56 protein-coding genes and 1 pseudogene (1 of these 57 running past the window's edge) are annotated in these 57,671 nt (G+C 41.9%); 25 read left to right on the top strand and 32 right to left on the bottom strand.

Annotated features, from left to right (window positions below; genetic code table 11):
- Both CDG77_RS03565 and rpiA read right to left on the bottom strand, forming a co-directional pair.
- Positions 1–1,697, bottom strand: partial view of a hypothetical protein gene (locus CDG77_RS03565; protein ID WP_094328041.1) — the 5' portion only. 538 nt of this gene lie to the left of the window's left edge; 1,697 of the gene's 2,235 nt are visible here — the first part of the coding sequence; its start codon is at positions 1,695–1,697; the stop codon falls past the left edge of the window.
- 465 nt (positions 1,698–2,162) lie between these two features.
- Positions 2,163–2,870 (bottom strand): ribose-5-phosphate isomerase RpiA, encoded by a 708-nt coding sequence (rpiA, locus tag CDG77_RS03560; RefSeq protein WP_094328040.1) that lies wholly within the window; start codon positions 2,868–2,870, stop codon positions 2,163–2,165.
- A 298-nt stretch (positions 2,871–3,168) separates the two neighbouring features.
- On the opposite strand from rpiA, the gene CDG77_RS03555 reads away from it, so the two are divergent.
- Positions 3,169–3,843, top strand: a complete 675-nt coding sequence (locus tag CDG77_RS03555) for an S-layer homology domain-containing protein (RefSeq protein ID WP_094328082.1) — start codon at positions 3,169–3,171, stop codon at positions 3,841–3,843.
- Positions 3,844–3,877: 34 nt separating this feature from the next.
- Here the strand turns inward: CDG77_RS03555 and CDG77_RS03550 are convergent, their stop codons facing one another.
- On the bottom strand, positions 3,878–5,119 hold the full coding sequence (locus tag CDG77_RS03550) for a hypothetical protein (RefSeq protein WP_094328039.1): 1,242 nt from the start codon (positions 5,117–5,119) through the stop codon (positions 3,878–3,880).
- 429 nt (positions 5,120–5,548) lie between these two features.
- Here CDG77_RS03550 and CDG77_RS03545 point away from each other — a divergent pair, with 429 nt between their 5' ends.
- A complete protein-coding gene (locus CDG77_RS03545) occupies positions 5,549–6,169 on the top strand; it encodes a CP12 domain-containing protein (RefSeq protein ID WP_189524919.1) in 621 nt (206 codons plus the stop codon).
- 68 nt (positions 6,170–6,237) lie between these two features.
- On the opposite strand, the gene CDG77_RS03540 is transcribed toward CDG77_RS03545, so the two are convergent.
- The 9 genes from CDG77_RS03540 to CDG77_RS03500 all read right to left on the bottom strand — a co-directional run bounded on the left by CDG77_RS03540 (position 6,238) and on the right by CDG77_RS03500 (position 12,734).
- The gene (locus CDG77_RS03540) at positions 6,238–7,353 is read right to left on the bottom strand and encodes an LptF/LptG family permease (RefSeq protein WP_094328038.1); all 1,116 of its coding nucleotides are present in this window, start codon (positions 7,351–7,353) and stop codon (positions 6,238–6,240) included.
- Positions 7,354–7,713: 360 nt separating this feature from the next.
- Positions 7,714–8,442 carry an LPS export ABC transporter ATP-binding protein gene (gene lptB / locus CDG77_RS03535; RefSeq protein WP_094328037.1) on the bottom strand — a complete coding sequence of 243 codons (729 nt, stop codon included), beginning with the start codon at positions 8,440–8,442 and terminating at the stop codon, positions 7,714–7,716.
- 30 nt (positions 8,443–8,472) lie between these two features.
- Positions 8,473–8,970: an LptA/OstA family protein gene (locus CDG77_RS03530; protein ID WP_094328036.1), complete on the bottom strand. Its 498-nt coding sequence runs from the start codon at positions 8,968–8,970 to the stop codon at positions 8,473–8,475.
- A gap of 233 nt (positions 8,971–9,203) precedes the next feature.
- The gene (locus CDG77_RS03525; protein ID WP_094328035.1) at positions 9,204–9,596 is read right to left on the bottom strand and encodes a DUF309 domain-containing protein; all 393 of its coding nucleotides are present in this window, start codon (positions 9,594–9,596) and stop codon (positions 9,204–9,206) included.
- Positions 9,593–9,958, bottom strand: coding sequence for a ferredoxin thioredoxin reductase catalytic beta subunit (locus CDG77_RS03520; RefSeq protein WP_094328080.1), 366 nt, complete (start codon positions 9,956–9,958; stop codon positions 9,593–9,595). Before CDG77_RS03520 ends, CDG77_RS03525 begins: the two co-directional genes overlap by 4 nt.
- Before the next feature lie 304 nt (positions 9,959–10,262).
- On the bottom strand, positions 10,263–11,426 hold the full coding sequence (locus CDG77_RS03515; protein WP_094328034.1) for a DUF58 domain-containing protein: 1,164 nt from the start codon (positions 11,424–11,426) through the stop codon (positions 10,263–10,265).
- A 64-nt stretch (positions 11,427–11,490) separates the two neighbouring features.
- On the bottom strand, positions 11,491–11,790 hold the full coding sequence (locus CDG77_RS03510) for a type II toxin-antitoxin system RelE/ParE family toxin (RefSeq protein ID WP_094328033.1): 300 nt from the start codon (positions 11,788–11,790) through the stop codon (positions 11,491–11,493).
- Positions 11,787–12,053 carry a ribbon-helix-helix domain-containing protein gene (locus CDG77_RS03505; RefSeq protein WP_094328032.1) on the bottom strand — a complete coding sequence of 89 codons (267 nt, stop codon included), beginning with the start codon at positions 12,051–12,053 and terminating at the stop codon, positions 11,787–11,789. Before CDG77_RS03505 ends, CDG77_RS03510 begins: the two co-directional genes overlap by 4 nt.
- A 93-nt stretch (positions 12,054–12,146) precedes the next feature.
- Positions 12,147–12,734 carry a Uma2 family endonuclease gene (locus CDG77_RS03500; protein WP_094328031.1) on the bottom strand — a complete coding sequence of 196 codons (588 nt, stop codon included), beginning with the start codon at positions 12,732–12,734 and terminating at the stop codon, positions 12,147–12,149.
- Positions 12,735–12,856: 122 nt separating this feature from the next.
- Between CDG77_RS03500 and CDG77_RS03495 the strand changes: the two are divergent.
- Positions 12,857–13,051: pseudogene (locus CDG77_RS03495) on the top strand (DUF29 family protein); the annotation flags it as partial.
- 83 nt (positions 13,052–13,134) lie between these two features.
- Here CDG77_RS03495 and CDG77_RS03485 read toward each other — a convergent pair.
- The gene (locus CDG77_RS03485; protein ID WP_094328030.1) at positions 13,135–13,395 is read right to left on the bottom strand and encodes a DUF2281 domain-containing protein; all 261 of its coding nucleotides are present in this window, start codon (positions 13,393–13,395) and stop codon (positions 13,135–13,137) included.
- Between the two features lie 176 nt (positions 13,396–13,571).
- Between CDG77_RS03485 and CDG77_RS03480 the strand changes: the two genes are divergently transcribed.
- The 3 genes from CDG77_RS03480 (at position 13,572) to CDG77_RS03470 (ending at position 16,185) form a co-directional block, all read left to right on the top strand.
- On the top strand, positions 13,572–13,934 hold the full coding sequence (locus CDG77_RS03480; protein ID WP_223269703.1) for a DUF433 domain-containing protein: 363 nt from the start codon (positions 13,572–13,574) through the stop codon (positions 13,932–13,934).
- A 78-nt stretch (positions 13,935–14,012) separates the two neighbouring features.
- Positions 14,013–14,288, top strand: coding sequence for a DUF5615 family PIN-like protein (locus CDG77_RS03475; protein ID WP_223269702.1), 276 nt, complete (start codon positions 14,013–14,015; stop codon positions 14,286–14,288).
- Between the two features lie 181 nt (positions 14,289–14,469).
- Positions 14,470–16,185 carry an AIPR family protein gene (locus tag CDG77_RS03470; RefSeq protein WP_223269701.1) on the top strand — a complete coding sequence of 572 codons (1,716 nt, stop codon included), beginning with the start codon at positions 14,470–14,472 and terminating at the stop codon, positions 16,183–16,185.
- A gap of 282 nt (positions 16,186–16,467) precedes the next feature.
- Here CDG77_RS03470 and typA read toward each other — a convergent pair whose 3' ends face one another.
- The 3 genes from typA to CDG77_RS03455 form a co-directional block, all read right to left on the bottom strand.
- Positions 16,468–18,258 carry a translational GTPase TypA gene (typA, locus tag CDG77_RS03465; RefSeq protein ID WP_094328028.1) on the bottom strand — a complete coding sequence of 597 codons (1,791 nt, stop codon included), beginning with the start codon at positions 18,256–18,258 and terminating at the stop codon, positions 16,468–16,470.
- Positions 18,259–18,844: 586 nt separating this feature from the next.
- Positions 18,845–20,515, bottom strand: coding sequence for a dipeptide ABC transporter ATP-binding protein (locus CDG77_RS03460; RefSeq protein WP_094328027.1), 1,671 nt, complete (start codon positions 20,513–20,515; stop codon positions 18,845–18,847).
- 196 nt (positions 20,516–20,711) lie between these two features.
- On the bottom strand, positions 20,712–21,008 hold the full coding sequence (locus CDG77_RS03455; protein ID WP_094328026.1) for a hypothetical protein: 297 nt from the start codon (positions 21,006–21,008) through the stop codon (positions 20,712–20,714).
- 525 nt (positions 21,009–21,533) lie between these two features.
- Between CDG77_RS03455 and CDG77_RS03450 the strand changes: the two genes are divergently transcribed.
- Positions 21,534–21,800 (top strand): hypothetical protein, encoded by a 267-nt coding sequence (locus CDG77_RS03450; RefSeq protein ID WP_223269700.1) that lies wholly within the window; start codon positions 21,534–21,536, stop codon positions 21,798–21,800.
- Positions 21,801–22,376: 576 nt separating this feature from the next.
- On the opposite strand, the gene CDG77_RS03445 is transcribed toward CDG77_RS03450, so the two are convergent.
- A complete protein-coding gene (locus CDG77_RS03445) occupies positions 22,377–22,586 on the bottom strand; it encodes a hypothetical protein (protein WP_094328023.1) in 210 nt (69 codons plus the stop codon).
- 384 nt (positions 22,587–22,970) lie between these two features.
- Here CDG77_RS03445 and CDG77_RS03440 point away from each other — a divergent pair, with 384 nt between their 5' ends.
- Together CDG77_RS03440 and trxA (CDG77_RS03435) are read left to right on the top strand one after the other, a co-directional pair.
- Positions 22,971–23,288 carry a hypothetical protein gene (locus CDG77_RS03440; RefSeq protein WP_094328021.1) on the top strand — a complete coding sequence of 106 codons (318 nt, stop codon included), beginning with the start codon at positions 22,971–22,973 and terminating at the stop codon, positions 23,286–23,288.
- Between the two features lie 201 nt (positions 23,289–23,489).
- Positions 23,490–23,837 (top strand): thioredoxin, encoded by a 348-nt coding sequence (gene trxA / locus CDG77_RS03435; protein ID WP_094328019.1) that lies wholly within the window; start codon positions 23,490–23,492, stop codon positions 23,835–23,837.
- A gap of 130 nt (positions 23,838–23,967) precedes the next feature.
- On the opposite strand, the gene CDG77_RS03430 is transcribed toward trxA (CDG77_RS03435), so the two are convergent.
- The 4 genes from CDG77_RS03430 to CDG77_RS03415 all read right to left on the bottom strand — a co-directional run bounded on the left by CDG77_RS03430 (position 23,968) and on the right by CDG77_RS03415 (position 28,476).
- The gene (locus CDG77_RS03430; RefSeq protein ID WP_094328018.1) at positions 23,968–24,501 is read right to left on the bottom strand and encodes a dihydrofolate reductase family protein; all 534 of its coding nucleotides are present in this window, start codon (positions 24,499–24,501) and stop codon (positions 23,968–23,970) included.
- A 15-nt stretch (positions 24,502–24,516) separates the two neighbouring features.
- Positions 24,517–24,771, bottom strand: coding sequence for a TIGR03643 family protein (locus tag CDG77_RS03425; protein WP_094328016.1), 255 nt, complete (start codon positions 24,769–24,771; stop codon positions 24,517–24,519).
- A 39-nt stretch (positions 24,772–24,810) separates the two neighbouring features.
- Positions 24,811–26,613, bottom strand: a complete 1,803-nt coding sequence (locus tag CDG77_RS03420; RefSeq protein WP_094328013.1) for an ABC transporter ATP-binding protein — start codon at positions 26,611–26,613, stop codon at positions 24,811–24,813.
- 69 nt (positions 26,614–26,682) lie between these two features.
- Complete coding sequence (locus tag CDG77_RS03415; RefSeq protein ID WP_094328011.1) at positions 26,683–28,476, bottom strand: ABC transporter ATP-binding protein; 1,794 nt, start codon at positions 28,474–28,476, stop codon at positions 26,683–26,685.
- A gap of 193 nt (positions 28,477–28,669) precedes the next feature.
- On the opposite strand from CDG77_RS03415, the gene CDG77_RS03410 reads away from it, so the two are divergent.
- Positions 28,670–29,731, top strand: a complete 1,062-nt coding sequence (locus CDG77_RS03410) for an L-histidine N(alpha)-methyltransferase (RefSeq protein WP_190233898.1) — start codon at positions 28,670–28,672, stop codon at positions 29,729–29,731.
- Between the two features lie 340 nt (positions 29,732–30,071).
- On the opposite strand, the gene CDG77_RS03405 is transcribed toward CDG77_RS03410, so the two are convergent.
- The 3 genes from CDG77_RS03405 to CDG77_RS36215 form a co-directional block, all read right to left on the bottom strand.
- Complete coding sequence (locus tag CDG77_RS03405; protein ID WP_442938345.1) at positions 30,072–30,281, bottom strand: type II toxin-antitoxin system HicB family antitoxin; 210 nt, start codon at positions 30,279–30,281, stop codon at positions 30,072–30,074.
- On the bottom strand, positions 30,268–30,534 hold the full coding sequence (locus tag CDG77_RS03400) for a toxin HicA (protein ID WP_094328008.1): 267 nt from the start codon (positions 30,532–30,534) through the stop codon (positions 30,268–30,270). The genes CDG77_RS03405 and CDG77_RS03400 overlap by 14 nt, the downstream gene beginning before the upstream one ends.
- A 237-nt stretch (positions 30,535–30,771) precedes the next feature.
- Positions 30,772–30,927 carry a hypothetical protein gene (locus CDG77_RS36215; protein WP_181154203.1) on the bottom strand — a complete coding sequence of 52 codons (156 nt, stop codon included), beginning with the start codon at positions 30,925–30,927 and terminating at the stop codon, positions 30,772–30,774.
- Between the two features lie 68 nt (positions 30,928–30,995).
- Between CDG77_RS36215 and CDG77_RS03395 the strand changes: the two genes are divergently transcribed.
- From CDG77_RS03395 to patX, 4 genes are all read left to right on the top strand, one after another.
- Complete coding sequence (locus CDG77_RS03395) at positions 30,996–31,766, top strand: pentapeptide repeat-containing protein (protein WP_094328006.1); 771 nt, start codon at positions 30,996–30,998, stop codon at positions 31,764–31,766.
- A 49-nt stretch (positions 31,767–31,815) separates the two neighbouring features.
- On the top strand, positions 31,816–32,433 hold the full coding sequence (locus CDG77_RS03390) for a TenA family protein (protein ID WP_094328004.1): 618 nt from the start codon (positions 31,816–31,818) through the stop codon (positions 32,431–32,433).
- 417 nt (positions 32,434–32,850) lie between these two features.
- Positions 32,851–34,665, top strand: coding sequence for an FAD-dependent oxidoreductase (locus CDG77_RS03385; RefSeq protein ID WP_094328002.1), 1,815 nt, complete (start codon positions 32,851–32,853; stop codon positions 34,663–34,665).
- 107 nt (positions 34,666–34,772) lie between these two features.
- Positions 34,773–35,000 carry a heterocyst-inhibiting protein PatX gene (patX, locus tag CDG77_RS03380; protein WP_094327999.1) on the top strand — a complete coding sequence of 76 codons (228 nt, stop codon included), beginning with the start codon at positions 34,773–34,775 and terminating at the stop codon, positions 34,998–35,000.
- An 825-nt stretch (positions 35,001–35,825) separates the two neighbouring features.
- Here patX and CDG77_RS03375 read toward each other — a convergent pair.
- On the bottom strand, positions 35,826–36,725 hold the full coding sequence (locus CDG77_RS03375; protein WP_094327998.1) for a ferritin-like domain-containing protein: 900 nt from the start codon (positions 36,723–36,725) through the stop codon (positions 35,826–35,828).
- Between the two features lie 200 nt (positions 36,726–36,925).
- On the opposite strand from CDG77_RS03375, the gene CDG77_RS03370 reads away from it, so the two are divergent.
- Positions 36,926–37,126, top strand: coding sequence for a hypothetical protein (locus tag CDG77_RS03370; protein WP_094327996.1), 201 nt, complete (start codon positions 36,926–36,928; stop codon positions 37,124–37,126).
- A gap of 111 nt (positions 37,127–37,237) precedes the next feature.
- On the opposite strand, the gene glnA is transcribed toward CDG77_RS03370, so the two are convergent.
- Positions 37,238–38,662, bottom strand: coding sequence for a type I glutamate--ammonia ligase (gene glnA / locus CDG77_RS03365; RefSeq protein ID WP_094327994.1), 1,425 nt, complete (start codon positions 38,660–38,662; stop codon positions 37,238–37,240).
- Positions 38,663–39,018: 356 nt separating this feature from the next.
- Between glnA and apcB the strand changes: the two genes are divergently transcribed.
- Both apcB and CDG77_RS03355 read left to right on the top strand, forming a co-directional pair.
- Positions 39,019–39,528, top strand: coding sequence for an allophycocyanin subunit beta (apcB, locus tag CDG77_RS03360; protein ID WP_069071277.1), 510 nt, complete (start codon positions 39,019–39,021; stop codon positions 39,526–39,528).
- 147 nt (positions 39,529–39,675) lie between these two features.
- Positions 39,676–40,494 (top strand): TlyA family RNA methyltransferase, encoded by an 819-nt coding sequence (locus CDG77_RS03355; RefSeq protein ID WP_094327992.1) that lies wholly within the window; start codon positions 39,676–39,678, stop codon positions 40,492–40,494.
- Here CDG77_RS03355 and CDG77_RS03350 read toward each other — a convergent pair.
- The 5 genes from CDG77_RS03350 to CDG77_RS03330 form a co-directional block, all read right to left on the bottom strand.
- Positions 40,491–40,751 (bottom strand): Calvin cycle protein CP12, encoded by a 261-nt coding sequence (locus CDG77_RS03350; protein ID WP_094327990.1) that lies wholly within the window; start codon positions 40,749–40,751, stop codon positions 40,491–40,493. The genes CDG77_RS03355 and CDG77_RS03350 overlap by 4 nt on opposite strands.
- A gap of 198 nt (positions 40,752–40,949) precedes the next feature.
- Complete coding sequence (locus CDG77_RS03345) at positions 40,950–42,296, bottom strand: GTP-binding protein (RefSeq protein ID WP_094327988.1); 1,347 nt, start codon at positions 42,294–42,296, stop codon at positions 40,950–40,952.
- Between the two features lie 110 nt (positions 42,297–42,406).
- On the bottom strand, positions 42,407–42,712 hold the full coding sequence (locus tag CDG77_RS03340) for a hypothetical protein (RefSeq protein ID WP_094327986.1): 306 nt from the start codon (positions 42,710–42,712) through the stop codon (positions 42,407–42,409).
- Between the two features lie 376 nt (positions 42,713–43,088).
- Positions 43,089–44,774 (bottom strand): dihydroxy-acid dehydratase, encoded by a 1,686-nt coding sequence (gene ilvD / locus CDG77_RS03335; RefSeq protein WP_094327984.1) that lies wholly within the window; start codon positions 44,772–44,774, stop codon positions 43,089–43,091.
- 165 nt (positions 44,775–44,939) lie between these two features.
- Entirely contained in the window at positions 44,940–47,207 is a 2,268-nt protein-coding gene (locus CDG77_RS03330; protein WP_094328077.1) for a RelA/SpoT family protein, read from the bottom strand.
- 297 nt (positions 47,208–47,504) lie between these two features.
- Between CDG77_RS03330 and patD the strand changes: the two genes are divergently transcribed.
- Positions 47,505–47,858 carry a heterocyst frequency control protein PatD gene (patD, locus tag CDG77_RS03325; RefSeq protein WP_094327982.1) on the top strand — a complete coding sequence of 118 codons (354 nt, stop codon included), beginning with the start codon at positions 47,505–47,507 and terminating at the stop codon, positions 47,856–47,858.
- A gap of 180 nt (positions 47,859–48,038) precedes the next feature.
- On the opposite strand, the gene CDG77_RS03320 is transcribed toward patD, so the two are convergent.
- Positions 48,039–48,629 (bottom strand): TetR/AcrR family transcriptional regulator, encoded by a 591-nt coding sequence (locus tag CDG77_RS03320; protein WP_094327980.1) that lies wholly within the window; start codon positions 48,627–48,629, stop codon positions 48,039–48,041.
- A 350-nt stretch (positions 48,630–48,979) separates the two neighbouring features.
- Here CDG77_RS03320 and CDG77_RS03315 point away from each other — a divergent pair, with 350 nt between their 5' ends.
- From CDG77_RS03315 to CDG77_RS03285, 7 genes are all read left to right on the top strand, one after another.
- Positions 48,980–50,569, top strand: coding sequence for a DHA2 family efflux MFS transporter permease subunit (locus tag CDG77_RS03315; RefSeq protein WP_094328076.1), 1,590 nt, complete (start codon positions 48,980–48,982; stop codon positions 50,567–50,569).
- 718 nt (positions 50,570–51,287) lie between these two features.
- Entirely contained in the window at positions 51,288–52,013 is a 726-nt protein-coding gene (gene cysH, locus CDG77_RS03310; protein ID WP_094327978.1) for a phosphoadenosine phosphosulfate reductase, read from the top strand.
- A gap of 67 nt (positions 52,014–52,080) precedes the next feature.
- Positions 52,081–53,334 (top strand): exonuclease subunit SbcD, encoded by a 1,254-nt coding sequence (gene sbcD / locus CDG77_RS03305; protein ID WP_094327977.1) that lies wholly within the window; start codon positions 52,081–52,083, stop codon positions 53,332–53,334.
- 438 nt (positions 53,335–53,772) lie between these two features.
- Complete coding sequence (locus CDG77_RS03300) at positions 53,773–54,303, top strand: YdcF family protein (RefSeq protein ID WP_181154523.1); 531 nt, start codon at positions 53,773–53,775, stop codon at positions 54,301–54,303.
- A gap of 337 nt (positions 54,304–54,640) precedes the next feature.
- Positions 54,641–55,804 carry a GuaB3 family IMP dehydrogenase-related protein gene (locus CDG77_RS03295; RefSeq protein WP_094327973.1) on the top strand — a complete coding sequence of 388 codons (1,164 nt, stop codon included), beginning with the start codon at positions 54,641–54,643 and terminating at the stop codon, positions 55,802–55,804.
- Between the two features lie 322 nt (positions 55,805–56,126).
- Positions 56,127–56,450, top strand: a complete 324-nt coding sequence (trxA, locus tag CDG77_RS03290; protein WP_094327971.1) for a thioredoxin — start codon at positions 56,127–56,129, stop codon at positions 56,448–56,450.
- A 575-nt stretch (positions 56,451–57,025) separates the two neighbouring features.
- The coding region (locus CDG77_RS03285; RefSeq protein ID WP_094327969.1) for a carbon-nitrogen hydrolase family protein at positions 57,026–57,671 on the top strand (646 nt) is incomplete at its 3' end.

Raw genomic sequence — 57,671 nt, 5'->3', positions numbered from 1 at the left:
TTTCCAGCAATTACTAGAGTTTTTGCATCTGGGCTGAGATTTAATGCCCGGACTTGGAAACCTGATAGTTTCAATGTACTTTGTACATCGATAACTTGCGGTTCTGGCAGAAAATCGCTGTTAGGTGCCGATCTTGACCATACTCTAACTTTACCACTGCCATAGCCACTGAATAAGTTAAGTGAGTTTGAGGTGAAAGCTAAGTCAAAAACGCGATCGCCTTTTGCTTTAGGATCTTTAAGGTCTTGAAGTTGACCGATCTTTGCACCTGATGGTACATCTCTGAGTTCAATTACACCATTATCTAAACCAACAGCAACACGATCGTTTTGTAAAGGCATGAAGCGTAAGACTTCTACAGCGTCATCGGTAATTGCCATCAAACCCTTGGGCTGTTGGTGTCGATCGCAAGCAATGGGTTGCCCAGAGTATGTTACTGTATCGTCGGGGTCTAAACTATCAGTACCAATTCTCCAAAGTCTTAATGTACAATCATCTGAGCCACTGATCGCAGATAAACCAATGCCGCTAAAACGCACTGAGTTTACGGAACGTGTATGCATTACATCTCTTGGTTGCAGTAATAATGCTAGGAGTGCGGCTAATAGTGCGATCGCAGCTAGTTGCAGCCATAGAGGTATAATCGGCTGAGTCTCTACTTCTAATGTCTGCGTAGCTGGATCTGTACTCCCTAAACGTTGGTCGGATAATTCAGATTTGGCTTCTAATAAGAGAGTTTTGCCAATTCCTACCCAAGGGCGTTTTGTTTTCACATCGAGAATAACTTTACTTGTTTCTCCTAAATGGAGGTTGGCAACTTCGGGAAGCTTTTTGAAACTGCATTTTCGCCCGTCTCTACCCTGTACCTGCACATTAATTTGCTGGTTGAGGTTGCTAGCATTTTTAAATAGTAATTCAAAAGAAGCTGTATGAGATTTCCAGTTAGGCAACCATGCCGATTTACTAGGAATTTTCAGGTGTTTTTGGGTGGTGGTAAAATCTATAAAACCCACAGGTAAAACTTCAATTTTGCCTTCAGCATTGGTTGGATAACCATTATTGCTAACAGCTTCAATAGTAAAAGGGTAATTTTGGCTGGGTGCTTGGACTACAGAAGGAGGTTGACATTGAAATGTGGCTTCTGCCGAGCCACCTGGTTCTAGAGATAATCGGCGTTCTGCACTACCTGTCAGCCAAGATGGATCGACACCTGTAAAACGTAGCACCACATTAGTTGGTTGTTGCCCCAAATTCCGCACCCGTACTGGTATATCTACAGAATTGCGGGGATAAACTTGGAACTCTCGCACAGGTAATTCTACACTTAAATGTGTTGGTCTGTTGTCTCGCTCGATTTTCAGGCGCAGCACAAGTCTGCACTGTTGTGCTAATTGCGGTGAAAAAATATTCACCATCAGGTTAACAGTACCGACAAATCCCGGAATCGGTGTATTGAATATGAAGACTTGGAATATGGTACTACTCCCTGGTGGTTTAGCTGCTGCCACCTCTGGTTCGAGTCGATACCAGCGATATCCTGTATTCCGGGTTTCTCCGGCGGCGGTAATTTCTATCTGAAAATTGACAAAGCGATCGCTATCATTATTGACAGTTACCTCAAATGATACAGGAGTATCACCTGGACGAAAGGTTAAGTTCTGAGTAGAAAGACTGGCATTAATAACGCTTTTTTCCATACTATTACTTATAATATTTTTTTATACTTTGGATGATTAGCACTATTAAAAAATTAATGTCTGCGAAAACGTGACTATTTGCTAATGGTAATAATATCAGTATTTTTACTAGTATTACTGCTATAGGAATCCGGTTTGATTTCTGAAAAGATACGTAGGGTGTGTTACGAACTCCGTTCTAACCACCCTACAATAGCTAATTTTGTTCAAAAATCAAATAGTAATCCTATATGTCAGCCTAAATAACAGGCTTATTTAAAAATGGGAAGAAACTTCACAATTCATTAATGCAGAGTTAGATGAAAAGGGCAATTTAATAAATATTGGGTAAGACGTGGGTAAAGTAGCGATCGCCCCAATGTGCGATGAAGAATATAAATTTTGGTTAAATTAGTATTTTGATTAACTAGATATGTTGCTTAATTTTGGATTTTAGATATCTCTAAAATCCAAAATCTATAACTCTTAAAGTTGCCGCACTAATGGCTGACCATCTTTAACTTCACCGACTAAAACTAAATCGACACAGTTAACAAAGATACCATTTTCCAGAACACCGGGAATGTTATTCAATATCTTTTCTAAGCTGACTGGATCTTCAATAGAGTCAAATCTGACATCTAAGACAAAGTTTCCTTGGTCAGTGATAACTGGGCCAGCTTTTTTGATACCCATGCGGAGTTCTGGTTTACCGCCGAGTTTTTTGATGGCATTGGTAACAGGAGTAATTGCCATTGGAATCACTTCCACGGGCACTGCGAAACTAGAACCTAAGCGGTCTACCAACTTACCACTATCGACGACGACGATAAACTGCTCTGCTAGGTAGTCTACGACTTTTTCGCGGGTATGTGCTGCACCACCGCCTTTAATCAAATTCTTCTGCGGATCGACTTCATCTGCCCCATCAATGGCAATATCGATGTGGTCAATGGCATCCAAAGTGGCGAGAGGGATACCGTACTGTTTCGCCAGCACTTCTGACTGAAACGAGGTAGGAATGCCAATGATATCTTTGAGTTCGCCAGACTTGAGGCGATCGCCTAAATACTGAATCGTATATGCTGTAGTTGACCCCGTACCCAACCCCACAATGGAACCCGACTTGACTAGGGCGGCGGCGGCTTTGCCAACTTCTTGCTTCATCAACTTTACGGGATCTGCTGCTGTCATTCCCAAAACTCCTGAAAAACTGACTATAGTCCATATTAGTGGGCAGATAACGTCAAAAGATGAAAGCTAAAAAACAAGTTTTTGCTGATTTCTACTTCCTTTATTAGGAACTTACAAAAAATAAAACATCCTAGTGTTCGGAACAAAGGAAAAGCTACACCATACATAGCTACGCAACATTGTCCAGCCTAAATTCGTCACTAGCTGAGTTACAGGTTATTAGGAACAGCAAATTTTGCGTTAATCTCAGTAACGTAGTTTTTGAAATTCACGTTAGCGGCTAAAAGTGGTTATGGTAATGCGTCAGCTTTCAATTACTCTATCTTTAGTGGCACTACTACAAAATTTACCAGCAATTGCTCAAGTGCCAGAAACTACTTCTGCAATCCCATCTGATTCCATTCAACAGGTAACTGCTGCTAAATGGATGACAAACTTTTCTGATGGCAAGTTTTATCCAGAAAGGTTACTGAGTCGGGCCGAATTAGCATCAATTATGGTAAAGGCATTTCGGCTAGATAAAAGAGAAGCTGTTAGCAAAGAAAATTTAGTTATTCCAGATGTTCCTCGTTCTTATTGGGCATTTAATGATATACAGACAGTCTTAAAAACTGACATCATGAAAGGCTATCGAGGCAATGAATTCTTTCCTAACCAAAAGGTGACAAGGGCAGAAGCTCTGGCTATTTTCGCCCAGGCTTATGGTGTATTTCAATTTCCTGATGCTGCTGTGAATGAGATTCTGGCTTCCCATCCAGATGAAAAATCTATCCCAACTTGGGCTAGAAAAGCGATCGCTACAGTAGCTAGTGAGGGATTTCTCAACACAGATGCCCAAGGCAATATTTTCCCATTGAAACCCGTTACCCGTGGAGATATGGCTTATGTATTGAGTAAATATTTACAACGACAACAGCAACAACCTGAAACACCAGAAGTTCCGATGATTCCAAATAGCCCACAATCACCCTAGCTAAATTTTATTTAGTCAAGTAACCTACTTAGAATCAGTTTTGACCTGGACTTCTATACTTGTCTCGAAGTTGGCGAAGATATAAGGAATTAGACTGTGTTGGTTGCTGCTGCACATAATTCCCATAATTAGGCTGTGTTGGTTGCTGCAAGCCAGAATTCCCATAATTAGACTGTGGTAATTGTGTCGGCTGCTGCAAACCATAATTACCATTTATGGGGGTGACAATGCCTTGACTTGGCATCTGGTTCGAGTAAGGTGAAATATTACTTGGTGCGCCAGAGGTAACTGGGGGCGTTATTGGTGATACATTAGGCACTACCTGACCGTTATTGAAATTATTGTAGGGATTTTGCGGTAAGTTCGTACCCGTTGATGTATAACCTGTACCAGTAGTTAACCCAGTATTAGGTAATACCTGACCGTTATTTAAATTATTGTAGGGATTTTGCTGCAAGTTCGTACCAGTTGACGTGTAGCCCGCCCCCGGAGTTAATCCATTACTTGGTAGAGAATTCTGACTGGGTAAGGTGTTAATAGGTGGCATTAACGTTGTTCCTGCGTCAGAGACTTGACCCACAGTATTTGGCACTGTTGCAGTACCATTGAAGCTAGACAGCTTCTGATTTGTTGATTGGTTGAGTGCTGCTTGCAGAGGGTTGATGGAGACAGAATTTTGAGTCTTGTTGGTTTGATTTGTGAATCCAATTCCCAGACTAGAGGATGTTTGTTCGTTTCCTGTTGGTTCAGATGGTGAAGTTAAGGTATTAAGACCTAGAAACTGGTTATTACTATCAACTGTCCCCATCCGCAACGAATTTTCTGCTTGGACAACAAAGGGATTTTTCAAAATTGGGGGAGTATCACCGTTAACGCCTGAAGCCGGATTTAGCTTGGTATCGCGATCGGACTTTTGTTTGTTAATTACATCTTCTAATAAGCCCTTGCTATTTTTTTCCTGAGTCTTTTCCTTGGGCGTATTTGGCGTTACTGAGAGACTTGCTTGCTCAAAGTCATTAAACAAAACCGGTAGGTTATCAATATCGGCTGCGATCGCTCTATTTTCTGCTGACAGGGAAGAGTCAGCAGGCGTTTGTGAAGAGACTTGGCTTTTTTGCTTATAAACAAAAATATCTGGGTTTGACCAGTATTCCCAGGTTACTAGCCCTACGACAGATAAAAAAATTGCAGTTCCCCAAAAACCAGGTCGCCCTAGATTCCATAACCTGGCTTTGAGATAGCGTAAGTATGCGGGAGGATAAGAAGGATGTGGCATGGGATTAGTAATTGAAATTTACTCGAGATCAGGAAAACTTGATGGGATCTGAAGGTGTTGCTGTTTAATGCTTTTGATTTCCTCAATAGGAAATATCTCAACTAAAGTTGGATAGTGATTTCATCCTAACTTCTCCATCAGTTATTAGTCATTACCAATAGACATGTAGTAGTCAAAAATTTACTTTCTAGTGGCTGGAGCCTTTGAGAAGATTTTTGAGAAAGTTATGGCAATTTATGGTTAGTTTTTCGGTATCGGTCACATTGGATATCATCAGGAGTTGATAGTTGCTCTAAGTTTATTGTTGTAGCTGGACAAAAGTTCAACTTTTTTACTTTCTAGTTAGCAAACTGTGCGCTGCAATGCTTCGATACATACGCCTCTGAGGGCGCTGTGCCGCACTGTACTATTTACCAGGAGACTACAGCAATGATGAGAGCTGAAGATATCATGACCAAAAACGTAGTTACCATTCGCGGTTCGGCGACTGTTGCTGAAGCAGTGGCGCTGATGAAGGAAAAAAAATTGCGGGCGCTGGTTGTGAATCGTCGCCATGACAATGATGCTTATGGGATCGTCACAGAAACGGATATTGTCTATAAGGTAACTGCCTACGGTAAAGATCCAAAGCAAGTTTGGGTTTACGAGATTATGAGCAAGCCCTGCATTGTGGTCAATCCTGATTTGGGTGTGGAATATGTAGCTCGGTTATTTGCTAACACTGGTATTCATCGCGCACCTGTGATTCAAGGCAAGCTCTTGGGTATCATCTCGATTACCGACATTTTGACCAAAAGCGACTTTGTAGAAGCCCCAAAAGCGCTACTGCTGGAGGAGAGAATTCAAAAAGCAATTGAACAGTCTCGCGCTATTTGCACTGAACAAGGTGCTTATTCTAAAGCCTGTGCAGCCGCTTGGGATGAGGTAGAAGAACTTCAAGCAGAAGCCGCTCATCAGAAAGCTGAGGGTATGGTATCAGCCAAAGTCTCTTTTGAAGAATACTGCAAGGAAAATCCAGATGCACCGGAATGTCGAAATTATCATCCGTAATTGAAGTGTGAGGATGAGGGGAAGATGGGGGAGCAAGGGAACAATTATTATTCTTCATCCCCCTCAATTTACCGTTTGGCAACTCGCATCAACAAAAATAGACCGATTCCGAAGAAAAGAAAGTTAGGCAACCAAGCGCCCATAAAGGGAGAGAGGGCACCTGCTTGCGCGATCGCACCACTAATAAAGAAAATTAAATAGTATGAAAAAATAACTACAACGCTAATCCCAAAGCTGGTACCTCTTCCAGTTCGCTGGGGTATGCTTCCCATTGCTGCACCTACTAAGCCAAAAACTACGCATACAAAGGGTAAGGAAATTTTTTGTTGAATCCGCACTTCGAGTTTACGAATTTTTTGGCGATCGCCACCGAGAAGTTCTACTTGTAGTTGATCTAGTGCTTCAGCAATATTCATCTCACCATAGTCACGGCTTTTTTCTGCTAGACTTAATGGCGTGCGCGGTAGTTGCAGTTGTTGGTGTTCAAATCTGACGATGTTGCGATAAGAGCGATCGGCTGCAACAAAATAAATAGTACCGTTGTAAAAATCCCAGACATTTTGAGAAGGATTCCACTGGGCAGATTCTGATACTACAATTTGATTCAGATTTTTTGTTGAGCGGTCTATAATTGTCAAACCTTTCATCCGCTTACCATCAAATTGGTCGGCGTAAAACAAGCGTGTCAATATTCTATTTCTAGAGCCATCAGGCTGTGTAACATCTTGGTATTCAGGATAGAAAATATTTTGCTGGTTAAAAGTGGGCTTGTCTGATTTAAGGGCTTTATCCAGAGTCATCGCTGCTTGGTAGTTTGCTGCCGGTGCAATTTGTTCGTTGAATACAAATGTCATTCCTGTGACTACAAGACTCAACATCACAGCAGTTAGCACTATGCGATAGACGCTAACCCCACAACCACGCAGGGCAATTAGTTCGCTCTCACTAGAAAGACGACTGTAGGTCATCAAAGTAGCCAGCAGCGTAGACATGGGGAAGGCTAAAACGATAAAGTTGGGAAACTTTAACAAAAAAACCTGAATGGCAATGTCTATGGGTAGCCCAGATTCTACAATTTTTCTGATCAGATCGAATACAGCATCAATTGTGACACCAAGTGATGAAAAAGCTCCGACACCAAAGAAAAACGGCGCTAACAATTCGCTAGCAAGGTAACGATCCATGATCGTAAAAGGTAGCAGCGAACGGAGCTTGTAGAAAGACGGGAAGTTCTTTGATATCATAAGCAATTTGAACAGTTAAATATTGGCAACCCTGGTGAAGGTAGGAAGCAAGAGGCAGGGGCAGGGGGCAGGGGGCAGAAATAAAAAAATAGTCTTCAGATTTGGTGTTGAAGTCTAAGTTCTTTACCTCACTTAGTTGCAAAACTTAGTTGCAAACGGCTGTATTTAGGATCAAAATTTAGTTTTCAATGGGTAAGAAAGTAGAATCAAATAAATTAGATTAAAATTTTAATTTATTTAATTTAATTTCAATTAAATATAAAAATAGCCTTTGAAATTATTAACTAAATAATTGTAAATTTAAACTTGAAAATTATCCCCTAAATAATATTGCCGCACGAGGGAATTGCTGTAGAGTTCGTCAGCAGCACCAAAAGCGAGAATTTGTCCCTCACGCATGATGTAGGCGCGATCTGTGATGGCGAGGGTTTCGCGGACATTATGATCTGTAATTAAGATTCCCATACCGCGATCGCGCAGTTGTGCGACAATTTGCTGAATTTCTGAAACTGCGATCGGATCGACTCCCGCAAATGGTTCATCCAAAAGTAAAAATTTTGGCCCTTCTCGGCCAGCAGCTAAAGACCTTGCTAATTCAGTCCGCCGTCGTTCACCACCAGAAAGTTGAATTCCTTTGCTATTGGCTAATTTTTCCAAGCGAAACTCCCGCAGTAAAGTTGTGAGTCGTCTTGACCACTCCCATCGTGGCACATTCGTTTGCTCTAGCACCAACAGAATATTATCCTGTACCGAGAGTTGGCGGAAAACACTTGGTTCTTGTGCTAGATAACCAATACCCAGTCGCGCCCTTTGGTGCATTGGCATTCCCGTAACATCCAGATTACCCAGCCAAACTTTTCCTTGATTGGGCTTTTCTAAACCTGTGGCAATGTAAAAGGTCGTCGTTTTACCAGCCCCATTGGGGCCTAGTAAACCAACGACTTCGCCCTGAGCAACAGAAAGATTAACACGATTGACAATTACTCGCTTGCCGTAAGATTTGTGAATATTCTCTAAAACAATTTTCACGCTGGAAGCACCCTTTCTTGGTGATAAATGCTAATTAGAAGGCTTCAAAGGGGGTGTTTTTGGGGCAGGTGTCGCCGTTTGTCCACCATTATCTGATTCCTCGATCATGTAGATAGACTCTACCTGACGGTTAGATTGGGGTAAGGCAACAAATCGCCCTTCATCAATTAAATACGTTACCTTCTCTGCCCGAATACTGTTACCGCCCTGTTGCAAAATATAGACGTTGCCACTGAAATCAATTCGGCGTTCTTTACTAAAGTACTGTGCTTGGGCAGATGTTGCCTGAAGTTGACGAGCAGGATACAACATCTGCACGTTGCCGCGAGCGGTGATTACTTGATTTTTCGCGTCATATTCTTGCACATCAGCGCGGATGGTGAGGGGGCGATTGTCTTTAGATGTTTGTGCAGTAGCGGTTTGCACTTGGGTAGGGAAGGCAAAAGCGCCCCAGAGTGCAGCTGGGAGTATTAAAGCTAATCCCAAGCGACGGATCTGGGATATGGGCAATTGATAGCAGGGCATCATAGCAATTGGGGATTTAGGATTTCAGCTTGCATTCTAATTATCTCAAGTACTTTATCCAGATATGAAATATCCAATCTGGAGTGATTTCCGATAACTACTGGCTGAAATAGTGACGCTACCCCCAACCTCAAGGTTTCAGGTAACTGGTATCTGAGTAAAAATGATGTAGGCAGAATTCATGAATTCTGCCTAGCAAGGATTTCGGGCGACGCATAACTAATTTCACCAGAAGTCTAATCAGTAGTCAGCACAATTTTAGGTAAAGATAAGATTTGATCTTTTCCCAAATCGCCTGATGCAATCTTATCTGGCCCTATTTGTTGTAATGTCGTCAACAATGCTGCGCTCTGACTCAATAGTTCATCTACATCAACGCCACCGTAACTAGATGGGTAACGCCGTAGGCGATTGCCGCCTTCTCCAAGTAGAATTACTGCACCTCGCCAGTTGCGATTCTCTAAATGATACAGCGCTACAGAAATTTGGAGAATGCCTTGATAAAAGGTTTTTTCTGGTTCGCTGGCTTCAATCCATAAAGCCTCTAAAGTGTCATGACAGGCGTAGAACTGACCAGAATTGAACTGTTCTACGCCTTGCCAAAACTCTTGGGGGATGGTTTCGCTCATCCCATGCTGTCTCGGACTTCTTTAATTGTTTCGAGAGAGATATCTTGTTTTTCGCCAGCAAACTCGTTGTCAGGGGTGAGGAACAACATGCAATGGCACTCTTTGCGTTCTCTCATTGGCACACAGGGACAGTTCCAATATGTGGCATGGACTTCAGCCTCTTTATCTTCATAATGGCGACAGGGACATAAAGGCGCACCTAGTTCGTCTTTATGTTTGGCTAGCCCTTCAATCACAACTGCGGTAACAGAAGGTTCAGAACAGAAGTATGTTCCAGTCCGCTTGGCGTATTGTTCGGAAAAATGCCGCATTGCCTCTAGGCTTCTATCGCTGGATTTTGTGTTATGTTCTGATGTGATCATGTCGCTCATAATTTAAATATTTCTTTGCATTGTACCTCAGCCTCATGTGGGGATTACTGGGTGGATTTCCCCAACCTTGCCCGCCCAAATTGTTTTAGTTTCGCTCTAAGGCTGATATGTCCGGCGTACTGGGATCAAACAAAATTTCAGAAATCACAGAAGTTTTATTTGAATGGGGACTGGGGAATGGGGAAGAAGCAAGGGAGTAGAGAAGGGAGAGTAGTTTTCCCTTCAGCAAGAGCAGCACCCCGCCCCTCTGCCTCTTTTCAATTCCCAATTCCCAATTCCCAATAATTACTGCAATTTATAATAAATGTAATGTTTTTTGTAGCTGGGGTTGTAGAGCGCGATCGCTTTGTAAAACTATACCAGGACGATCCCGATTGATTATCTCTTGTTCTGGTAATGAAGAAATATTTGGCCACAAAACCCAGCGACTACCTTGAGGAAGAGTAGCAACACTCAGGGGGTTTTGAGTCAGCCAAATCAAGGGATAGCTTTTAGGAACTACTGAACTGGCATCTTCTAGGGCTGTTGTTGCTGCTAAGGTTTCTAAAACAAAGCGATCGCCTTTGATTAAATCTGTGGATGCTGTCCATAGTTGCACCTCTAATTGCTGTTGCTGTGCGTAAAAGTACAGCGAAGCTGCGGCAATTACTGCTTGTTCAAAGTTTTCTTCTTCCCAATTGCTAGCGTTGTCCAGGGCAATAACTATTTCTTGTCCACCTGTAACCATTTCTAACTCCCGCACCCTTAATTCACCATAGCGGGCGCTAGTTCGCCAGTGAATCAGACGGGTGGGATCTCCGACGCGGTAAGGACGGAGCGATCGCACCAGTCCCGTTGTCGCTGTCTGCAATGGTCTACCACGAGGATCGCCCCTTTTGCTCTCTTCTTGCCCCATTTCGTCTACTAAGGGGCAGGTAGCTAAGGGTAAGATTGTAGGATACACGATCGCTGTGGCTGCACAATCACGCTGACGGCGACACCAAAATAATCCCAAAGGCGCACCAGAACCTAGTTCGACTGTGTGCCAACGATAAATGCCCCGGCGTTGGGTAGGGTGGTAATATACCCAACGGTAACTACCTTGACTAGGAATTGTTTCGATTGCTTTTTGTACTGGTTTCCCTAAGACGAAGGGCAAAATATCCTCGACTTGCAACAAACTTACAGGCTGCTGTGTATGATTGCGGATTTCTAATTCCACAGTTAGCTCGTCACCTGCTGACACTGGTTGTATGGGACGGCGAGTGATGGATAGACCTGTGAGCGATCGCGGCGGTAAGATGGCTGCTACACCCAAAAGGGCAAAACTGATGCCGCTAATGGCGTACAGCCAACCAGCCATCGTATTGATACCTGCTCCAAAAAAACAAATAGCCGTTACTGCTAGCACCCAACCGCCATAAGTAGGGGCACAAGCGCGGGTTTCTAACCAATTGGTGATGGGTTTGATGATTTTCATGTTTCTTTTTTAACCCAACCCCACCCTAAATTCACAGTCTCTCAGGGGTTCGCCAAAAAAGATTTTAGTTGGATTCCTCAAAAAGAGATGGAAAGTTACGACGACCACTTACAATCCGTAGAATTTCGATACCATCATCTAATACTCTGTAGAAAATGATATAGCCTTGCAAGGATATACCTCGGAGGTCTGGACGAATTTTTCCGTAACTTTTACCACTGTTTGGAAAGGCAACAAGTTGTTGGCACTTGCGGTTGAATTCACTGAAAAATCGCTCTCCTGCTTCAACGTTAGTTTCAGCAAAGTAGTCGGCAATTTCATTGATATCTCGGCTGGCAAGAATGTTGATGACGTAGCGACTCATGCTTGCGCCTGATGTCCTTGTCGAAACCGCTCTAGAATTTGGTTTACGAATGTCTCTCCATCAATAGGTGGCGTTTGGTCTGAAGCTAAAATCGCCGCATCAATTTTTTCTCGTACATCCTCGACCCATTCAGCATCGGCGCGATCGTATTCATCAAGCAAGCGTAAGGCGATTTCAAGGGCTTCTTCTGCGGAGCGATATTTCCCAGCCTGAAGCTTGGTTTGAATAAAGCGTTCTTGATCGGGTGTGAGACTGATGCTCATAGAAAACCTCTATTCAGATTATTCACCATTTTATGTTAAAAAACTCACTCTGCTTTTTCGTTCAGTTAGAGTTTATTTAAGAAACACAGTAAGTCAATTTTTACGCTGTAACCAAGCAAAGACTTCATTAACAGAGAGCGTCAAATTTAAATCTTCTAACACTGGTAATATATCTTGTCCCGCTAACAAATCTGGTAAAGAATTAGGCTGATAAACTAAAATACAGCGTTCACTTGGATCAATCAACCATCCTAGCTGACTGCCATTTCTCAAACAGTATAGAATATTGCCAGTTACTTTCGTTTGACTTTGAGCAGGGGAAAGAATTTCGATGATCCAAGGGGGTGCAAAATCAATCCCTCTGCTAATAATATCACCGCTCTCATCCAGTGGTATTTGATTTGTAGAGATCGCAACCACATCAGGAACTACTGAACGATTACCGCAGGTACAGCGCAATTCAGGAAAGGCTTCATAGTTACTGCCCAACGCATCAATCACTGCAACTAAACGTTTTTGCAATAAACTGTGTTTAGCCCCTCCCATAGGTTTCTGAATTGCCTCTCCGTTAATATATTCCCAAGCTGGTGACTCTTCAATGTATGGAAGTTTTAAGAACTCTTCTAGAGTCGTGCTTTCTGTAACTGTAATTTTTTCTTGCGTCAACCCAATATTTTTCATAATCTGGAGTCACTTAGGAATTGTATGCACAACTTAACAATTTATCTGTATTTTAGTGGTTTGCATCTATAAATTTATAATTGTATATGATTAGATTATGGAATGTAGGTAGAAGGTAAAATATGACAATTACTACCAACTTAAAACAACTCTATGAAACTGATGAAAATTTATGGTTGGAAGAAACTATTGAATTATTAAAACAAAAACAGTTTAACCAACTTGATTTAGAAAACTTGATTGAGGAATTAATCAATTTGGGTAAAAGAGATTTAGCTAAAGCCAAAGGTCTTTTAAGGCAAATTATTATTCATATAACCCATAACCGCAGTTCGGTAAGCCTTGTGCTGGGGTTGGGTCTGATCAACTAAACACAATAAGACTCCTGCATCGCACAGGATCATAGCTCTAACCCTTGTTGCCGATACTTGTTGAGTAGGAGTTGCTGATAGTTGCTGACTGGTTCAGGTGGAGATACGTCTAGGGAATCCACAGCTTCAAACCATTGTGACCATTTTTCCACAAGCGTTTCATCAGGCTGACTGTCAGCAATTTTAACTTGATGTTTGTGGATAACAAAATCAATGAAATCGGTCACTTCTTGTAGGAGTGGTTCGGAAAGTTGCTGCAATTTTGCGATCGCAGTTTCACGAATAGTCATGAGAATAATCCTTTTTCAGTCCTCTTCATTGTTACTCAAAGATTAGCCACGATAGCTGTATAAGTAGGTAGACATAATTAAATATAAAATAAATTCCTAGTTTGTAGTGAGCGATTTATCGCTCAGAGCAAGGATTATCAGGACTAAAGTCCTTACTACAAACTTTAAATTTATTTATGCCTAGATACTTATTATTAAATAATGGAACACACCTCGAAGATTTACCAATGCAGTTAGTTAGTCGGGAGCATATAGCGATCGCTTCTGATGTGCGGAGTGGCAAGCCCTGTATTGTCGGTACTCGCATGGCTGTAGAAGATGTGGCAGTGATGAATTTAAAGCTAGGATATTCTTTGGTAGAGATTTCTGGTAAGTATGACCTTTCACTAGCATCTGTTTACGCGGCAATGGCTTATTATTTTGATCGCCGAGACGAGATTGATCATCGCATAGCAGAAGAAGATGAGTTAGTTGAGGTACTGAAGCAAAATCATCCCTCACGTCTTCAAGAAAAACTGAGACAGTTGAGGAATGAGTGAACGCATTCGCTTTCATCTGGATGAAAATGTCGATCCTGCGTAGACGCAAAGCGGCTTGTCGTAGACATCGCCCTTGGCTTGCGTCGTTATGGAATTGATGTTACAACAACCGATGATGTGGAATTACGTACTCAAAGTGATGAAGTTCAGTTAGTGTTTATTCAGGAAACACAGCGAGTACTGTTCACTCAGGATACAGATTTTTTGATTATTGCCAGTTCTAGGCTTGATCATCCTGGGATTACGTACTGCAAAAAAGGGACTCGTTCAATTGGTGAAATCATTGAAACGTTGGTTTTAATTTATGAGGTGATGACACCTAAAGAGATGGTGGGACGTGTCGAGTTTGTGTGAAATGAAAGCACTACCGAGAGGCGATGTCTACGACGGGCTACGCCTACGCACTGTAAATCTATGCTGCTAATTGGCGATCGCTTTTTGTAAGAATACCTGCGGGCTAGCGATCGCCTTTTATTGCTCACCTTCCAAATGTCCTTCAAGTTTGTATCGTATATGATAAGGGAATTTAGCCTCTGTGCCAAAATCTATGCTTAATCTTGATTACACCAATCTTGTCCAAATCATCCAGCCTTATAAGATTCCAGGACGTGAAGAAGCTAGTGCGTTTTTAAGTTGGTTCTTAGTGAATATATATAGATTAAACGTTATTGAAGTTCAGAATATAGTTTGTGACGGACGTGGAGACAAGGGTATTGATGGAATTTATATTAATGAGAATGAAGAATCTATAGATATTTTTCAATCAAAGACAGTTCAAAATTCTAATAAAACTTTAGGAGACACGCAGCTTAAGGAATTTGTAGGAAGCTTGAAGCAGCTAGAAACGTCTGAGGGCATAGACTCGATGATATCAACAACTGGCAATACTCAACTGAAAAATTTGCTTATGGAGTATAGAGATATTTTTATCTCTTCCAGATATACAATTCATGGCATCTTTGTTACCAATGCAATCAAAGATTCAAATGCTGAGAGTTTTCTTCAAGCGACTTCACAAATTAAGTTAGAAGTATGGGATAAATCTTTAATTTCTCAGATGTATGTACCAAGCGATAAAGCAATTCCAGCAACATCTGAGATTGCCTTTGATGTTTTTGGCTTTGACTATACTCAGTATAATGTTGCCAATACTGCAAAAGTAGTAATTGCTCCAGTGTCAGCAGTGGATTTGATACAGATGGAAGGCATTGAAAATCAGCAGCTTTTCGATTTGAACTTGAGGAAAGGTTTAGGAAAGACAAAGGTTAACAAAGATATTACTAAAAGCATATCTGAACCTTCAGAACATATTAACTTTCTACTTTACCATAATGGAATAACTATTATTTGCGACAGCCTTGATACCTCAGAGAAAGATAAAGTAAAGATACAAGGATACTCAGTAGTTAACGGTTGTCAAACAGTATCTAGCCTTTATGAAAATAGAGGTAAAGTATCCAAGGATCTAAGAATATTGACTCGAATTATTCAAGTAAATTCTACACAGTCAAATCTTATATCTAGGATTACTCATAACAGCAATAATCAAAATGGTATCCAAGCGCGAGATTTTCGGTCAAACACACAGACCCAAGTTAGACTTCAACAAGAAATTGACCAGAAATATCCAGATTATTTCTATGAAATTAAGCGCGGAGATACGCCTGGTGAACGTATAGCTATAGAAAATACACTTGCTGGACAGATTCTACTTGCATTTGACTTGAAGCGACCTTCAGATGTTCAAAGATATAGTAAGATTTTTGATGATTTACACCATGATATTTTTGCTCGACCAGAAGTAACTGGAGGAAGAATTGTAGTTTTATTTGATTTATATAAAGCAATAGAAGAATATTTGGTAAAAATTGAACCTCCACTATTTGGTGGTTATCAAATAACTAAGTTTTTTCTTCTTTACCTTCTTTCAGAGGTGTTATCAGAAGATGAAGTTGGAAAAGCTTTTTGCAAAAAGCCTGAAAGTTTTTCCAAAAATCCTAGCGAGAAGGCAAATCTTCTTAAATGTATCCATATCATTATGGGAGATATAGTTATCGATCTCAATGCAGAATTTAAGGAAGCAGGTGGGGAAAACTTTGACTTTAAAGGAACTTTCAAAGCTCCAAATCTTCTACGTAGTCTAGCAAACAAAGTAATTACTTCTCATAAAAAACTTATTGCGCGTGACCGTGTTGATTCATTTTCTAAGTTGTGGAATACATTAGTCAATCAAAACAGCCAAAAAATATAACTTAGGTGAATTCTAGTAATAAAATTACCATAGCCATTGCTTTTGATTTCGCTCAACCAACTGAGTAATCGAGAGTTGAGCGAAGTCGAAACTCGTCAACATAGGTATTTTTTTCATCAGAAATCCCCTTACTAGGGCTTGACTCAAGTGATCGCACCTTACTCAGAAACTCCTAACTCCACATTAATCAAAGGCTCACAGCTACTTGATTATCATATTCCGTAGATAGTAAAACAAAAAGCCCGCTTATGCGGGCTTTTTAAATCAATTAGATAACTTTACTTACCGTTTCGCCAACTTCTTCGACATCTTCCGTAGACGAATCGATTGGGGTGTAACTTCCACCAATTCATCAGAAGCGATGTATTCCAAAGCACGCTCTAAACTCATGTCTATCGGTGCTTGCAGTTGCACCAATTCATCGCCACCAGCAGCCCGGTGATTGGTTAATTGCTTGGTCTTGCAGATATTCAATTCCAAATCTTGAGAACGAGTGTGTTCTCCCACAATCATACCTCTGTAAACCTTTGTGCCGGGAGTAATAAAGAACGCTCCTCTATCTTCGGCATTTCTCATGGCGTAGAAAGTAGAAACGCCTTCTTCAAAGGAGATTAAAACGCCTTTGTTACGAGCTTCAATGTCACCACTGATTGGACGGTAATCTAAGAAGCTGTGGTTCATGATGCCTTCGCCACGAGTCATCCGCATGAATTCACCCCGGAAACCAATCAATCCACGGGCGGGAATGACAAACTCTAATTGGGTGCGATCGCCACTACCTGGTTGCATATCTTGCATTTCGCCTTTGCGTTGTCCCAGGCGTTCTATACAGCTACCCACACCTTCAGCAGGTATGTCTAACACCAAAAGTTCGTAGGGTTCGCAAGGTTGACCGTTGATTTCGCGGTAAATTACCTGTGGCTGAGATACCTGAAACTCGAAGCCTTCCCGACGCATGGTTTCAATTAAGATACCCAAGTGGAGTTCTCCACGACCGGAAACAAGGAATTTATCGGGAGAATCGGTTTCTTCAACCCGCAAAGCAACGTTAGTTTCAAGTTCGCGGAATAGGCGATCGCGTATTTGACGGGAAGTCACCAACTTACCTTCTTGACCAGCAAAGGGCGAATCATTCACCCAGAAGGCCATTTGCAAGGTTGGTTCATCCACTTTAATTAGTGGTAAAGCTTGCGGTTCATTGGGGTCAGTAATCGTTTCTCCAATATAAGCATCAGCGAAACCAGCCACCGCCACAATATAACCTGCGGTTGCTTCTTCCATATCTACGCGCTTCAGTCCATCGAAGCCCATCAATTTGGTAATTTTACCCTTGACAATAGTGCCATTTTCTGTTACCAAAGCAGCTTGTTGTCCTGAGCGGATAGTACCGTTGTGAATTCTGCCAATCACAATCCGTCCCAGATATTCAGAATAATCTAGGGTTGTAACTTGCAATTGCAGAGGCTTATTGCTGTCGCCTACTGGTGGTGGAACGTGTTGCAGAATCGCGTTAAACAGGGGTTGCATATCTACCGATTCTGCTTCCAGGCTTTCTTTGGCAAAACCTGCCATACCAGAGGCAAACAGATAGGTAAAATCGCACTGGTCTTCATCTGCCCCTAATTCCAAGAACAGATCCAAAACTTTATCGACAGCAACGTGGGGGTCAGTTTGACCGCGATCGATTTTGTTGATGATAACGATGGGGCGCAGCCCTTTTTCTAAGGCTTTTTTGAGGACAAAGCGTGTTTGGGGCATGGGGCCTTCATTGGCATCAACAATCAGAAGACATCCATCAACCATGCCGAGTACGCGTTCAACTTCGCCACCAAAGTCAGCGTGTCCAGGAGTATCAACAATATTAATTAGTGTTTCTTTGTAGCGAACCGCCGTATTTTTAGACAGGATAGTAATACCCCGTTCCCGTTCTAGGGCGTTGGAGTCCATAACGCAATCCGGAACGTCTTCGCCTTCGCGGAAAATGCCGGATTGTTTGAGGAGTGCGTCAACCAAGGTAGTTTTGCCGTGGTCAACGTGGGCGATAATTGCGACGTTGCGAATTGGGAGCGTCATAGAAGCTTTTGGTGAACTCTAGAGGGGGTTTTGATATTTACATTTGAATGCTAGGCTTTTTTAACAGAATTGGGTATGATTAGCAAAACTCTGTAAAGAACCTTTAATAATTCTAGCGTAATCGTCACAATTGCGGTGAGGTTTGTCAACGCTGCTGAGATGGAAAGTTAGGTAGGCTAATTTGTGTGTTTAAGGTTAAATTATTTACGTGATATTGTTAGAAACCTTAACCGAGGTAGTTGAAGGGTGGGTAAATGTCTGGTTAAAGTTTCTCAGATATTTTATGTCCCGTAAATTAGCTTGACTTTTGCAACTATTGACACCAGCATTTCTAACTAGTGTTGTCCTCTCAAATTTCAATGTCTGGAGGCAGTTTTACCAGCGAATTTTTGAGAAATTAAATACCATCACTACCCCCAAACTTAGATAAGTCTTTCATGTCAGGAAAAATAAACTTTTTTCTCTAGATATAGAGTCGTAAATTATTTGCAAAAATCAATTAACCGCAGAGGCGCAGATAGGGGTATCGGAGATTTTCACTACTCATTATGTATGGTCGGAATCGATCGCTCCTCACTTTGTTTAGTTAAGCGCGTGCTAATAAGGGAGCAGCAGCTAGTAGGGTTTTGGTATAAGGGTGCTGAGGATTGGCAAAAATCTTTTTTGTCAGACCGATTTCAACAATTTTACCGCCATTCATCACGGCAATACGATCGCACAAAAATCGCGCTAACCAAAGATCGTGGGTGATGAACAGATAGGTTAACTCAAATTCTTCTTTTAATTGCAACATCAAATCCAGCACTTGCGACTGCACGCTAGCATCTAACATACTCACTGGTTCATCGCAGATCAAAAGTTTGGGGTGAGTAATCAAAGCGCGAGCGATCGCAACTCTTTGCTGTTGTCCCCCAGACAAATCTGATGGATAACGCTCATAATACACTTCTGGCGGTGTTAATCCAACTTTCTCTAGCATCCAAAAAACTTGTTCTTTTGCCTTAACGGGATCGGCTAAATTGTGGATAAATAAAGGATCGGCGATACTTTGTCCCACCGTCATCGCTGGATTAAGACAAGCATGAGGATCTTGAAAAACCATTTGGATTTGTCGCCGTGAGGAGCGAATTTCTTGACGCGACAGTTTAGTTAAATCTTGTCCTAAAAACTCTACTTTGCCACTGGTGGGGCGAATTAGTTGCAAAATTGTTCGTGACAGCGTACTTTTACCACAACCTGATTCCCCAACTAAGCCGAGAATTTCTCCTGCATAAAGATCCAAGTCAATTCCATCTACTGCTTTTATTGTCTGGGTTTGTGTCTTAAACAGTCGTTCGATAAAGTTAGGTTCTATGGTGTAGTATTGCTTGAGTTCTGTAATACTCAAAATTGGGGATTGCTTATTAAGAATCGGTAATTGCTTTTCTGAATCATTGGCAATTATCAATTGTCCATCATCTTTTACTGCTTGAATGTGTAAAGCTGCTTTTAAGAGCGATCGCGTATACTCATGTTGAGGCTCCCTAAATACGGTTTCTGTAGAACCCATTTCGACCATTTTGCCTTGGTACATAACGCCAATGCGATCGCAATATTCAGCCACCATTGCTAAATCGTGAGAAATCAGCAACAATCCCATGTTTTCTTCACCGCACAGACGAGTTAATTCTTTCAATATCTGCGCGGAAACGGTGACATCTAAGCTGGTGGTGGGTTCATCAGCAACAATCAACTTGGGGTTGAGGAGTAAAGCTAAAGCGATCGCAACCCGTTGGCGCATTCCACCGCTAAATTCGTGGGGATACTGATTCCAGCGACTAGGTGGAATATTCACCTTTGCTAAGGTAGCAAGTGCTTTTTTTTTGGCTTCCCGCGTTGATAATTCTGGTGAGTGCGCTTGGAGGGTTTCAATACAATGCTTACCAATCGTCATCAGTGGATCGAGGCGTGTCATAGGATCTTGGAAAATTAAGGCGATCGCTTCTCCTCGAAATTTCCGCAACTGGTTAGGCATCAAGTCAAATACCGACTGTCCTTGAAATGCCACCCGTCCCTCAATCCGACTAGAGGCTGGTAGCAAACGCATTACTGCCCTTCCTATAGTTGACTTTCCACAACCCGACTCTCCCACCAATCCCATTTTTTCACCTGGTTGCAAGGTGAAAGATACATCATCAACCGCCCAGCTTGCCTCTTCTCCACTCCGTTGAGGATAGGCAACTCGCAGATTTTCGATACAGAATAAGGCTTCACTCATAGTTAGTTATCAGCCCTGGGCTACCAGCTTTTATAATTTCAAATTTAAGATAGTCTATCAGATTAGTATTAAACCTCCGCTATGCAAACATCTTTATTGTCTTAGCAAATCCTTGACAGTAGTGATTTATACTGCTTGCGTCAATTTTTACTAGTTAATGTTAAGAGACAAGCAAGTATTTTCACTATTAAGCTAATTAATGTTCGCCATCTTGATGATAGCGATCGTTTATGCCTTGCTCAGTTTCTAGTAGCCGTGAAATAAGCACGTCTGGTTTTCTACTAATAACAGACCTAACTTTATCTATAGCAGTTACTTCACTGATTTTGACAACCATTTCCCAGAGAGTATCTTCCTCTGTATCTTTGTTGTAAGTTCTATGTTTAAACCACAATAAATCATCCCAAACTCCAATAATTGTGGCGAAATACCACTTATCTCGTACTAGTATCCAGATTTCTTGTTCTAAGTAAGTCTTTAGAAGAGATTTCACAATGACTAAGATATGAAAAAGATTGTGCTACATATTAGGTAAGTATTAACAGCTAAGACAACAGTTAAAATACTGATATATTTTAGTGTCAATTATATTTATATGATTTAACAACTAGCAAGCATAAAATCTCCGAAAACTATGGTTAAGGCAATATATCACCTAATAATTGCCTGAATTTGGGAAAAAATACCTGTATAAAATACAATTTCATCATTTAGTATTTGCTGTTACAGACAATAAGTACCTACTACAGCATTATCACTGAAGCCCAATTAGTGCGTATCCACCCAACCTTGCAGGGTTATTTTCTCCTTAGTATATTGAATTAAATCGGCCAGTTCCAGATATTGATCGGGTAGTTTAGCCGATTAATTCACCCATTGGTGGGAGGTAATTAGTAAGCCAATAAGTGTACTTTGATTATAGTAAGACCAACCGAAGATGGTTTGAAGCAGGATTTACGTAACAGATGTATCAATCATGTTAAACCTGATATTCACAAGATGTATAAACATCAAACCCTTGCTGGTTTCAATAGCTTTGTTACTAGCTGTACAAACTTCTGCCAATGCTGAACAACCCCTTCCTAATTTGACTCCAGCACAAACTCAAAGTTTATCCCGTGACTTAGTTCCATATAATTCTCAAGACTTTTTTAGGCAAGGAAAAGACTCGATTGAGAGAGAAATTCAAATTCTCAGACAAAGACAAGTGTCCTCAATTAAACCTGTTCTTAAGATTGATTTAGTCCGGCAGATTAAAAGACCACCTACTCAGCAAAAAATCTAAATCTTATCTAAGTAATAATTATTAGATACGTAGTAACGCACCATTATCAAGGGTTTGGTGCGTTATGCTATCGCTAACACACTCTACATATCTTTTCAGAAATCAAACCGGATTCCTATATAAGAGGGTGTTTGAAAAGTATTTCACTGTGATTTTAGGCACTTTTAGATCCCCCCTAACCCCCCTTAAAAAGCTACGGTGTACACACATCTCTGTACAAACCCAAAATCGTTGGAGATCCCCCTAAATCCCCCGATAAATTGGGGGACTTTAAGAGACTTTTGCCCCCCTTTTTAAGGGGGGGTTGGGGGGATCAAAAGGCTCTGGGGCAACTCTATAAGACTTGTGTGTACACCGTAGCCTTAAAAAGGGGGATTTAGGGGGATCTAAAACTTTTGATACCGACAAGAGGACTTTTCAAACATCCTCTAAGACCTTGGATCGCTAATTGTTGTACTGTTAATTATTGAGCTATAGCATCTCAGCTATACTTCAGGCATCACAATCGCTATGCTCTGCTTTTTGTAAACATAGTTTGTACATTTTGAATAAACTTTGCAATAAAATTTTACAATTTTAATTGTCTAACAAACTCATCAACGCTTGAATTTCAACGTCTTGCGGCTCTGACAATTGGCTTTGTAACCTTAATAATTGACTCTGCAATGCTTCCACTACATGGAGCATATTAGACTCTTGGGCAATTTTTAGCTGATTTTCTTTAATTTGGATCTGTTTAAGCAAGTCATTTTCAACGCGAATTGAGTTGTAATGTTGAGCAATCATAGCTTTACATTTTGTATCAATCTAATCTATGGAGTGCAATTAAATTTATCTCCAATGTATTATTCCACACTTTTATCATTTTTTTCTATCTGGTTATTTAATTTTCATTACTCGTAGTTTTTATGGGTATGGCAGATTTAATCCACTATGTCGATCTTTTTAGAGGCTTTTACAAAAATGGTAATTATGATATAAGATTGGTTGACTTAGGGGTAATTTTAGATAACGGACATTAATACTTACGCATGAATAACGGAAATGCTAGGCACAGAGAACACGAAACAATAATAGTTTGAGAGACTTTTGGCGTAAGTTATCACAGATAAACTTGTCTGTTACTTCACTGAGTATTGTAGGTATTTTCAATAATTTTTTGTGAACGGCATGAACTTAAAGTTTATAAAGAAAAACATTTTTCCTTTTGTAAAAGTTATATCTACAGTGCTTATAACCAGTGCAATTGGATTAGAATCGTGGAATATTTATGCCGTACTAACTAATAGTAATGTACCAAGCAGTCTGAATCCAATTTTTTGGATTGAGCGTTTTGCTATGACGTGCCACTTTATCGAGAGTATTATAGCAGCTTTTTATGCACCTTCAATAAAAAAGATACCAATCCAGTATGCTATTTATACTTTTTTTGTAGGCACAATTGGCTTGTTAGAACTTTTCGATCGAGATGACGCTTCTACATCTTGAAGGTGTGAGATTTTTGGATTAGGTAGGTTGGTAGCGATCGCATAATGCACCATCAGATTATCAAATCCCCGCTACTGAGCAAAAGTCAGTTGCGGGGGTTTCTCAATGTAGGTCACTGGTGAATCTGACAGGCAGAAGGAGGTATAGTTTGTATAGTGAGCTTTTTGCTGCAATTTTAGTTTGATACTAAGGAATAAAAAAATGTCTACTGATACTCAGATAGTTAATTACGTTGAAGAAAGTGAATTTGATGTTGTTTTAAATGGAAGTGAAGAGAAAGTTGTTGTTGTTGATTTTACCGCTACTTGGTGTGGCCCCTGTCGGCTGGTCAGTCCGTTAATGGATCAACTCGCCCAGGAATACAAAGGCCGCGCTAAAGTCGTTAAGGTAGACGTTGATAACAACAAGCCAATTTTCAAAAAATTCGGTCTTCGCAGTATTCCAGCAGTTTTAATTTTCAAAGATGGCAATTTAGCAGAAACCATCGTGGGAGTTTCTCCTTACGAGCAGTTTAGCGAAGCTGTTCAGAAGCTTCTTGAGGTTGTTTAAACTTAATTCGTAATTAAAAAATATCCGATTCCTAAAAACGGCAATGACGTTTCAGGTGGTGTTTCAATTCCCCGAAGTTCGGTGCATTGAACCGAACGCCACCTAAAGCGTTATTATCAGTTATACATTTTTAAAGATTCACTTTTCGCCTATAATGTGATTGCATTAAACCACTAGAATATTGTTTCGAGTTAATCAGCTCCAATTTTTCTTCAGGGCTAGGCGGTGGGAAAAGCTGTATACCGCCACCTAAGATAGTTGGAATAGTTGAAATAATATATTCGTCAATCAAACTGTGCTGAAGAAACGAATTGATTAATGCTCCGCCACCAACTAGCCAGAGATTTTCAAAACCTTGAGCCTCTATATTTGCTAAAGCGTTATTTACTGGATCGGAAACAAATACAACGTCCTCACGGTCAGATTGGAGATTGCGTTTGGTGAAAACGAAAGATTTCTTCCCCGGATAAGGCCATTCATCAAAACCAAGCCCTACTTCATAAGTATTGCTGCCCAAAACAATCGCATCAATGGATTCGTAGAAATCACCATAACCGAAGTCTTCCCCTTCAGTGTCAAGGATTGATAGCCATTCAATTCCCCCATCGCTGCGAGCAATATAGCCATCCAAACTAGCTGCAATGTAGAGTGTAACTTTCGTCATTTTACTTTCAATTAGTTACGTTTTTTGATTGTGCGATTTAAACCGACCTGCAATAAATTCTCGCTTAGATAAATGCTTTGTATTGCGTTTGGTGACTCGCTCTCGCCACATTTGGAAACTAGATTCTTTCATTTCGCGCCTCATTAAGGCAATTACCTGTTTCTCCAGCAACCCAAACTGAGCTTCAATAGCATCAAAAGATGTTCTATCTTCCCATGCCATCTCAATAATGCGATCGATGGTTTGTGAATCGAGGTTAGGTAGCTTCATTCCTTTTCTGGCAATTGGTAAATTTGAGCTATATATATTTTACTTTTCATTTTGAAGAACCATTGTGTCTGCTGCACCCAGTTGCAAGGCATAGAGATTGGCATAGACACCTTGTCGATCGATGAGTTCGGCGTGAGTACCTTGCTCTACAATTTGTCCCTGCTGAATCACTAATACCCGATCTGCTTGAGTAACTGTACTCAGGCGGTGGGCAATTACGAAACTAGTACGACCTTGCAGCAAACGAGCGATCGCAGTTTGTACTAGCGCTTCTGTGCGCGTGTCAATACTACTGGTGGCTTCATCAAGAATCAGAATTCGGGGGTTAATCAATACGGCACGGGCAATACTGATTAGTTGTCGTTGTCCTTGGCTCAGGGGCGCTCCCCGTTCGCCCAATTGGGTTGTATAGCCTTGTGGCAGTGAGGTAATGAACTCATGCACATTTGCCAGTTGTGCAGCCTCTTCGATATCAGCTTGGGTACTATAGGGAGCGCCAAAGGCAATGTTTTCGGCGACGGTACCACTGAACAAAATATTATCTTGTAGAACGATGCCAATTTGACGGCGTAGACTTGCTTGAGTAACGCTACGCACATCAATATCATCAATTTTCACTGCACCACTAGAGACATCATAAAAGCGCAAAATCAAGTTAATAATTGTACTTTTTCCCGAACCAGTCGGCCCGACTAATGCAATCATTTGTCCTGGATAGGCGTGCAAATTCACCCCTTTAAGAACCAATTGATCTGGGTTATAGCCAAACTTGACATTCTCAAATGTCACTTCCCCTTGAATGGGCGGCATTTCTGTCGCATTGGGTGCATCTTTGAGTTCTGACGGTTCATCTAGTAATAGAAAGATTCGCTCTAATCCGGCGAAGGCAGATTGAGCTTGGGTGTAAAACTGGCTGAGAATCTGGATCGGGCGGAAGAACTGCTGGACGTAAAGTAAAAAGGATGTCACCACACCCACTGTTGCAGATCCAGTGACTGCGAGATAGCCGCCGTAAGCCAGCACACCTGCGGTTGCAAGTGTGTTGAGAAAATCGATGGAGGGCAAAAAGGCCGAAGTAATTGCTACAGCTTCGACATTGGCATCACGATTGGCGGCGTTAAGAACGGCGAATTCTGCGATATTCATCTGTACCCGATTAAATGCCTGTGCTTCTCGCACGCTGCCAATATCTTCTTCCAACTTGGCGGAAAGCTGACCAATAGTCTGTCGAGTAACGCGAAACCTGGTTCTTGCCCAACGAGCAAACAAACTTGTGGTAAAAATCATCAGTGGTACAACCAGGTTGCTCAACAATCCGAGTTGCAGGTTGATGGAGAGCATGGCAATGATTATGCCGACCAAACTGAAAACGTTGCCCAACATTTGAGCGATCGTTAGTCCAAATGCCTGATTTACAGTATTAACATCATTTAGCAGGCGGCTCATTAAATCGCCCGCTTCGCTGCGATCGAAAAAGCTGAGGGGCAGACTTTGGATTTTAGTAAAAATATCTTGCCTCAATTGAGCCAGCAATCGCTGCATAATCCAGCCGACTCGAATAATTTGACCCCGGATTGCTAAAACGCCAAGTCCGTAGTTCAGCCCTAGTAGCCCTAATAACATTAAGAGTCCCTGCAAATTACCTTGGGCAATTAGGCGATCGATCGACCAACCGAGGAAAAACGGGCCAATTGCTTGGGTTGCGGCACCAATCAATACTAATGTCAGGGCGATGGGAATTTCTTTGCGATAAAGTAGCAGATATTGCAAAAAGCGTTGCAGGGTGGAGATTTGCTTACTCGCTCGATCGTCAGATGCAACAACGGGAATAGTGCCTCTCATAGCAATTTTGGATTTTAGATTTTGGATTTTGGATTACAAGGCTGTTATAAAAATCTCAAGCGATGCTATTTACGTTAGTTTGGGATCATTTTTTTCTTTCGTCTTTACCTGAGATTCCAAAATCACACCGTAGAGAGGGCTGGTTTCCATCAATTCCTCGTGAGTCCCTTGGGCTACCAATCGGCCTTTATCAACTAAAAAAATGCGATCGGCATTCTTAACGGTGCTAATACGTTGAGCTACTACAAACGTTGTGCAAGTTTTTTGGCGCATTAAGCCATCTAGTTCGGCTTGAATATGGGCAGCAGTTTTGGCATCTACAGCTGAGGTGCTATCATCCAAAATCAGAATGCTGTAATCGGTTAGTAAGGTACGAGCGATCGCAATTCTTTGTTTTTGTCCGCCAGATAGGCCCACGCCTCGTTCGCCCACAATCGTCTCGTAGCCATCGGGTAAACCGATAATAAAATCATGCATTTGGGCGGTTTTTGCAACCTCAATCACTTGCTCTAGGGTTGCATCGGGTTTGGCGTAGGCAATATTTTCGCGGAGTGTGCCAGAGAAAAGAGTGGTTTCTTGAAATACAATGCCAATTCGCGATCGCAGGCTTTTAAGTGTAAAACTTTTTACATCTCTTCCGTCAATGCGAACTGCTCCCCCGGTGACATCATAAAAGCGGGGAATTAAGTTCATAATTGTGCTTTTACCGGAACCAGTCATCCCTAGAACGGCGATTAGTTCGTTGGGTTTGGTTTCAAAGGAAACTTCTTTGAGAGCTTCGGTACTGGCTCCCGGATAGCGAAAGGAAACATTTTCAAAGGTGATTCTCCCACCGCAGGTTTCAAATGGCACAGCGCCGGGACAATCGCGGATTTCTACCTCTGCATCTACAACTTCATAAACTCGTTCCGCAGAAGCAGCTGATTGAGCGATCGCAGGCGCAGCAAATCCAATCAACAAAATCGGTTGGAGAATCAATGCTAGGTAGGAGTTAAACGCCACCAGTTCGCCAATGGAGAATCTACGCCCAATTACCTGCGCTCCCCCGTAGCCGAAAACTGCCAGTGTTACCAAGTTACTCATTAAAAAGATAAACGGGAAGGTATTGTGGATGGCGTTAATGGTCTTCATGTTTGCCTTCACTAGACCATCATTTAGGGTCGTGTAACGCGACCTTTCGGCTGATTCCCTAACAAAGGCTTTCACCACCCGGATTCCTTGCAAGTTCTCTTGCAATACAGCATTGAGGTCGCTCAGTTGCTCTTGGACTTGCCGAAAAAGTTTATTATTGCGACCGACAAATTGTGCCATCAACCATGCTGATACAGGTACTGCTGTTAGTGTAATCAGTGCGAGTTCCCAATTCATTACCAGCAAAACTACCGCAATAGTCACCAGTGTGACAATTCCACCAATAACCTGAATTAAGCTAGTACCAATAAAGGTACGGATCTGCTCAATATCGCTGGTGACACGGGTTAATAGTTGGGAAGTCTGCGCCTGGTCATGATAGCTAAAACTGAGATTTTGAATTTTGCTGAAAATCTTGTTCCGCAGGTCATAAGCTACACCCTGAGACGCTGCTTCTGCCAAATAGCTTTGTCCAAAGTTAAACAAACCACGAGCGATCGCGGCGAGTACCATCCAGGCGGCGCTGTATAGCACAATTTGGAGGTTGTTTTGGCTAATACCTCGATCGATTCCCCATCTAAATAATTGTGGAGTCACCGCATTTGCGATCGTCAACAGCAACAGGCTGACCAATGCTCCTAGCGAAGTCCATCGGTAAGTGCTTAAACTCTTAAGCACACGCTGCATTGACTGTATCGACGAAGTTTCTCGGAGTTCTGGCTGCTGAACCACTGAAATGCACCCCTGTATCTTTGAAAAATTATCTCGCACTTTGATTGTAAAAAAACAACTGGTCAATGGCGAATATAAAATCTATTTGTGGTGACAATTCCACATTTGGGGACAACTGCATGGGAAAATACGTCTTTGGCAAGCATTGCGGCTAATCCATTTAAATACCGAAGAAAACCAAAGAACAAGAATAATGGCTCAAAATTTTTATAGCAATTCCCAACTTCCCTCAGATATGTCAACTGCTATCAGTCGCACAGCAAAGCCAAGTTCTGAGTTCTACTCTATTTTTTCTGAAGAAGAAATCTTAGGGATAATTAATGCATTAGAAATCAGACGAGAAATCCCTCTAAAGTATTCTTATAAAGGTAGAGGTGCAAAAATATGGGATGACTTTTATCTAAAATATCTTATTCCTAGATGGTATCGAACATCGAATGTAGAAATTGAGCTTTTAAAGGCTAATTTTAACTACTTTAATGAAAATATTAAAAGTGGCGAAAAAATCAATGTCGTAGATGTAGGTGCAGGGAATTCATATCCTGCCAAAGATTTTATTCAGAAACTTAACAAATTAGATAAAATCAATAAATATATTGCCTTAGATATTAGTGAAGAATTGCTTGATGTATCCAGAAATAATTTTAAAAAATGGTTTCCTCAAGTCGATTTTATCAGTTCTCCAATTGATATAGAAAATAATTCTATACCAAAAAAATTATTCCAAAATAAAGCCGATATTGAAATTGAAAATCAAGCAAAAATATTTTTACACTTAGGCGTTACTATTGGAAATCATCAAAATAGAGATCGGGTATTCAAAAACTTTAGAGATAGTATGGAAAAAAATGATTTCCTGGTGTTCACTAATGAGATTGGCTCTAACTCTACATGGAATGGAAACGTCAGAGGTGGCTGCAAGTATCATGTAGAAGAAATATATGGATGGGTTAAAAATAAGATTGGGATTAAGTCTGAAGATTGTGAATTGGTGAGAAAGTATGATTTAAAAACCGATAGTATAGTTGCCAACATGAGATTCCATCATGATTACACTATAAACTTTAGTCTGACGGGGATAGATAAAAATATTGAAATTTCTGAAGGAGAAGAAATTACTATTTGGCGACATCATAAATATGAAATTTCCCAACTTTTGCAAGAACTAGAACGTTCTGAATTAGAACTTATTCAATATAGTACCGACAAATACAAATCACATATTATGGTAATTTGTAAGGTTGCCAGTAACTAACATTTTCAACTACATAATACCAGATTTATTAAATAAGTCGGGTATCTAAGTTTTCACAAATGATTTAGAACTGCTATAGGACTCCTATTTGATTTTTGAACAAAATTAGGTATGTAGGGTGTGTTAGAACGAAGTTCGTAACGCACAATTATCAAGGGTTTGGTGTCTTAACGACAGCGTAACGCACCTAAAATTCGGAGTGGTGCGTTAGCCTTTGGCATAACGCACCCTACGTATATTTCAAAAATCAAATATGAGTCCTATAGATACGATTATGGTAGATAGTGCCAAATATTTCTGATGATGCTAAAAACTCAGTTTGACTCGGTTGGTGTATCAATTAAATATACATCAAACGCGGTCTAGGTTGAGGAATTGAACGCCCTAAATCCTTGGCTGTTTCTATCCATTGCTGCATAACTAATTCTACATTGTGCAAGGCTTCTTGATAAGTATCACCATCAGCAGCACAACCTGACAATTCTGGTACTTCTGCAATAAAGGCTTGATCTAGTTCACTCCAGTAGAGAATAATTTCATAGCGAAACATTATTTTTACTTCCTAGCTTATATTTGATAATTACTGCACGAATTTGTTTAATCTGATAGCTTTTGGCTTTCCCTTTCTTTTGTTGTAAGTTCAATATTTCCTCAACATCGGCTTTGACAAAAATGCGATGATCGCCACGAATCCGTTCATCAAAGCCTAGTGTATATAAGAGTTGCCACAGTTGGGCAAAAGGGATATCTGTATCAGAAGTCCCAGAGAGAATTTTTTCTAAGAGTTTGTCTTGCTGACTCACGTTTTTTTGACTGCTTTAATGTTTCTATAGTCTCATATTTATTTAAAATCAGGGCATATAAGAGCAAATTTATCTTTTTACCACGGCTTCACTGATTTACTTGATTAAAGAAAATCCTGATTATTTGGATGTTAGAGATGCTTGATTTTAAACGATATTTTGCACAGGCTTTAGTGTTGTTCCCTCAGTTTTGACTATCATACAGATGCATCATTTTGCTTGACATTGATAGCTTGGTTATTTCTCTATAATGCGGAAATGCGATCGCCTAGCAGACGCACCAGAAGGTATAGCCTGGTAAACACGGTGTATTAAACCCAACCTGTAAGCACTATACTCAAACTTACAAGTAATATAGGTAACTACAGAGGTCAAATTATTGAGATTGCTCATATCATAATGCTGAGGTATAAATCCGTCTCAGTTAGTATTAAATATTGAGTAATAAATATTACGCGAATATGAAGAACCAAATTCTCGGTGCAGCCGCATTTTTAACCACCATTAGTTTGACAACAAGCGTACAAGCGGCAAATTCTGAACATGTTAGACAATTATTGGCAACCAAACAATGTCAAAACTGTGATTTGACTAATGCAGGTTTAGTGATGGCTGACTTATCTGGAGCCAATTTGAGCGGTGCTAATCTCACAGGTGCTAACCTCAGTCGTGCAAACTTGAGCGGTGCAGATTTGCGAGGTGCAAACTTGAGTGGCGCTAGTTTATTTGGTGTTAATCTCAGCGAAGCTAAATTTAGTGGGGCAAATTTGGCGGGTACTGATTTGAGAAATACCTATCTAGCAAATGCAGAAATGAAAGGTGCTTACCTAAATGGTGCTAACTTCCAAGGTGCAGTTGGCATCCCATCACAAATTGCTTCACCAGATGAATTTTATGCTTTAGGTATAGCAGAAGGGCAAAAAGGCAACCAACAGCAAGCAATCGGTTATTTTAATCAAGCGATCGCTATTAAACCAGAATTTGCAGGTGCTTATTTAGCTCGTGGTATCGCCCGTTACCAAATACTAGATAGACAAGGTGCATTCCAAGATGCCCAAGTTGCTGAAAAGTTATTTACATCCCAAAATAATACCCCTGGTACACAAACAGCCCAGGCTTTTATTAAAGAACTGAAAACACCCGTAAACGATCGAGTAAGCACTGGTAGTCCCAGTTTCGTTGACTTTTTGGGAAGTCTTGGCTCAGTTTTACTCCAGTTCTTCCCTTTTTAAGTGTTTCCTTTTTGAGAGGATAAAACAAATGACAAATGACAAATGACAAATGACTTTATCTAATGAATTATGGGTAGTAAATCAAGACTTAGCTCAAGCTTGCTTAGAGCATCCTTTCGTTCGGGGCATTGGCGATGGTACTCTTGAGCAGGTGAAATTTGCTTACTATGTAGGGCAAGATGCTTTTTTCTTAGAAGCTTTTGCCCGTGCGTACAGTATCGCCGCAGCTAAAGCACCAGACTGGTTAGGTTTCACTACATTTCATAACTTAGCTAGTGGAGTTTTAGAAGAACTGCGGCTGCATAGTGGCTATGCTTCTCAATGGGGAGTCAATTTGCATTCTGTGGAACCTGGAACCGCCACGCGCCGCTATACTGACTTTTTGTTAGCAACTGCTTGGAGTGGAGATGTGGGTTTAACTGCGGCGGCTATGTCTCCCTGTATGCGTTTGTATGCCTTTTTGGGAGAACAATTAGCTCATAATGGTATTCCTAATCATCAATATGCAGACTGGATTCGTACTTACAGTAGCGCAGAATTTCAACCACTAACACAACAATTAGAAAGTTTGGTTGACAATTATGCCACTACCAATTCTGTTGTGCATTCAACCTATCGTTATGCTATGTTTTGCGAACGCGACTTTTTTCAGGCTGCGTGGGAGTAGTAAAAACTGCTGTTATCATCTGCTCAAAAATAGTCTAGACAAATTCTTGAATATATACACCTAGTCTCCTCACCCACAATCATCATTTCTATTGAAAAGGTTTTGAGTATTTTTAGGACTTACACAAAACGGTTTCCCGCAGGGTATTACCCCTACCAGAAAATCAAGGTTTGGGTTATTTTTTGCTTAAGAGGATGTTTGAAAAGTATTTCACCGTGATTTTAGACACTTAGCGATCCCCTAATCCCCCTTAAAAAGGGGTGAACCGGAATCAAAGTCCAGTTTTTAAGGGTAGCCACTGCGGTTTTGGGGTGTCCCCAAGTGAAGCAAGTGGCGTGGATTTAGGGGGATCTAGAATGTTTTGATACCTACAATAGGACTTTTCAAACATCCTCTAAGTCCTGTCTAAATTAAGCAATGGTTAATCAGACATACACAGCTGATGTCTTAGTTGTCGGTGGTGGAACTGGAGGCACTGCGGCTGCTATCCAAGCAGCGCGACGGGGAGCCAAAACGATTCTGGTAAGTGAATTTTCTTGGTTGGGGGGAATGCTAACTTCAGCCGGAGTATCTGCACCCGATGGTAACGAATTAGAAGCTTTTCAAACGGGGTTATGGGGTGCGTTTTTGCAGGAATTGCGACAACGACAGCCCGGAGGATTAGATAACAGTTGGGTAAGCTTTTTTAGTTACGATCCTCGAATTGGGGCGGAGATTTTTGCAGATTGGGTGCAAGAATTGCCAAATCTGCACTGGATTTCTGGACAAGTGCCAATAGAAGTTTATCGTCAAGGTGATTCTATTACTGGTGTGCGCTTTGCTGATTTTGCTGTCACAGCCAAAATTATTCTCGACGGCACAGAATTAGGAGATTTATTAGCTTTAGCTAAAATACCTTACCGTTGGGGCTGGGAATTGCAATCTGAATGGGGAGAACCCAGCGCCCCAGTGAATTTTAACTCTTTCACCAAGACATATCCAGTGCAAGCGCCTACTTATGTAGTGATTATGCAAGACTTTGGTGATGCGATGTCTACGACGGGCGTAGGTGCGGCACCAGAAATTCCAGCTGCCCCTAACTATAATCCTTCAGAGTTTACAGGCGCTTGGGATGCCTATGGAGCAGAGACATTTTTGAATTATGGACGTTTGCCTGATGGGCGATTCATGATTAATTGGCCAATCTGTGGCAATGACTACGGCCAAGGATTAGGGCGGCTGATAGAGTCAGATGTGTCCAGAGGTGAATTCATCCAAGAATCTCGCTGGCACAGCCAAAATTTTGCCCATTTTATCCAAAATCAGCTTGGTCGCCGCTATGGTTTAGCAGAAAAAGTATTTCCTCACACCTCTACAGCTTTTGCACTGCATCCTTATTACCGCGAAAGCCGCCGCTTAGTGGGGCTAACTACTGTCCGAGAACAGGATATTTTACCGATCGCTGAAGGGAGAGTTGCATCTATATTTAATGATGCGTTCGCCCTTGGCGTTTGCGAAGCGATCGCAGTTGGTAACTACGCTAATGACCATCATTATCCTGGTGTTCAATTCTCACTGCAACCAAAATCTATCCGTTGGGGCGGACGTTGGACTGGAACTCCCTTTACAATTCCTTACAATTCCTTAATTCCAGCCACTACAGATGGTTTCTTGGTTTGTGAAAAGAACATTTCTGTTTCCCACATTGCCAATGGGGCCACCAGATTACAACCTGTGGTTATGGGTATTGGTCAAGCAGCAGGAATGGCGGCAGCGATGTGTGTTGAGTTAAACTGCCAGCCGAGGTATTTACCTATTCGGGCGCTGCAAACAGCTTTATTAGCAGATAATCGCTCAAAAACAGCAATTATTCCTTTATTTAATCTTCCACCCAATCGTTCGGATTGGCTGCACTGGCAACTGTATTACTTAAATAACCCACAAGCCTATCCAGATAGTGGTTATTGCCCTTGCCCATCGGAGAATGAGTACCCTGACTCTGCTTTTGACAAGGCATTAATTCGAGAAAGTAACTGTTTCAAAGGCATTTTCTCCCGTTTGGATCGGCAGGAATACAGATTTGCTGTCACAGCACCAGTTGCATATCAAGGGCAAAATTGGCAGCTTGTGACTTTGCGATCGCATATTGACGAGCAATTAAGCGCTTATCCTCACGAACAATTAGTTACATTGTGGGGTCGTTACAACCACTTTGGTAATTGGTTATTAGTCGAACATTTAAACGGAGGGTAAGAAGAGTTTATTTTCAGTAAAGCAGAATACTTTTTGATGAATTGTCCGGATATTAATCAAAAAGCTAAGTATCAGTGAAGTGGAGAGTTCCAAAATAGACATTTGCTATGCGTGCTGCCATTTCACTTTTAGTATCGAGTCTGGTGTTCGGCCCCTTAGCTTCTAACTGCCAAGCAATGGTCAATCACTTATCAACTGGGCTACTTTCCACGCCTGTTTCGGAACAGTGGCTCTCGGCAGCATCTGAACAAAATCCAGATGATGCGCCACGTCATCGCGGTAGTGGGCGTAGGGAAGTAACGCAAAAATACGGAATTACCTATGTTGTGGTTTAACTACCGTAGGGTAATGCCTCTTTTTCCAAAAGAACCAAATTACCAGAAAACACGATGTTGTGTTAACATCTTTCACACAGCTTTTCTGGCAGAGATATATACAGTTGACACACGAAAATCTTCAGCGATCGCTTAGTATTTCAACTGCAAGCTTTGTATATCATAAGTTGGTATTAATCCTGGCGATCAAAACGCAAATCAAATTAAGTGCCTCGATCGACAGCATTAACAACTCCTCAAATGCTCATATTCCTGGGAAGCTCTGCGTCTCAATCTTCAACGACTCTCAAAATAGATGTTACTTTGGCTATCAGTTCAATCTAAAGCACATCTAATTTAGACATTTTGGTTGTTGAAGAAACAGTATTAAAGTAACTTCACTTTATTCCCCAACAGGTTCTCTTTTCATTCATTGAGTAGCTAGTTTCTATCTGAGCAACTAATGGATATTAGCTTTGACGAGTGTTTAGCGTCCTTTACCGAAGCATAAAATCCCTTTCGTTTCATTTGAGCTTATCTAGAATATGGATTCGCATAAGTAGTATAAGTTTATTGCACTTGGCAACATATATTACTACTACTTATGACCTACTCTTCGACCCTGGTTCTTTTGCTTACAGATGGCTACCAACATAAATAGATATTAAGAAGGATTTGATAGCTCAATAGATTATCTGACTCTCTTAATTATTGTACACCCAAGGCCAAATGCAAAATTTTGCATTTGGCCTTTTTAAATTCTTTTTTGATGAATTTTACTTAAAGAAAAGGGAATAGAGACAAGGGAGATTAAAGAAATAACCCATACCCAATTCCCAATACCCTTTACACTTTTGTTTTCTTGCGGTTATTTTCTGTTTTCTGGATGCCGTTGAGGAACATCGGCACAAACTTCTCGATAAACATCTGGGGATTGCGCTGCCAAGCTTTTTGTGCAGCCTGAATCCTAGTAAATTGCAACTCAGGCGCTAACAAAGTCTGGGGTAAGCGTTCCATCAGGTATTGAGGACGTTGCCAAAGTGGCATGGTATTTGCCACTTCAACTAGGTTGGCAACTCGTCGTAGTTCTGCACCCAAGGTAATATCCATTCCTGATTCAAATGCCGCTTGTTCAATTGCGGTATATTTTCGCTTGGCTTGCTCTACTTTTTGCTGATGTTCTGGACTCTTACGCGCGAGTTCTCCTAGCCAACGATTACCCCAACGGACATGTCCTGCTTCCTCTGGGAGAATTTTTTCAATGGTTTCCCGAATTTTGATGTTTTCTTCTGTCTGCGGTGCTTGCTTGAGTGCATAAATGTGAGCAGAAAAATACTCACAACCTCGTTTTTCGGTGGCGTTAATCGCCGCAAGGGAAGAAATCACAAAATCTTCGAGTTCTTCGACTGGATCTTGTTGTTCGTGGTCTAGCAGGCGTTCAAATTCATTGATATAAGAGGAACCAGGCGGCTTACCGATATCTGCTCCCAGGTCTGCCAACAAGTCAGTTAGCCACATAGCATGACGAGCTTCATCTGAAATATGATGAGACAAATCCCGCACCAGTTCTCGTGGCTGTCCATTCAGTTGTTCAATTAGGTCAGTCAAGTCTTTACAACTGCGTTGTTCGCTGTAACGGTAGCGGTTGAGGGTAATGAGATGGATTTCGCGATCGCATACCACCCGTTTCAATATCTCTCTGGCACCTAAAACATTCTGAAATTTACGTGGGTAGGTAACTGTCATAGATTATGTAAATTTTTGTAAATTGTGTATTTGATCCTAACTTATTTGCAACTGCTGTATTTGTGCCATGAATTGGACTATTGTCAGCAAAATAAAATATAAACTTATGTAAAAAGTAGCTTATGTTACAGAATTATTGTTATATTAGTCTTGTGAGAAAACAAAAATTATATATTCACCAAATAGAGAGGACTATGGTTATGTCTATTGCAGATAAATCTCGTGCATTAATGGTGCGCGAACATCAGCAAGTCAAGAATCGCCAACAATCAATACTGATGCGAGCTGCACAAGAACTTGGTCTTCCTGAAGAAGCATCTCACTATTGGAACCCGATTCAAGGGAAGGTAGATGCTAACACTCGGATGATTTATGGGCCTAGTCATGCTTCCATGAGCTAAGTTTCAAGAGTTTTAAGTGAATATCTCAACTGACAACTCTGGAAAAAAAGCCACCCTCTACTCTAGGGTGGCGAAACTTATTAATTTTAGTTGATGAGATCCGATCCTTAATTAAGCATCGTAGTAGAGGTAAAATTCGTAGGGATGAGGACGTAGTTGCAACTGCTTGACTTCATTACCTAGTTTGTAGTCAATCCAATTTTCGATAAAGTCTTCCGTGAAAACGCCTGATTCTGTCAAAAATGCGTGATCTTTTTCCAGTGCTTGCAACGCCAATTCTAAAGAACCTGGAGTTGAAGGAACCTTTGCTAGTTCTTCTGGAGAGAGTTCATAGATATTCTTATCTAAGGGTTCACCAGGATGGATTTTGTTTTTGATGCCATCGATACCAGCACAAAGCATTGCAGCAAATGCCAAGTAGGGGTTAGAAGTAGCATCTGGACAACGGAATTCCAAACGCTTGGCTTTGGGGTTAGTACCAGATAGAGGAATACGGATTGAAGCAGAACGGTTCCCTTGGGAGTAAGCCAAGTTCACTGGTGCTTCATAACCAGGTACTAAGCGCTTGTAGGAGTTGGTGCTGGGGTTAGTGATTGCCAATAGCGCTGGTGCGTGTTTGAGAAGACCACCAATGTAGTACAACGCCATATCGCTCAAACCAGCATACTTATCACCTGCAAACAGAGGTTTGCCATCTTTCCAGATAGATTGGTGACAGTGCATTCCAGAACCGTTGTCGCCAAAAATCGGTTTTGGCATGAAGGTGACGGTTTTGCCGTGTTTTTTGGCAACGTTCTTGATGACATATTTGTAAATCATCAACCAGTCAGCCGCTTCGATTAACTTACCAAATTTGAAACCTAGTTCGCACTGACCACCAGTAGCAACTTCATGGTGATGCTTTTCAATGGGTACACCTAATTCTGCCATTACCAACAGCATTTCTGTACGGATATCTTGGAAAGAATCTGTTGGTGAAACTGGGAAGTAACCTTCTTTGAAGCGTGGTTTGTAACCCAAGTTGGGTTTGTTCTCGGTACCGGCTTTACCAGAATTCCAAGCACCTTCTTCGGAATCTAAGAAGTAGTAGCCTTCGTTGGCAGTTTGGGCAAACCTAGCACTATCAAAGATAAAGAACTCAGCTTCCGGGCCAAAGAAAGCTGTGTCACCAAGACCAGTAGAAACCAGGTAATCTATTGCTTTTTGGGCAATAACACGTGGGCAACGGTTGTACCATTCCCCTGTGCGGGGTTCTTTGATACTACAAATTATACTTAGTGTTGGGACTTCCATGAATGGGTCGATCCAAGCAGTGTTGGGGTCGAGTACCATCGTCATGTCCGATTCGTTGATCGCTTTCCAACCCCGAATGCTGGAACCGTCAAAAGGTACGCCATCCGTGAATGCAGTCTCATCGATTTGGTTTTGGTACAGTGTGAGGTGCTGCCAAGTTCCTACTGTATCGATGAATTTGAGATCAATCAGTTGAATTTTTTCATCTTGAATTCTCTTCAAGAGTTCTTGCGGTGTTGTCATTGTTACTCCTTCTCTACCAATTTTCTAAAGTAAACCAGAATCTTCCATTGCATCCTAACCCTGCTGATCTCAATCAAGCCGTGACACACCAGAAATATCTTAAATACTAGACATTGGGGGATTTTGTAGCCTGTGCTACAGATATCTGGATTACAGGTTATATTAACCTTTCAGCAATCATCTGTACAAAACTGGAAAGTTCATCATATATGGGTCAACTTTGGCATAGAATCCTTAAATAGTGGATAGATTGTTTTTGTGCCGAATCTATTTTAAATAGCACAAAAATTTGCTGGCGCGTAAGTGCAGCCAAATAAATATCAAACCATAAATAGCAAGGATTGGGAGAAAAAAGAATGCGCGATGCGGTAACAAGTTTAATTAAGAATTATGACTTAGCTGGTCGGTATTTTGACCGGAATGCGATCGATAGCCTGAAGTCTTACTTTGACAGTGGTACAGTCCGAGTCCAAGCGGCAGCGGCGATAAATTCTAATGCGGCTGCACTTGTCAAGCAGGCTGGTTTAAAGTTATATGAAGAACTGCCAGAATTGATCCGTCCCGGTGGAAATTCCTATACAACTCGTCGTTATGCGGCTTGCCTGCGCGATTTAGATTACTACTTGCGCTACGCCACCTATGCGTTGGTTGCTGGGAATACAAATGTATTGGATGAGCGTGTGCTGCAAGGACTGCGGGAAACTTACAATTCTTTAGGAGTGCCTATTGGGCCTACGGTTCGCGGTATCCAGATTCTTAAGGATCTGATTAAGGAGCAAGTAGCAGCAGCAGGTGTGGTTAATACTGCTTTTGTAGATGAACCATTCGATCACATCACACGCGAGTTGAGCGAGATCGATATTTAGCGTATAGCTCTGGTGGCTAAAAATCGCGGAACTATACAAACAAAGTTCGCATAAGTGGAATTAACAACTATCGCACTTTGGCTTGACTGGCAAGGTGCGTTTACTTTTATTAATACAGTTTGAATCTTACCAGGAGAGTCTAGTTAATTGGCTAAACAGAGACTCGACACACTATTAGTAGAGCGAAATTTATGTTCTTCTCGCGCCTTGGCACAGAGGTTAATTCAGGCGGGGGAAGTTACTGTTAATCAGCAGTTAGTTGATAAGCCTGGTACAGAAGTTGATATTGCAGCTCAAATAAAAATTAAAGAGCGATCGCCTTTTGTTTCTAGAGGCGGTGAAAAACTTTCCAAAGCTTTATCAGTATTTGCCATTCCTGTAGTAGAGCGCATTTGTTTAGATGGTGGGATTTCTACTGGTGGTTTTACTGATTGTCTCTTGCAAGCTGGAGCTAAACAAGTTTACGGTATTGATGTTGGTTACGGACAAGTTGACTGGCGGTTGCGAAATGATTCGCGGGTGATTTTGCGGGAACGCACCAATTTACGGCAACTACGACCAGATGAGTTATATGGCGAAAATGACCCGATTCCTGATTTGGCGGTAGTTGATGTATCGTTTATTTCTTTAACTAAAATTCTGCCTGCTTTGTGGCAACTAACTCAAGCTAACCGAGAAGCTGTGTTGTTAGTCAAGCCACAGTTTGAAGTTGGCAGATCCCGTGTGGGTAAAAAAGGCGTTGTGCGAGATCCAAACGACCAAGCTGATGCTATTTTCCAGGTGTTGCAAACAGCCCATGAATTAGGATGGAAATACAAAGGCTTAACTTGGTCGCCGATCGTTGGCCCGGCTGGGAATATCGAATATCTTTTGTGGTTGGAAATGGAAAGTGAAACACCATCACCTGATTTAGAGGCAATTAAGCAGATAACGCAATCAGCAACAACTGATTTACGCAAGAGTTAAACGTCGTAGATTAGACATTCTACGGAAGCTGGATGGCGATCGCAGTAGTTTTCCAAAGAGGTTTTCTTTAATTTTGCGTGCTGTCGATCGGCTTTCTCAGCTTGCAATTCTTCCACAATGTCCCAAGCTACGGCACAACCCGCAGAATTACTACCATCTAGCTCACAAGTTGTCCGCGCTTCAGTAATCGCTTCAGTAATCGCTTCTTCAATATTTGCCGCCCCAGCAGTTTCAAATGAGTTTAAGGTAGTTGTCATGATCCTTTCACCTTTAATTTATACAGATAGATATTAGGGGATAGGGAATAGTTTTATTTCCTATAGCCTGTTCCCTGTAACCTGTTCCCTTAATCTTGCATCCCAAATTCAGAATGTCAGTCAATTGTCAGAAGAGCTTGATAGAAGTTCATAAACACTTGTAAACGGTAACAAATAATTAATAAAACTTATTTATTATCAATACTTTATGCCTAGCTCTTGTCGCAAGCGATACAGAATTGTATTCCGATCGACTTGAGATAAAATTTCTTGAATGACGCTGCTAGCACCCAACTGTCCCCAAGTGCAGCCTTTTTCGAGATACACCTGAGCGGCTTTGCCAACGGAATATGCACCATAGCCGGCGATACCAGCTTGAGCGATCGCACTGCCAGCAAAAGCAGTAATATTGCTGGGATTATCACCACTGGTTATTGCAGCCGTAGTTTTACCTAAACCCAAAAGAAAACTACTACCTAATTCCCCTAGTAGCAAACCACCAGAACTAAATAAAATCGTTTTTAAAATTTTCCCAGCTTCATAGCTAGTCATCGGCAAACCATATAATCTAGCGAGGGCGCGAATTAAAGCTAAATCGGCAACAGTTCCGCCAAGGATATCTAAGAAAGCGATGGGATTGAGCATTACTGCCAAAGCTTTGTATTTGGTAAATTGCCAAATGATATTTTCAGCTTCTTTTTCGCGTAATTCGATGGTTTTTTGAGCGATGGCGGCTTCTGCATCCCGTGCTTGGATGAGGGCATTTAAAGCTAGAAGCGATCGCCCTTCCCGATTCAGAATATTTAGAATTGTCTCTTTGAGTTCGTCTACTTGGGGTGGTGGTGTCTCCCATTCATAACTGACACGCCCATCAGGCCATTCAACCCGCACCTCCATTGCTGCTGGTTCCGCCGCCACCATCACAATTTCATCAGGTAGTAGAGGTTTCGCTTCGGGATGTCCAGCACCCAATTGTTGTAAATTTTGGTAAATCGCTCCCCGGTCTGTATCTGGATAAAGGTCTATTTTGTTAAATACTAAAATCAGGGGTTTTTGCGATCGCCTCAATTCCAGCAGTGCCTGATACTCAGTGCGCGTGATATCACCAGATACGACAAACAAAATCAAATCCGCCTGATGCACCACTTCTCGCGCCATATCCGCCCGTGACTCGCCCTCAATCTCATCTAAGCCGGGGGTATCAATTAACTCTACTAGTACCTTACCTCCTGGCTGCCAACGCACTGAACGGGGCCATTGAGTGACACCATTTAAGGGCCCAGTTTGCAGAATTTTATCTCCCAGCAAAGCATTTAAAACTGCTGACTTTCCACGACTCACCAAACCAAAAGCAGCAATTCTGATAACATTAGAGTCCAGCTTGTTGAGTGTGGAATTCAAAGCTTCCAATTCTGGTTTGATCAAACCTGCCAATTCTGGGTTAGATGACAACTGTCCTGATTTGCGAAGATATCCATACCAAGACAGCGCTTGTCTGAGACTGGCGCGGGCACGATTTAAATGAGTTTCTTGCAGATTACGCACGAAGTTAGGTTGATTCAAGGTTGGACAAACAACAGGCTACATATCCATTTTGATCTAATTCCAAGGTTGTTAGCCTGTTTTGTCAATTTAGGCAATTGTGCGATATCTATTCAGAACATGGGATTGTGTTCATTATCCCAACATTTGCGATCGCGCCAGTTTCTGCCGGTATGTTCGCACTCAGATGGATCGTCTATCCAAGGAATCGATGTAGAGTGGTGCGAGGTTCCAATTGAAGCGAAGAAGCTAGCAGTGAATAAGGGCAATAATAAGGATAAAGTTATTAATGTAAAAATGGGGAGAGCGATTAAATATCCAGTGAGTAGCACAATGTTAGTTTGAGTCCAAAAAACTGTGCCTAGTTTATTATTTTTTTGGCTAGTTTTTAAACTAGTTGTTGAATTTGAGAAAAGCATAATGCAACCCTATGAATACCAGTTTATATAGCAATCTCATTTGATTTGCCAAAGCAAGGCTGACTGAAAGCTAGCCGGATCGGGTTTTAGCTATCAGTATATTTAGCAAAAATCAAATAAGAGTTCTATATGAGTACGGATTTTTACGTAAGAACATTATTGAAGCTATGTACTCTAGTGTCAAAGGTGCAAGTGGCTACTTCTTAAAAGTTTTAATCTTTGGGCGCTAAAAAATGTTTTTCGTAAAAATATGTTGAAGTTGTGGCAATCGCCCTTACGTAAATTCTGGCAAATTTAGGGATGGTTTTTTTTGCACTTTGAATGAATTGGGAAGCCTACACCGTACCATCAGGTCAGTGTAGGTAGTTCATATCATTTAAAACAAATCTAAATCTGTCACAGCCCCAAGACTGCTAGAAGATACCAATTTGGCATATTTCGCCAAGACACCTTTGGTATAACGGGGGACGGGGGGTTGCCAGTTGGCACGACGACGGGCTAATTCTTCTTCGGATATATTCAACTGCAATAAACGAGCCGATGCATCAATGGTAATACTATCGCCTTCTTCTACAAGAGCGATCGCCCCACCAACTGCTGCTTCTGGTGCAACATGACCAACCACCATACCATAAGTACCGCCAGAAAAGCGCCCGTCGGTAATTAATCCCACCGCATCACCCAAACCAGCCCCGATAATTGCCGAAGTGGGAGCCAACATTTCTCGCATCCCCGGGCCGCCCTTAGGCCCTTCGTAGCGGATAACCAAAATATCACCAGCTTGAATCTTACCCGCCAAAATTGCATCCAAGGAAGCTTCTTCCGATTCAAATACCCGTGCGGGGCCGGTAATTACTGGTTTCTTCACGCCAGTAATTTTAGCGACAGCCCCTTCAGTTGCCAAATTACCTCTGAGGATGGCTAAATGTCCTTGAGGATACATCGGGTTATTCCAGGGACGAATTACATCTTGATTGGCGGATGGTTCTTCTGGGATGTCTGCTAATATCTCTGCAATGGTTTGACCGCTAATAGTAAGACTATCACCATGTAATAAATCATGCACCAGTAACATCTTCATGACTTGGGGAATGCCACCAGCTTTGTGCAAATCTGTAGCGACATATTTACCGCTTGGTTTTAAATCGCACAAAACGGGAACGCGAGCGCGAATAGTTTCAAAGTCATCTAGGGTTAACTCTACATTAGCAGCACGAGCGATCGCTAAAAAATGCAATACGGCATTGGTCGAACCACCCACCGCCATAATTACAGAAATAGCATTCTCTATAGATTTGCGGGTGATAATTTGGCGCGGTAAGATTTGTTTCTTGATAGCTTCGACTAAAACGAATGCTGATTTTTCCGCGCTGTCGGCTTTTTCGGCATCTTCTGCTGCCATTGTGGAAGAATAGGGTAAACTCATCCCCATTGCTTCAAATGCTGAAGACATGGTGTTAGCCGTGAACATTCCCCCGCAGGAACCAGCGCCAGGACAAGCCCGACTTTCGACTTCTAATAGTTCCTTATCGTCAATTTTTCCGGCACTGTGTTGGCCAACGGCTTCAAACGAACTAACAACAGTTAAGTCACGCCCGTTGTAGTGTCCGGGTTTAATTGTACCACCGTAAACGAATATTGCAGGGATATTCATCCGAGCGATCGCTAACATTGCTCCTGGCATATTCTTATCACAGCCACCAATTGCCAGCACACCATCCATACTTTGTCCGGTACAGGCGGTTTCAATGGAATCGGCAATAACTTCCCGCGACACTAGGGAATATTTCATCCCTTCAGTTCCCATTGAAATCCCATCGCTAATGGTAATTGTGCCGAACATTTGCGGCATCGCCCCGGCGGTTTTAATCCCAGCCTCTGCCCTTAGTGCCAGTTGATTTATTCCCATATTACAGGGAGTAATTGTACTGTAACCGTTGGCTATACCGACAATGGCTTTATTAAAATCTTCATCTTTAAAACCAACTGCCCGCAGCATAGCTCGATTTGGCGATCGCTGTACGCCTTGCGTCACAACTTGGCTTCTCAAATTCTCCGACATCTTTTTTCCTTCCCTGGCATCATCGCAACAATTGCGATTGGATTATCTGATTTTCTCATGCATACGCAGCACGATGTAACATGAGCAATGGTCGCTCATGTTCCCAGCCCCAGTTTTTAGTTAGCGATTGTCTGACTTTCAAGACAATCACTAAAATTTGGCTACTTACTCGTCAATTTGACCAACGCGGCGGATATTCAAAATGTCGCTCATTTTCTTAATTTGCACGAACACTTGCTCTAATTGAAAGCGATCGCGTATATCTATTCCTAAGTCCATCAATGCAGGTTGGCCAATAGCCGTTTTCACCTGAGCATGGCGGACATTGATCCCTTGGTCGCTCAACCGTGACAAAATATCCTTTAACACCCCAACACGGTCAAGAGCTTCAATTTGAACATCTACAGGGTAAGTGTGCGGACGACCGCTATTTTCTGCGCCTGGATTCCACCTAACTGGTACTAAGCGCTCATACTCCACAGTTTCTAGATTGTGGCAGCCTTGGCGATGAATTGAAATCCCCCTACCTCGCGTCACCACACCAATAATCGGTTCGCCAGGAATCGGGGTACAACACCCAGCTAAATAGTATACCAACCCCTCTACACCAACAATTGGCGAGTCACTAGCGCGGGAAGTAGTTGGAGGTGCATCTCGCAAAGCCTTTGATGTTGGTTCTTTGGGGATAAATGGCGATACTGTAGAAACTGGCTGTTGTCCCTTCGCCACTTCTCGCCAACGATTTAGTACTAGGTTCAACGTAATTTCTCCGTAACCCAAACCAGCGAGTAAATCTTCGACGCTGTGGTAGTTACACTTTTCGCCGACAATCTGCATTGCGTCGGACTTTAGCAGACTATCAAAACCAGTTTTACCGAGTTCCTTTTCTAACAATTCCCGTCCACGGGCAACATTTTCTTCGCGGCGCGATCGCTTGTACCATTGTTTTATTCGATATTTCGCTGCCGAACTTCTGACAAAATTCAACCAATCTAAACTCGGATGGCAGTTCTTTTGGGTGAGAACTTCTACAATATCGCCATTTTGTAGCCGTGTTGAGAGAGAAACCATTCGCCCATTCACCCGCGCCCCCGAACAGTGGTTTCCCACTTCCGTATGAATGCGATAAGCAAAATCTACAGTGGTAGAACCGGGGCTTAAAGGTACAACATCCCCCTTAGGGGTGAAGACATAGACATCATCTTCAAATAGATTATCCTTGATGCTATCAAGATATTCTTGAGCATCCTTGAGATCGGTTTGCCATTCCAGCAGCTGCCGCAGCCAAGTAAATTTGTCATCTGTCGCTGTCAAATGGCTAATACTAGAACCTCCTGTTTCTTTGTACTTCCAATGGGCGGCAATCCCATACTCAGCGATATGATGCATTTCGATTGTCCGAATTTGCACTTCTAAAGGACGGCCAGTTAGTCCAATCACCCCAGTGTGCAACGACTGGTAACGGTTAGGTTTCGGCAATCCAATATAATCCTTAAATCTCCCAGGAATTGGGCGAAACGCATCATGAACCACCGCCAACGCCCGATAGCATTCCTCATTGCTTTGAACAATAATCCGCAGCGCTGCCAAATCGTAAATTTCATGAAATTCCTTTTGCTGGCGGTGCATTTTTTGGTAAATGCTATAAAGGTGCTTGGGACGACCGCTAATATCCTGAAAGCGGATTCCGGCTTGCTGCAAACGCTCTTGCAACATATTCGTAGCTCTAGCCAGTTTCTCTTCTCGCGCCGTCCGTTTTTCAGAAACAAGCTCTTGCATTTGGCGAAAAGCTTCTGGTTCCAAATACTTAAAAGCCAAATCTTCCAGTTCCCATTTAATTCGCCAAATCCCCAAGCGATTGGCTAAGGGTGCGAAAATATCTCGTGTTTCCTGGGCACTGCGGCGGCGGCTAGCTTCTGACATATATTGTAAAGTTCGCATATTATGCAAACGATCTGCCAATTTCACCACAATTACCCGAATATCTTGCGCCATTGCCAAAAACATCCGCCGGAAGTTTTCGGCTTGGCTTTCGGTTTTGCTGGTGAAATTGATTTTAGAAAGCTTGGTTACACCTTCAACCAATTGTCGTACTTCTGGGCCAAAGCGTTCTTCTATTTCTTCACTTGTAACTTCTGTATCTTCAACAACATCATGAAGAAATCCAGCTGCTATCATAGCAGCACTGCCTCCCAAGTCACGCAGCAAGTCAGCTACAGCGATGGGATGGGCAATGTATGCTTCTCCCGATTTCCGGTATTGACCTTGGTGCAGTTGGTAAGCAAATTCAAATGCGCGACCAATTAAGACTGTATCATTATGCCTTCGGTCATCTTCCGCTTCGCCGTGACTTGTCGATGACTCCTTCAAACATTTTTTTAACCATTCTGGAATGGCTAGATCAATTGGTGAATTAATAGCTAGACTGCTCATACAATTGGGTTTGGATAGGATCGGTAGATTAAGTGAATGATAAATAAAACTGCCAGCATCAACTGAAGAAGATGCTGTCGCCCAGAGACGGGTAGAAAAAACAGTGTCAGGATGATTTTCCAATAGCTGTTGGTAGTCATCCAGTTTGAGTTTCAAGGATCATAAACTTGAAAATGCATTAATGGCAAACAAAGCCTCAAACCATAATTTGAGGCTTTTAGTGCTGATAAATGTAAAAGAGAAGTTTATTGTAGAAGAAAAATTACTTGACATTAATACTATCTTAACTAGCACTGGATGTCTTTAAACCCTGAGAAATATTTGGCACTCGTAACCTTGCTAGAGCAATTACGCACGGATGCCACAACTACCCAAATCGCTGCACCCGAACTGCGACAGCGTGTAGCCTCGTTGCAGCAATTTTTCGGACAGCAAATTGTGCCTTTGGCTGATGAAAACTGGCGAGTCCAGTCTTATCAAACGGAAATGAGTAAACAATTGCGTTTGTTGGCGATAGATGTGATGTTTTTGCAAGGAGCGCGGCAAGCATCGACTGCACAAACGAGACTTCAAACGATTAGCGATCGCTTGACAACCCTCATTCAGTACTGTAATGCTATTCTGCAACCAGAAGCGGAAGGAGAAAAATAACAATTGTTCACCTTTTCTCTAATTTCTCCATCATCTCATTTATGACCTATAATGGAAAGTTATTTTGCTAACAAGTTGGGATTGGGGAATGGGGAAGAAGCAAGGGATAAGGGGACTTAAGTGATAACTTGCAAAAAGTCTTTCCCAATTCCCAGTCCCCAATCCCTAGTCCCCAATTCCCTACGCCCCAATACCTTTGAGAAGAAGATTCATTGTGCGGCGCATATACGCTTCTACTGGCTCGGTTATGGGTTTAAAAATAAGTGCATAGTAGAGTGACCCACTTAAAAGGTCGATAACTAGCTCAATATCCGCATCCTTGTGTATTTCGCTTCTAGATTTTGCCCGCTTAAGTACTTTAGACAAAGCTTCACGTCGGACTTTGGTATATTTTGTCCAGTAAACCTCTGCAAATTGAGGATTGCTAGATGCTGTACTAATTATCAAAGCGAGTGTCTGGCGACCAAGGGGACTATCTATTTTTTTGGCGGCATTATTAATCAAAATATCCATGTCTCCCCAAAAGCTGCCAGTATCGGGGATCGCTAAATCATCTCTGAAACTTTCGATCGCGTCTGCAACTAGTTCTTCTTTGGAATTGTAACGCCGATAGATTGTTGTTTTTCCAACTCCAGCCCGAGAAGCGATCGCTTCTATACTCATGCTCTGATATCCTACCTCTGCAAGCAAGTCTAAGGTCGCTTGCAGAATTGCTTGGTCGGCGTGGATGCTGCGTGGTCGTCCAGAGGGTACGTTAATTTGGTTACTCATAAAAATCTCATCCCCAAGCGATATCTTCTTGGCAATTTGCTTCTACCTTTGGACACAGAACAAGCATCTGGGAAACAAATAAACCCTACAACCCAGTTTTGATGCACGAAAACAGCAGAAACTACCATCCATCTTTAGCATAAGTATTTTTGCTACTTCTCGTTGAATTCTCCCTTGACCATTTTTATATGATACGCTACCGTAGCGTATATATACAATACTTAACTTTAGCTTCTGTGATGCCAAATAAATAGCCCACTCCAGGTATCGCATTGATACCAATTTTTCAAAATAAAGCTTTACCTAGCTTGCTTCTGGTTCTTAGCGAGTATTACGAATTACAAATTAAAATGGCTACTAATATTAAACGTTCTAGTACCGATCAATTTGGTTATGTCCACGGGCCATTGAAGTGGGCGATCGCCTTCACTGCTTCATTAGGTGCAATTTTAGAAGTAATTGATACTAGTATTGTTAACGTCGCTCTCACCGACATTCAAGCAACCTTGGGTGCAACTGTAAGTGAAGTGGGTTGGGTAGTTAGCGGATATGCGATCGCTAACGTCGTCTTAATACCCTTATCTGCATGGTTAGGAGATTACTTTGGGCGTAAAACCTACTTTATATTCTCGCTGATTGGTTTTACGATTTCCTCTATTTTATGTGGGCTATCCTTCAATCTCCCAATGTTGATCGCCGCCCGGATTCTCCAGGGTTTATGCGGTGGTGGATTGCTAGCGAAAGCTCAGGCGATTTTGTTCGAGACTTTTCCCCCAGCCGAACAAGGTTTGGCTCAAGCAGTTTTTGGTGTAGGTGTAATTGCTGGCCCGGCAATTGGCCCAACACTAGGAGGATTCTTAGTAGATGGTTTAGGCTGGCGCTGGATTTTCTTTGTGAACATTCCCTTTGGGATCGTGGCAGTAGCCATGTCTTTAGCGTTTTTGCCCAAGAATAAGGACAAAGGCGATACCCAAAACCAAGCTGTTGATTGGTGGGGAATCGGGTTTTTAATTGTGGCTGTGGGCAGCTTACAAACTGTATTAGAAGAAGGAGAGCAAGATGACTGGTTTTCCTCTAGTTTCATCATCACTCTGACCATTCTGGGCATTATTGGCTTGGGGTTGTTTATTTGGCGAGAGATGAAAACAGATCATCCTGCCGTGGATTTGAGAGTTTTGCATCACCGTTCTCTAGCTGCGGGAAGCGTTCTCTCAGCAGTGGTGGGTATGGGGCTTTATGGCGCACTCTTTGCTGTGCCAATATTTGCTCAGAGTGTACTGCAATTTACGGCAACACAGACAGGACTATTATTAGCACCTGGGGCTTTAGCATCTGCGATCGGGATGGTTTTATTAGGTAAACTCACTAGCATAGTTGATGCCCGATTTTTAATTGCGATCGGTGCTGTCGGCTCATCTGGAGTCATGTTTCAACTAGCAGCAATTACCCCACAAACTGGTATAGATGATTTATTTTGGCCATTGGTATGGCGCGGAGCCTTTACTGTATTTATGTTTCTCCCTTTAAGTTTGGCAGTTTTAGGCCCACTACCCAAAAAAGATGTTTCTGCTGGTTCTGGTTTCTATAACCTGACTCGACAACTAGGTGGCAGTATCGGCATTGCCTTACTTACTACTCTGCTTGACCGACGACAGACTTTTCATCGAGATATCTTGTTATCAAAACTTAGTCCTTACGATCCAGAAACCAATCAGCGTCTCGATTTCCTGAATGGGGCACTGCAAAATCAAGGTATGGATGCGACAACGGCTCAACAACAAGCACTAGCTTTATTAAGTCAAACTGTAGATACTCAAGCTGCTGTTTTATCTTATGCAGATTGCTTTCGAGTCGTAGGCATAGGGTTCCTTTGCTCATTACCTTTGTTACTATTCCTGGGCAAAGGCGGTGCAGGAGTAAAAGCGCCAGTCGGTCACTAGGGGTTTATCGCATTAATTTTGATGAGTTCGTAGTAATCACTACCCTGTGCGAACAGTGCTGAAAAATCCAGCACTAAAGTCCTGACTACGAACTTGTTCGCCTTATAAAAACTAAGGTTTATAGCGATCGCATCCCAATTTTAAATTCTCTGATTGCAAGACTACGTAATAACACGTATTAAAAGTTATTCTCTACAGATTTATTTGGATAAAAAAGTAAAAGTCCCACTCAGTTTTGAGCAGGACTATGTGAAGTTTTATTACTAAAATTAGAAATCTCGATCTTAGAAAAAGTTCATTATTGTAATAATACTAACGCTGGTCAACATTATTAAAGCGCCCATAGTTATTGATTGTCCTAAAGAATTGGGCAATTGTGAATTCTTCATTTCAGTAAAATCCTTTTTGTTAATAGTCCCTTAACCATATCAAAATCAGTATAAATATCTATAAAAGCTCTGTAAAACTTAAAGTTCCGTAAAATTTCTTAGTAAATAATTTATTTATTGCTCGTGTATTCGTTTTGACTAAATAAAAATAGCACAACGCCCTCATCAGCACTGAAAACTCGGAACTGTTTTCCCCTTTCTCCATTCCCCATTCCCATAATGTAGTAATTTCCGAACAGAATAATTACCTTATATCCGAGCGGAATACGAGTCTTTTTGGGGTAAAATAAAACTTAATCAAGGTAAAAATATTTGAACAGAAGATTATCATGACAGTCTCCACGGCATCTATAAACCAAACGATCGCTTTTGACTTAGAAAAATTAAATGAGCAATTTGAAACTGCCACTCCCAAAGAAATACTGGCATGGTCTATAGAGAATATCCCAACGGGATTGGTGCAAACAAGCGCCTTTAACGTGGATGACATGATAATTACCCATATTCTTTACAGTGAACTGAAGCATCCCGTTCCTGTAATTTTTCTCGACACCTTGCACCACTTCCCTGAAAGCCTAGAATTAGTAGCCAAAGCCATACAAATCTACAACCTGGATTTGCAAACTTTCAAAACTCCAGATGTAAATACCCGCGAAGCCTTTGAAGCCAAATACGGCGACAAACTCTGGGACAAGGATATTGCCAAATTCCACCACATTACAAAAATTGAACCACTACTACGAGGTCTAGACGAACTCAACAGCGTCGCTTGGATTACCGGCCGCCGCCGCGATCAAGCAGTCACCCGTGCTAATATGCCCATATTTGAATTAGACGGAAAAGGACGGCTAAAAGTAAATCCCATAGCTACTTGGACACGCCAAGACAGCTGGGTTTACGTTGCTGAACATGGAGTCATCTATAACCCACTCCACGACCAAGGTTATCCCAGTATTGGCGACCAACCCATCACCACCAAAGTAGGTGAAGGCGAAGACGAACGCGCCGGACGCTGGCGGGGAAGTGATAAAACAGAATGTGGAATTCATATCTAGTCATTAGTCATTAGTCATTAGTCATTAGTATTAGACAAAGGACAAATGACTAAGGACGAAAGACAAAATGATTAAAATCCTCCATCTTTCCGACATCCACATGGGAAGCGGCTTCTCCCACGGACGAATTAATCCTGATACTGGATTAAATACACGACTGGAGGATTTTGTCAATACTTTGTCTATATGTATTGATCGAGCGCTAACTGATACTGTTGATATGGTGATATTTGGTGGCGATGCTTTCCCGGATGCGACACCACCGCCTTATGTACAACAAGCTTTTGCTAGCCAGTTTCGCCGTCTCATGGATGCCAATATTCCAACAGTGCTATTGGTAGGCAACCATGACCAACATTCCCAAGGACAGGGAGGAGCAAGTTTAAATATTTACCGCACTTTGGGAGTGCCGGGGTTTGTTGTGGGTGATACATTAACTACTCACTGCATCGAAACCCGCAATGGCAAAGTGCAAGTAATTACCCTCCCTTGGTTGACCCGTTCGACTCTGATGACTCGCCAAGAAACAGAAGGTTCGTCTTTGGCGGAAGTCAACGAACTTTTAACCGAACGTCTGCGAGTTGTTATGGAAGGGGAAATTCGCCGTCTTGACCCTGATGTGCCAACTGTCCTTTTGGCTCACTTGATGGCTGACAATGCGACTTTGGGCGCAGAACGATTTTTAGCAGTGGGTAAAGGCTTTACTCTACCCCTCTCTTTGCTAACGCGACCTTGTTTTGATTATGTGGCGTTGGGACACGTCCACCGCCACCAGAACCTGAATAAATCTAACAACCCGCCGGTGATTTATCCAGGGAGCATTGAGCGGGTAGATTTTAGTGAAGAAAAAGAAGATAAAGGCTATGTAATGCTGGAACTGGAGCGGGGGAAGGCTGAATGGGAATTTTGTCCCTTAACAGTTCGGACTTTCCGCACCATTGAGGTGGATATCTCGAAAGCAGATGAGCCGCAAGCGGTGTTAATGAAAGCGATCGCTAAGTATGATATTCAAGATGCCGTAGTGCGACTAATTTACAAACTCCGCTCCGAACAGATGGATTTGATTGACAGTTCCTCTCTACATACTGCTTTAAGTCCCGCTCACACCTACACAATTCAAGCAGAATTAGTCAGTCAATTAGCCAGGCCCCGGATTCCTGAATTGAGTGCAAGTAGCAGCATCGACCCAATGGAAGCCTTAAAAACTTACTTGAACAACCGCGAAGACCTCAAAGACATAGCAGCATCAATGCTAGATGCTGCACATAAACTGCTAGCAGATGATGTGGAAGTCTGGCTAGAAACAGCAACTAGCGATTAGGATAGATGCCAACTATATTTCAATACAGCCTATAGAGACACGAATTTTAGCGTCATCTAGAAAAACCCAACAAAAACCTAACCCCATTCCCACCTTGGGATGGAGAAATTTTAAAGTCTGTCTCCTAAAATGAGAGAGATTTAAAGAGAGGTTTTCCAGATAAACTAAATGGGGTTCTTCGATAATATACTAGAACCCTTTGATGAATTGTTCGATACAGGTTAGGATAATCCATCAATTAGAGGAAAAACTTCAAGCCCGCTTAATTGGGCTGAAACACGAAAACCACCCAAATATAAATTTGGGCAGTTTTGAGAGGAGTTTGCTACTCTACTATCAATTGTTGTTTTTCTTCTAGCTAGAGGAAATTTTGGACTCAGTAAAAAAAGTTATCGAGCCTTGAATAAGCTACTCTTTCCAGGTAAATCTTTTCGTTTCATGGCTTTTGTTCTACCACTAATCATCTGGTGGGGATACAAAGAAGTACAAAGCCAATTTGTACAGCCGCAAGCAGTTGTAGTTTTGGGTGGTTCAACGAGACGTTTAGAGCGAGAAAAATTTACGGCTGAGTTTGTACGCCAGCATCCAAATATACCGATTTGGATTACTGGAGGCAGTCCACCTAGATTCACCCAACGAGTGTTTACCAAAGCTGGTGTCGATCCCAAACGTTTACACTTGGACTATGAAGCTGTAGATACAGTTACTAATTTTACTACGTTAGTAGATGATTTGCAAGCTCGTGGCATCAAGAGCGTTTATTTGATTACTTCAGACTTCCACATGCGTCGGGCTTGTGTCATCGGCGAAATTATTTTGGGTAGTCGAGGTATTTATTTACAACCAGTACCAGTTCCTTCAGAAAAACCGCCTGAGTCTATCGAAAAATCTATCCGTGATGGAGCTAGAGCAATAATTTGGTTGGCAACTGGTTACACTGGTGTGGATGCAGCTAAAAATAAACGGTAAATCATCAGTAGGAATTTGCACGCTCTTAACAGAACTCAAAATAGGCAAATTAAGACAATTAATGCCAATAATCGTGATACTAACTAAGGTAACAATAGACACATAGAACTACAATTATCGAAAAACTAGCGCAACATCAACCTTCAAACAACACAATACAAAAACCAGTTAACAATTTTGGCTCATTTGGTTGATTAGTAAATACTTTGCATCCGCCAAAATTTCAAGCTGCGGCTTGGGTAACTCGAATTTATCTGTGTAGTTCGGGAAAAAAAACGCACCAATTCCCTCCACAATTTGATACCCTAGCTTAAACAGATTTGAGAAAAGTTAAAGCGTGGAAATTCAACTTGGGCGGGGAAAAACAGCTCGCAGAGCTTATGGAATAGATGAAATTGCTCTAGTCCCCGGTAACAGAACACTAGACCCCAGTTTGGCAGATACTAAGTGGCGTATTGGGAATATTGAGCGAGAAATTCCGATAATTGCCAGTGCTATGGATGGCGTAGTAGATGTTCGTATGGCTGTACGTTTGTCACAGTTAGGAGCATTAGGTGTCCTCAATTTAGAGGGGATTCACACTCGCTACGTTGACCCAGAGCCAATATTAGATCGGATTGCCTCTGGGGGGAAAGATGAATTTGTTGCCCTGATGCAAGAACTCTATGCCGAACCAATAAAGCCGGAATTAATTGAAAAACGTATTCAGGAAATTAAACAACAAGGTGGCATTGCTGCGGTAAGCGCAACTCCAGCCGGTGCAAGTAAATACGGCGAGGCGGTGGCAAAAGCTGGGGCAGATTTATTTTTTGTCCAAGCTACGGTAGTTTCTACTGCACATCTGTCACCAGAATCTGTAGTACCACTTGATTTAGCAGAATTTTGTCGTTCTATGCCCATCCCTGTGGTGTTAGGGAATTGCGTGACTTACGAAGTGACGTTGAATTTGTTGAAAGCTGGGGCGGCTGGCGTACTAGTGGGAATTGGCCCTGGTGCTGCTTGTACATCCCGTGGGGTTTTGGGTGTGGGTGTGCCACAAGCAACTGCGATCGCAGATTGTGCAGCCGCACGAGATGATTACTACAACGAAACTGGTAACTATATCCCCATTATTGCTGATGGCGGTTTAATCACTGGTGGCGACATTTGTAAATGCATCGCCTGCGGTGCTGATGGTGTGATGATTGGTTCTCCCTTTGCCAGAGCCGCAGAAGCCCCAGGACGAGGCTATCATTGGGGTATGGCGACTCCCAGCCCAGTATTGCCCCGTGGCACCCGCATTCGCGTTGCCACCACTGGCAGCCTAGAGCAAATACTCATTGGCCCAGCAGCGCTAGATGATGGCACTCACAATCTTTTAGGAGCCTTAAAGACGAGTATGGGCACTTTAGGAGCCAAAAATATTAAAGAAATGCAGCAAGTGGAAGTTGTGATTGCCCCTTCCCTATTAACCGAAGGTAAAGTTTACCAAAAAGCTCAACAATTAGGTATGGGGAAATAAGGGGATTAGGGACTGGGGACTAGGGATTAGGGGCTGAGTACCAGACAAGAGGTTTAACCAGTACCCAACAAATTTTTCCAGCCCCCTAAACAATTGCTGGAAAAATCCTATATGTCGCCTACAATAGAGATAGCGGAGACGAATGTTTCCGTTCACTCCTCACACCACACTCCGCCCGGACTACTGTTCGGGCGGTTCCTTATGTTTGTAAATAAAATAAGAGAGCTTCTTTGCAAATGTACATCCTCGCATTCCCAAGCTAAGGTTTTTGCTATGGTAGAATTTTCACCAAGCTCAGATATTATTGGCGAAGGTTTTAGGCATGTCAACAGCCGCACAAGTTACCGACTCTAGTTTCAAGCAAGAAGTACTCGACAGCGATGTACCCGTTTTAGTTGACTTTTGGGCACCCTGGTGCGGACCATGCCGTATGGTAGCTCCTGTTGTTGAGGAAATCAAACTACAGTACGAAGGTCAAATTAAGGTCGTCAAAGTCAACACGGATGAAAATCCTCAAGTTGCTAGTCAATACGGCATTCGCAGTATTCCCACATTAATGATTTTTAAAGATGGACAAAAAGTAGATATGGTGGTGGGCGCTGTACCTAAAAGTACATTAGCTTCCACTCTCGAAAAGTATCTTTGAAACTCAATCGGTTCACAAAATCCTCTTGAGTTATCGATGTTGTTCTCACTTTAGGTTAATTTTTATAAACAAGTTTGAGAGACGGGAAATTCGTGCCTCTCAAACTTGTTTACATTTGTATACAGTTTCTGATTCTAAATATTCTTAGGAGCTTTCTGCCTCAAAAACAACTCTTTAAATTCCCGCACTACTAATTTCTAGCGCACATAGCAAAAGAACTGCGATCGCAACATCATTGCTTTATCTATAACTTTATTTGTTCGATCGGGCATCATGCTCTTACTAAATCAATCGGTCTATTGCTCATAGCATCTGCCAAGACAAACACAGCAATCAATGTTTGAATGAGAATAGAAATATCCACAGCAGACAGCTTTGATCGGGGTGCGATCGCAACCTAATCTCAATCTGACTCAGGTTGCTAGAACTTAGAGGAAGATTAAAATCAGCAATTAAATCAAGTCGATTCAAGAAAATCTTGGCTGAGTTATTTCTAATTAAGTTCCATAGATGTTGAAGTAGCGATATATTTTGATAATCTATCTTCCATAAATCAACTGTTCGTTGTTGAATCTATGAAGTCTTATTTAGCCGCCGCTATTCAATTGACAAGTGTGCCCGATCTACACAAAAATTTGGCTCAGGCAGAAGAATTAATAGAGCTTGCCGTGCGTCAAGGTGCTGAATTGGTAGGCTTGCCAGAAAACTTTTCCTATATGGGAGAAGAAAAAGATAAACTCGCGCAAGGTGATGCGATCGCTCTTGAAAGTGAAAAATTTCTCAAAAAAATGGCTCAACGCTTTCAAGTTACGATCTTGGGCGGCAGCTTTCCACTTCCCGTAGACAATACAGGCAAAGTTTATAACACCACTCTACTTATCGATCCCAGCGGCCAAGAACTTGCCCGCTACTACAAAGTACATTTATTTGATGTTGATGTCCCTGACGGCAACACCTATCGGGAATCCAGCACTGTTGTGGCTGGTACACAACTACCCCCCGTCCATTTCTCAGAAAAACTGGGTAATTTAGGGCTTTCTATTTGTTATGATGTCCGCTTCCCTGAACTGTACCGTCATCTGGCAGAAAAAGGAGCCGATGTTATCTTTATTCCCGCCGCTTTTACCGCCTTTACCGGCAAAGACCACTGGCAAGTGCTACTACAAGCCAGAGCTATCGAAAATACAGCCTACGTCATTGCTCCTGCCCAAACAGGGAACA

Origin of the sequence: Nostoc sp. 'Peltigera membranacea cyanobiont' 213, from assembly GCF_002245975.1 — a bacterium.
Classification (GTDB): domain Bacteria; phylum Cyanobacteriota; class Cyanobacteriia; order Cyanobacteriales; family Nostocaceae; genus Nostoc.
The sequence above is the reverse complement of the archived record's forward strand: the minus strand, read 5'-3'. Positions and strand labels throughout refer to the sequence as shown.

What these genes read in the sequence shown, in the direction of transcription:
- rpiA (WP_094328040.1), bottom strand. Translation starts at nt 2,870, where the DNA reads ATGACAGCAGCAGATCCCGTAAAGTTGATGAAGCAAGAAGTTGGCAAA.
- CDG77_RS03555 (WP_094328082.1), top strand. Translation starts at nt 3,169, where the DNA reads ATGCGTCAGCTTTCAATTACTCTATCTTTAGTGGCACTACTACAAAAT.
- CDG77_RS03550 (WP_094328039.1), bottom strand. Translation starts at nt 5,119, where the DNA reads ATGCCACATCCTTCTTATCCTCCCGCATACTTACGCTATCTCAAAGCC.
- CDG77_RS03545 (WP_189524919.1), top strand. Translation starts at nt 5,549, where the DNA reads ATGATGAGAGCTGAAGATATCATGACCAAAAACGTAGTTACCATTCGC.
- CDG77_RS03540 (WP_094328038.1), bottom strand. Translation starts at nt 7,353, where the DNA reads ATGGATCGTTACCTTGCTAGCGAATTGTTAGCGCCGTTTTTCTTTGGT.
- CDG77_RS03530 (WP_094328036.1), bottom strand. Translation starts at nt 8,970, where the DNA reads ATGATGCCCTGCTATCAATTGCCCATATCCCAGATCCGTCGCTTGGGA.
- CDG77_RS03525 (WP_094328035.1), bottom strand. Translation starts at nt 9,596, where the DNA reads ATGAGCGAAACCATCCCCCAAGAGTTTTGGCAAGGCGTAGAACAGTTC.
- CDG77_RS03520 (WP_094328080.1), bottom strand. Translation starts at nt 9,958, where the DNA reads ATGATCACATCAGAACATAACACAAAATCCAGCGATAGAAGCCTAGAG.
- CDG77_RS03515 (WP_094328034.1), bottom strand. Translation starts at nt 11,426, where the DNA reads ATGAAAATCATCAAACCCATCACCAATTGGTTAGAAACCCGCGCTTGT.
- CDG77_RS03510 (WP_094328033.1), bottom strand. Translation starts at nt 11,790, where the DNA reads ATGAGTCGCTACGTCATCAACATTCTTGCCAGCCGAGATATCAATGAA.
- CDG77_RS03505 (WP_094328032.1), bottom strand. Translation starts at nt 12,053, where the DNA reads ATGAGCATCAGTCTCACACCCGATCAAGAACGCTTTATTCAAACCAAG.
- CDG77_RS03500 (WP_094328031.1), bottom strand. Translation starts at nt 12,734, where the DNA reads ATGAAAAATATTGGGTTGACGCAAGAAAAAATTACAGTTACAGAAAGC.
- CDG77_RS03485 (WP_094328030.1), bottom strand. Translation starts at nt 13,395, where the DNA reads ATGACTATTCGTGAAACTGCGATCGCAAAATTGCAGCAACTTTCCGAA.
- CDG77_RS03480 (WP_223269703.1), top strand. Translation starts at nt 13,572, where the DNA reads ATGCCTAGATACTTATTATTAAATAATGGAACACACCTCGAAGATTTA.
- typA (WP_094328028.1), bottom strand. Translation starts at nt 18,258, where the DNA reads ATGACGCTCCCAATTCGCAACGTCGCAATTATCGCCCACGTTGACCAC.
- CDG77_RS03460 (WP_094328027.1), bottom strand. Translation starts at nt 20,515, where the DNA reads ATGAGTGAAGCCTTATTCTGTATCGAAAATCTGCGAGTTGCCTATCCT.
- CDG77_RS03445 (WP_094328023.1), bottom strand. Translation starts at nt 22,586, where the DNA reads ATGATTGCTCAACATTACAACTCAATTCGCGTTGAAAATGACTTGCTT.
- CDG77_RS03440 (WP_094328021.1), top strand. Translation starts at nt 22,971, where the DNA reads ATGAACTTAAAGTTTATAAAGAAAAACATTTTTCCTTTTGTAAAAGTT.
- trxA (WP_094328019.1), top strand. Translation starts at nt 23,490, where the DNA reads ATGTCTACTGATACTCAGATAGTTAATTACGTTGAAGAAAGTGAATTT.
- CDG77_RS03430 (WP_094328018.1), bottom strand. Translation starts at nt 24,501, where the DNA reads ATGACGAAAGTTACACTCTACATTGCAGCTAGTTTGGATGGCTATATT.
- CDG77_RS03425 (WP_094328016.1), bottom strand. Translation starts at nt 24,771, where the DNA reads ATGAAGCTACCTAACCTCGATTCACAAACCATCGATCGCATTATTGAG.
- CDG77_RS03420 (WP_094328013.1), bottom strand. Translation starts at nt 26,613, where the DNA reads ATGAGAGGCACTATTCCCGTTGTTGCATCTGACGATCGAGCGAGTAAG.
- CDG77_RS03410 (WP_190233898.1), top strand. Translation starts at nt 28,670, where the DNA reads ATGGCTCAAAATTTTTATAGCAATTCCCAACTTCCCTCAGATATGTCA.
- CDG77_RS03405 (WP_442938345.1), bottom strand. Translation starts at nt 30,281, where the DNA reads ATGTTTCGCTATGAAATTATTCTCTACTGGAGTGAACTAGATCAAGCC.
- CDG77_RS36215 (WP_181154203.1), bottom strand. Translation starts at nt 30,927, where the DNA reads ATGAGCAATCTCAATAATTTGACCTCTGTAGTTACCTATATTACTTGT.
- CDG77_RS03395 (WP_094328006.1), top strand. Translation starts at nt 30,996, where the DNA reads ATGAAGAACCAAATTCTCGGTGCAGCCGCATTTTTAACCACCATTAGT.
- CDG77_RS03390 (WP_094328004.1), top strand. Translation starts at nt 31,816, where the DNA reads ATGACTTTATCTAATGAATTATGGGTAGTAAATCAAGACTTAGCTCAA.
- CDG77_RS03385 (WP_094328002.1), top strand. Translation starts at nt 32,851, where the DNA reads ATGGTTAATCAGACATACACAGCTGATGTCTTAGTTGTCGGTGGTGGA.
- patX (WP_094327999.1), top strand. Translation starts at nt 34,773, where the DNA reads ATGCGTGCTGCCATTTCACTTTTAGTATCGAGTCTGGTGTTCGGCCCC.
- CDG77_RS03375 (WP_094327998.1), bottom strand. Translation starts at nt 36,725, where the DNA reads ATGACAGTTACCTACCCACGTAAATTTCAGAATGTTTTAGGTGCCAGA.
- CDG77_RS03370 (WP_094327996.1), top strand. Translation starts at nt 36,926, where the DNA reads ATGTCTATTGCAGATAAATCTCGTGCATTAATGGTGCGCGAACATCAG.
- glnA (WP_094327994.1), bottom strand. Translation starts at nt 38,662, where the DNA reads ATGACAACACCGCAAGAACTCTTGAAGAGAATTCAAGATGAAAAAATT.
- apcB (WP_069071277.1), top strand. Translation starts at nt 39,019, where the DNA reads ATGCGCGATGCGGTAACAAGTTTAATTAAGAATTATGACTTAGCTGGT.
- CDG77_RS03350 (WP_094327990.1), bottom strand. Translation starts at nt 40,751, where the DNA reads ATGACAACTACCTTAAACTCATTTGAAACTGCTGGGGCGGCAAATATT.
- CDG77_RS03340 (WP_094327986.1), bottom strand. Translation starts at nt 42,712, where the DNA reads ATGCTTTTCTCAAATTCAACAACTAGTTTAAAAACTAGCCAAAAAAAT.
- ilvD (WP_094327984.1), bottom strand. Translation starts at nt 44,774, where the DNA reads ATGTCGGAGAATTTGAGAAGCCAAGTTGTGACGCAAGGCGTACAGCGA.
- CDG77_RS03330 (WP_094328077.1), bottom strand. Translation starts at nt 47,207, where the DNA reads ATGAGCAGTCTAGCTATTAATTCACCAATTGATCTAGCCATTCCAGAA.
- patD (WP_094327982.1), top strand. Translation starts at nt 47,505, where the DNA reads ATGTCTTTAAACCCTGAGAAATATTTGGCACTCGTAACCTTGCTAGAG.
- CDG77_RS03320 (WP_094327980.1), bottom strand. Translation starts at nt 48,629, where the DNA reads ATGAGTAACCAAATTAACGTACCCTCTGGACGACCACGCAGCATCCAC.
- CDG77_RS03315 (WP_094328076.1), top strand. Translation starts at nt 48,980, where the DNA reads ATGGCTACTAATATTAAACGTTCTAGTACCGATCAATTTGGTTATGTC.
- cysH (WP_094327978.1), top strand. Translation starts at nt 51,288, where the DNA reads ATGACAGTCTCCACGGCATCTATAAACCAAACGATCGCTTTTGACTTA.
- sbcD (WP_094327977.1), top strand. Translation starts at nt 52,081, where the DNA reads ATGATTAAAATCCTCCATCTTTCCGACATCCACATGGGAAGCGGCTTC.
- CDG77_RS03300 (WP_181154523.1), top strand. Translation starts at nt 53,773, where the DNA reads ATGGCTTTTGTTCTACCACTAATCATCTGGTGGGGATACAAAGAAGTA.
- trxA (WP_094327971.1), top strand. Translation starts at nt 56,127, where the DNA reads ATGTCAACAGCCGCACAAGTTACCGACTCTAGTTTCAAGCAAGAAGTA.